Source organism: Pengzhenrongella frigida (assembly GCF_004168625.1).
GTDB classification, from domain to species: Bacteria; Actinomycetota; Actinomycetes; order Actinomycetales; family Cellulomonadaceae; genus Pengzhenrongella; species Pengzhenrongella frigida.
The window spans coordinates 1-55751 of sequence record NZ_SDWW01000022.1 but is presented as its reverse complement, the minus strand read 5'-3'; the positions used below and the strand labels follow the sequence as shown (position 1 = coordinate 55751).

The 55751-nt window shown below is 68.9% G+C and carries 64 protein-coding genes and 1 tRNA gene (1 of these 65 running past the window's edge); 55 read left to right on the top strand and 10 right to left on the bottom strand.

Annotated features, from left to right (window positions below; translation table 11 throughout):
• Positions 1-923, top strand: the 3' portion of a protein-coding gene (locus tag EUA98_RS10540; RefSeq protein ID WP_130102643.1) for an MFS transporter. It extends 343 nt beyond the left edge of the window; 923 of the gene's 1266 nt are visible here — the last part of the coding sequence; the start codon falls outside the window, past its left edge; the stop codon is at positions 921-923.
• 10 nt (positions 924-933) lie between these two features.
• Entirely contained in the window at positions 934-2127 is a 1194-nt protein-coding gene (locus EUA98_RS10535; RefSeq protein WP_130102642.1) for a UDP-N-acetylmuramate dehydrogenase, read from the top strand.
• A gap of 42 nt (positions 2128-2169) precedes the next feature.
• On the opposite strand, the gene EUA98_RS10530 is transcribed toward EUA98_RS10535, so the two are convergent.
• From EUA98_RS10530 to EUA98_RS10500, 7 genes are all read right to left on the bottom strand, one after another.
• Positions 2170-2556: a GntR family transcriptional regulator gene (locus EUA98_RS10530; RefSeq protein ID WP_130102641.1), complete on the bottom strand. Its 387-nt coding sequence runs from the start codon at positions 2554-2556 to the stop codon at positions 2170-2172.
• Positions 2553-3494: a hypothetical protein gene (locus EUA98_RS10525; RefSeq protein ID WP_130102640.1), complete on the bottom strand. Its 942-nt coding sequence runs from the start codon at positions 3492-3494 to the stop codon at positions 2553-2555. Before EUA98_RS10525 ends, EUA98_RS10530 begins: the two co-directional genes overlap by 4 nt.
• Positions 3495-3596: 102 nt before the next feature.
• Positions 3597-5246, bottom strand: coding sequence for an HNH endonuclease signature motif containing protein (locus EUA98_RS10520; RefSeq protein WP_130102639.1), 1650 nt, complete (start codon positions 5244-5246; stop codon positions 3597-3599).
• A gap of 200 nt (positions 5247-5446) precedes the next feature.
• Positions 5447-6472: an adenosine deaminase gene (locus EUA98_RS10515; RefSeq protein WP_130102638.1), complete on the bottom strand. Its 1026-nt coding sequence runs from the start codon at positions 6470-6472 to the stop codon at positions 5447-5449.
• Positions 6473-6516: 44 nt separating this feature from the next.
• A complete protein-coding gene (locus EUA98_RS10510; RefSeq protein ID WP_130102637.1) occupies positions 6517-7368 on the bottom strand; it encodes an ABC transporter permease in 852 nt (283 codons plus the stop codon).
• Positions 7365-8309 carry an ABC transporter ATP-binding protein gene (locus tag EUA98_RS10505; protein WP_130102636.1) on the bottom strand — a complete coding sequence of 315 codons (945 nt, stop codon included), beginning with the start codon at positions 8307-8309 and terminating at the stop codon, positions 7365-7367. The genes EUA98_RS10510 and EUA98_RS10505 overlap by 4 nt, the downstream gene beginning before the upstream one ends.
• Before the next feature lie 50 nt (positions 8310-8359).
• The gene (locus tag EUA98_RS10500; RefSeq protein ID WP_434063491.1) at positions 8360-9604 is read right to left on the bottom strand and encodes a pyridoxal phosphate-dependent aminotransferase; all 1245 of its coding nucleotides are present in this window, start codon (positions 9602-9604) and stop codon (positions 8360-8362) included.
• 144 nt (positions 9605-9748) lie between these two features.
• Between EUA98_RS10500 and EUA98_RS10495 the strand changes: the two genes are divergently transcribed.
• From EUA98_RS10495 to EUA98_RS10280, 44 genes are all read left to right on the top strand, one after another.
• Positions 9749-9821: transfer RNA gene (locus EUA98_RS10495), tRNA-Trp, on the top strand.
• Between the two features lie 94 nt (positions 9822-9915).
• Positions 9916-10209 (top strand): preprotein translocase subunit SecE, encoded by a 294-nt coding sequence (secE, locus tag EUA98_RS10490; RefSeq protein WP_165372789.1) that lies wholly within the window; start codon positions 9916-9918, stop codon positions 10207-10209.
• A gap of 78 nt (positions 10210-10287) precedes the next feature.
• Positions 10288-11061, top strand: a complete 774-nt coding sequence (gene nusG / locus EUA98_RS10485) for a transcription termination/antitermination protein NusG (protein WP_130102634.1) — start codon at positions 10288-10290, stop codon at positions 11059-11061.
• A 78-nt stretch (positions 11062-11139) separates the two neighbouring features.
• Positions 11140-11571 (top strand): 50S ribosomal protein L11, encoded by a 432-nt coding sequence (gene rplK, locus EUA98_RS10480; protein ID WP_130102633.1) that lies wholly within the window; start codon positions 11140-11142, stop codon positions 11569-11571.
• Between the two features lie 137 nt (positions 11572-11708).
• The gene (gene rplA / locus EUA98_RS10475; protein WP_130102632.1) at positions 11709-12431 is read left to right on the top strand and encodes a 50S ribosomal protein L1; all 723 of its coding nucleotides are present in this window, start codon (positions 11709-11711) and stop codon (positions 12429-12431) included.
• A gap of 363 nt (positions 12432-12794) precedes the next feature.
• The gene (gene rplJ, locus EUA98_RS10470) at positions 12795-13331 is read left to right on the top strand and encodes a 50S ribosomal protein L10 (RefSeq protein ID WP_130102659.1); all 537 of its coding nucleotides are present in this window, start codon (positions 12795-12797) and stop codon (positions 13329-13331) included.
• Between the two features lie 87 nt (positions 13332-13418).
• Positions 13419-13802, top strand: coding sequence for a 50S ribosomal protein L7/L12 (gene rplL / locus EUA98_RS10465; protein ID WP_130102631.1), 384 nt, complete (start codon positions 13419-13421; stop codon positions 13800-13802).
• 336 nt (positions 13803-14138) lie between these two features.
• Positions 14139-17645, top strand: coding sequence for a DNA-directed RNA polymerase subunit beta (rpoB, locus tag EUA98_RS10460; RefSeq protein WP_130102630.1), 3507 nt, complete (start codon positions 14139-14141; stop codon positions 17643-17645).
• Positions 17646-17768: 123 nt separating this feature from the next.
• The gene (locus EUA98_RS10455) at positions 17769-21644 is read left to right on the top strand and encodes a DNA-directed RNA polymerase subunit beta' (protein ID WP_130102629.1); all 3876 of its coding nucleotides are present in this window, start codon (positions 17769-17771) and stop codon (positions 21642-21644) included.
• 427 nt (positions 21645-22071) lie between these two features.
• The gene (rpsL, locus tag EUA98_RS10450) at positions 22072-22446 is read left to right on the top strand and encodes a 30S ribosomal protein S12 (RefSeq protein WP_130102628.1); all 375 of its coding nucleotides are present in this window, start codon (positions 22072-22074) and stop codon (positions 22444-22446) included.
• On the top strand, positions 22446-22916 hold the full coding sequence (rpsG, locus tag EUA98_RS10445; protein WP_130102627.1) for a 30S ribosomal protein S7: 471 nt from the start codon (positions 22446-22448) through the stop codon (positions 22914-22916). Before rpsL ends, rpsG begins: the two co-directional genes overlap by 1 nt.
• A gap of 65 nt (positions 22917-22981) precedes the next feature.
• Positions 22982-25084 carry an elongation factor G gene (fusA, locus tag EUA98_RS10440; protein ID WP_130102626.1) on the top strand — a complete coding sequence of 701 codons (2103 nt, stop codon included), beginning with the start codon at positions 22982-22984 and terminating at the stop codon, positions 25082-25084.
• Positions 25085-25210: 126 nt separating this feature from the next.
• Positions 25211-26404 (top strand): elongation factor Tu, encoded by a 1194-nt coding sequence (gene tuf, locus EUA98_RS10435; RefSeq protein ID WP_130102625.1) that lies wholly within the window; start codon positions 25211-25213, stop codon positions 26402-26404.
• A gap of 351 nt (positions 26405-26755) precedes the next feature.
• The gene (gene rpsJ / locus EUA98_RS10430; RefSeq protein ID WP_012867945.1) at positions 26756-27064 is read left to right on the top strand and encodes a 30S ribosomal protein S10; all 309 of its coding nucleotides are present in this window, start codon (positions 26756-26758) and stop codon (positions 27062-27064) included.
• 22 nt (positions 27065-27086) lie between these two features.
• Entirely contained in the window at positions 27087-27746 is a 660-nt protein-coding gene (gene rplC / locus EUA98_RS10425; RefSeq protein ID WP_130102624.1) for a 50S ribosomal protein L3, read from the top strand.
• Position 27747: 1 nt separating this feature from the next.
• Positions 27748-28455 (top strand): 50S ribosomal protein L4, encoded by a 708-nt coding sequence (gene rplD / locus EUA98_RS10420; protein WP_130102623.1) that lies wholly within the window; start codon positions 27748-27750, stop codon positions 28453-28455.
• Entirely contained in the window at positions 28452-28754 is a 303-nt protein-coding gene (rplW, locus tag EUA98_RS10415; protein WP_130102622.1) for a 50S ribosomal protein L23, read from the top strand. Before rplD ends, rplW begins: the two co-directional genes overlap by 4 nt.
• Before the next feature lie 32 nt (positions 28755-28786).
• Positions 28787-29623 carry a 50S ribosomal protein L2 gene (gene rplB, locus EUA98_RS10410; RefSeq protein WP_130102621.1) on the top strand — a complete coding sequence of 279 codons (837 nt, stop codon included), beginning with the start codon at positions 28787-28789 and terminating at the stop codon, positions 29621-29623.
• 11 nt (positions 29624-29634) lie between these two features.
• Positions 29635-29916, top strand: coding sequence for a 30S ribosomal protein S19 (rpsS, locus tag EUA98_RS10405; protein WP_130102620.1), 282 nt, complete (start codon positions 29635-29637; stop codon positions 29914-29916).
• A 71-nt stretch (positions 29917-29987) separates the two neighbouring features.
• Positions 29988-30356 carry a 50S ribosomal protein L22 gene (gene rplV, locus EUA98_RS10400; protein WP_130102619.1) on the top strand — a complete coding sequence of 123 codons (369 nt, stop codon included), beginning with the start codon at positions 29988-29990 and terminating at the stop codon, positions 30354-30356.
• Complete coding sequence (rpsC, locus tag EUA98_RS10395; protein WP_130102618.1) at positions 30356-31198, top strand: 30S ribosomal protein S3; 843 nt, start codon at positions 30356-30358, stop codon at positions 31196-31198. Before rplV ends, rpsC begins: the two co-directional genes overlap by 1 nt.
• A gap of 2 nt (positions 31199-31200) precedes the next feature.
• A complete protein-coding gene (gene rplP / locus EUA98_RS10390; protein WP_130102617.1) occupies positions 31201-31620 on the top strand; it encodes a 50S ribosomal protein L16 in 420 nt (139 codons plus the stop codon).
• Positions 31620-31859 (top strand): 50S ribosomal protein L29, encoded by a 240-nt coding sequence (gene rpmC, locus EUA98_RS10385; protein WP_130102616.1) that lies wholly within the window; start codon positions 31620-31622, stop codon positions 31857-31859. The genes rplP and rpmC overlap by 1 nt, the downstream gene beginning before the upstream one ends.
• Before the next feature lie 8 nt (positions 31860-31867).
• Positions 31868-32149, top strand: coding sequence for a 30S ribosomal protein S17 (gene rpsQ, locus EUA98_RS10380; protein WP_130102615.1), 282 nt, complete (start codon positions 31868-31870; stop codon positions 32147-32149).
• 139 nt (positions 32150-32288) lie between these two features.
• Positions 32289-32657 carry a 50S ribosomal protein L14 gene (rplN, locus tag EUA98_RS10375; protein WP_130102614.1) on the top strand — a complete coding sequence of 123 codons (369 nt, stop codon included), beginning with the start codon at positions 32289-32291 and terminating at the stop codon, positions 32655-32657.
• 2 nt (positions 32658-32659) lie between these two features.
• Positions 32660-33001 (top strand): 50S ribosomal protein L24, encoded by a 342-nt coding sequence (gene rplX / locus EUA98_RS10370; protein WP_130102613.1) that lies wholly within the window; start codon positions 32660-32662, stop codon positions 32999-33001.
• On the top strand, positions 33001-33588 hold the full coding sequence (rplE, locus tag EUA98_RS10365; RefSeq protein WP_130102612.1) for a 50S ribosomal protein L5: 588 nt from the start codon (positions 33001-33003) through the stop codon (positions 33586-33588). Before rplX ends, rplE begins: the two co-directional genes overlap by 1 nt.
• Position 33589: 1 nt before the next feature.
• Complete coding sequence (locus tag EUA98_RS10360) at positions 33590-33775, top strand: type Z 30S ribosomal protein S14 (protein ID WP_130102611.1); 186 nt, start codon at positions 33590-33592, stop codon at positions 33773-33775.
• Between the two features lie 78 nt (positions 33776-33853).
• A complete protein-coding gene (gene rpsH, locus EUA98_RS10355; protein WP_130102610.1) occupies positions 33854-34246 on the top strand; it encodes a 30S ribosomal protein S8 in 393 nt (130 codons plus the stop codon).
• A 23-nt stretch (positions 34247-34269) separates the two neighbouring features.
• Complete coding sequence (gene rplF, locus EUA98_RS10350; protein ID WP_130102609.1) at positions 34270-34809, top strand: 50S ribosomal protein L6; 540 nt, start codon at positions 34270-34272, stop codon at positions 34807-34809.
• Between the two features lie 3 nt (positions 34810-34812).
• Positions 34813-35184, top strand: coding sequence for a 50S ribosomal protein L18 (gene rplR, locus EUA98_RS10345; RefSeq protein ID WP_130102608.1), 372 nt, complete (start codon positions 34813-34815; stop codon positions 35182-35184).
• 40 nt (positions 35185-35224) lie between these two features.
• Entirely contained in the window at positions 35225-35866 is a 642-nt protein-coding gene (rpsE, locus tag EUA98_RS10340) for a 30S ribosomal protein S5 (RefSeq protein WP_130102607.1), read from the top strand.
• The gene (rpmD, locus tag EUA98_RS10335) at positions 35866-36048 is read left to right on the top strand and encodes a 50S ribosomal protein L30 (protein WP_130102606.1); all 183 of its coding nucleotides are present in this window, start codon (positions 35866-35868) and stop codon (positions 36046-36048) included. The genes rpsE and rpmD overlap by 1 nt, the downstream gene beginning before the upstream one ends.
• On the top strand, positions 36048-36629 hold the full coding sequence (rplO, locus tag EUA98_RS10330; RefSeq protein ID WP_130102605.1) for a 50S ribosomal protein L15: 582 nt from the start codon (positions 36048-36050) through the stop codon (positions 36627-36629). Before rpmD ends, rplO begins: the two co-directional genes overlap by 1 nt.
• A 166-nt stretch (positions 36630-36795) precedes the next feature.
• Entirely contained in the window at positions 36796-38094 is a 1299-nt protein-coding gene (secY, locus tag EUA98_RS10325) for a preprotein translocase subunit SecY (RefSeq protein ID WP_130102604.1), read from the top strand.
• Complete coding sequence (locus tag EUA98_RS10320; protein WP_130102603.1) at positions 38091-38669, top strand: adenylate kinase; 579 nt, start codon at positions 38091-38093, stop codon at positions 38667-38669. Before secY ends, EUA98_RS10320 begins: the two co-directional genes overlap by 4 nt.
• Before the next feature lie 25 nt (positions 38670-38694).
• Positions 38695-39540 (top strand): type I methionyl aminopeptidase, encoded by an 846-nt coding sequence (map, locus tag EUA98_RS10315; RefSeq protein ID WP_130102602.1) that lies wholly within the window; start codon positions 38695-38697, stop codon positions 39538-39540.
• A gap of 192 nt (positions 39541-39732) precedes the next feature.
• The gene (infA, locus tag EUA98_RS10310) at positions 39733-39954 is read left to right on the top strand and encodes a translation initiation factor IF-1 (protein ID WP_024286981.1); all 222 of its coding nucleotides are present in this window, start codon (positions 39733-39735) and stop codon (positions 39952-39954) included.
• 73 nt (positions 39955-40027) lie between these two features.
• On the top strand, positions 40028-40141 hold the full coding sequence (gene rpmJ, locus EUA98_RS10305) for a 50S ribosomal protein L36 (RefSeq protein WP_009740505.1): 114 nt from the start codon (positions 40028-40030) through the stop codon (positions 40139-40141).
• 196 nt (positions 40142-40337) lie between these two features.
• A complete protein-coding gene (rpsM, locus tag EUA98_RS10300; protein ID WP_130102601.1) occupies positions 40338-40718 on the top strand; it encodes a 30S ribosomal protein S13 in 381 nt (126 codons plus the stop codon).
• A gap of 88 nt (positions 40719-40806) precedes the next feature.
• Positions 40807-41208, top strand: coding sequence for a 30S ribosomal protein S11 (gene rpsK / locus EUA98_RS10295; protein ID WP_130102600.1), 402 nt, complete (start codon positions 40807-40809; stop codon positions 41206-41208).
• A 203-nt stretch (positions 41209-41411) separates the two neighbouring features.
• Positions 41412-42425 carry a DNA-directed RNA polymerase subunit alpha gene (locus EUA98_RS10290; RefSeq protein WP_130102599.1) on the top strand — a complete coding sequence of 338 codons (1014 nt, stop codon included), beginning with the start codon at positions 41412-41414 and terminating at the stop codon, positions 42423-42425.
• Between the two features lie 70 nt (positions 42426-42495).
• On the top strand, positions 42496-43020 hold the full coding sequence (rplQ, locus tag EUA98_RS10285; protein ID WP_130102598.1) for a 50S ribosomal protein L17: 525 nt from the start codon (positions 42496-42498) through the stop codon (positions 43018-43020).
• A 127-nt stretch (positions 43021-43147) separates the two neighbouring features.
• Entirely contained in the window at positions 43148-43942 is a 795-nt protein-coding gene (locus tag EUA98_RS10280) for an alpha/beta fold hydrolase (RefSeq protein ID WP_130102597.1), read from the top strand.
• A gap of 153 nt (positions 43943-44095) precedes the next feature.
• Here EUA98_RS10280 and EUA98_RS10275 read toward each other — a convergent pair whose 3' ends face one another.
• Complete coding sequence (locus EUA98_RS10275) at positions 44096-44869, bottom strand: ROK family protein (RefSeq protein ID WP_434063490.1); 774 nt, start codon at positions 44867-44869, stop codon at positions 44096-44098.
• 43 nt (positions 44870-44912) lie between these two features.
• On the opposite strand from EUA98_RS10275, the gene truA reads away from it, so the two are divergent.
• Positions 44913-45779, top strand: coding sequence for a tRNA pseudouridine(38-40) synthase TruA (gene truA / locus EUA98_RS10270; RefSeq protein ID WP_130102596.1), 867 nt, complete (start codon positions 44913-44915; stop codon positions 45777-45779).
• A gap of 18 nt (positions 45780-45797) precedes the next feature.
• Here the strand turns inward: truA and EUA98_RS10265 are convergent, their stop codons facing one another.
• A complete protein-coding gene (locus tag EUA98_RS10265) occupies positions 45798-46211 on the bottom strand; it encodes a DUF5709 domain-containing protein (RefSeq protein WP_130102595.1) in 414 nt (137 codons plus the stop codon).
• A 119-nt stretch (positions 46212-46330) separates the two neighbouring features.
• Here EUA98_RS10265 and EUA98_RS10260 point away from each other — a divergent pair, with 119 nt between their 5' ends.
• The 6 genes from EUA98_RS10260 to EUA98_RS10235 all read left to right on the top strand — a co-directional run bounded on the left by EUA98_RS10260 (position 46331) and on the right by EUA98_RS10235 (position 52241).
• Positions 46331-48013: an ABC-F family ATP-binding cassette domain-containing protein gene (locus tag EUA98_RS10260; protein ID WP_130102594.1), complete on the top strand. Its 1683-nt coding sequence runs from the start codon at positions 46331-46333 to the stop codon at positions 48011-48013.
• Between the two features lie 199 nt (positions 48014-48212).
• Positions 48213-48662 (top strand): 50S ribosomal protein L13, encoded by a 450-nt coding sequence (gene rplM, locus EUA98_RS10255; protein WP_130102593.1) that lies wholly within the window; start codon positions 48213-48215, stop codon positions 48660-48662.
• 45 nt (positions 48663-48707) lie between these two features.
• Positions 48708-49196 carry a 30S ribosomal protein S9 gene (rpsI, locus tag EUA98_RS10250; protein WP_130102592.1) on the top strand — a complete coding sequence of 163 codons (489 nt, stop codon included), beginning with the start codon at positions 48708-48710 and terminating at the stop codon, positions 49194-49196.
• Positions 49197-49317: 121 nt separating this feature from the next.
• Entirely contained in the window at positions 49318-50667 is a 1350-nt protein-coding gene (gene glmM / locus EUA98_RS10245) for a phosphoglucosamine mutase (protein ID WP_130102591.1), read from the top strand.
• A gap of 8 nt (positions 50668-50675) precedes the next feature.
• Positions 50676-51296: a peptide deformylase gene (locus tag EUA98_RS10240; protein WP_130102657.1), complete on the top strand. Its 621-nt coding sequence runs from the start codon at positions 50676-50678 to the stop codon at positions 51294-51296.
• A gap of 201 nt (positions 51297-51497) precedes the next feature.
• Positions 51498-52241 carry a DedA family protein gene (locus EUA98_RS10235; protein ID WP_130102590.1) on the top strand — a complete coding sequence of 248 codons (744 nt, stop codon included), beginning with the start codon at positions 51498-51500 and terminating at the stop codon, positions 52239-52241.
• Positions 52242-52285: 44 nt separating this feature from the next.
• Here the strand turns inward: EUA98_RS10235 and coaA are convergent, their stop codons facing one another.
• Positions 52286-53242, bottom strand: a complete 957-nt coding sequence (gene coaA / locus EUA98_RS10230) for a type I pantothenate kinase (protein WP_242511387.1) — start codon at positions 53240-53242, stop codon at positions 52286-52288.
• A gap of 73 nt (positions 53243-53315) precedes the next feature.
• Here coaA and glmS point away from each other — a divergent pair, with 73 nt between their 5' ends.
• Together glmS and EUA98_RS10220 are read left to right on the top strand one after the other, a co-directional pair.
• Positions 53316-55175: a glutamine--fructose-6-phosphate transaminase (isomerizing) gene (glmS, locus tag EUA98_RS10225; RefSeq protein WP_130102588.1), complete on the top strand. Its 1860-nt coding sequence runs from the start codon at positions 53316-53318 to the stop codon at positions 55173-55175.
• Between the two features lie 47 nt (positions 55176-55222).
• Positions 55223-55579: a holo-ACP synthase gene (locus EUA98_RS10220; protein ID WP_130102587.1), complete on the top strand. Its 357-nt coding sequence runs from the start codon at positions 55223-55225 to the stop codon at positions 55577-55579.
• The last annotated feature ends 172 nt before the right edge of the window (positions 55580-55751 follow it).

The window sequence follows — 55751 nt, the reverse complement described above, 5'->3', positions numbered from 1 at the left end:
TCCTGTTCGGCGTCGGCACCGGGGTGTGGGACGCGGCGATGAACATCGAGGGCGCGGCCGTCGAGCAGCGGCTCGGCAAGGCGATCATGCCGCGCTTCCACGCGGGCTTCTCGTTCGGCACGATGGCCGGGGCGGCCGTCGGTGCGCTCGCGGCCTACCTCCACGCCCCCGTGCTCGGCCACCTCGCGGTCGCGCTGGGCGTGAGCTTCCTGGGTGTCCTGTGGGCGGTCCGCTCGTTCCTGCCGGCGAGCGCCGAGGCCGACGTGACCCCCGGCGCCCCGCTGTCACCCGCCGATGCCCTGCCCGACGTCGCGCGCGCCCGGCACGCGTTCGGCGCCTGGCTCGAGCCCCGCACGCTCCTCATCGGCCTGGTCGTGCTCGCCGCGGCCCTCACCGAGGGGTCGGCCAACGACTGGGTCGGCCTTGCCGTCGTCGATGGCTTCGACCAGACCCACGCAGCCGGCGCCCTGACCTTCGGCCTGTTCGTCACCGCGATGACGGCCATGCGGCTGCTCGGCACCGGGCTGCTCGACCGCTACGGACGCGTGCCGGTGCTGCGGCTGTGCGCGGTGCTCTCGATCGTCGGCCTGCTGATCTTCGGCCTGGTCCCCAGCCTGCCGTTCGCGCTTGTCGGGGTCGTGCTGTGGGGGGCGGGGGCCGCGCTCGGCTTCCCGGTCGGCATGAGCGCCGCGAGCGACGACCCGGTCCGGGCCGCTGCGCGGGTGAGTGTCGTGTCGACGATCGGCTACACCGCCTTCCTCGCCGGTCCGCCGCTGCTCGGCCTGCTCGCGGCGCACGTCGGGTACCGGCACGCCCTGCTCGCGATTGCCGTGCCGGTGGTCATCGGGCTGTTCGTGCTCCCGGCCGCGGCACCCCTGCCGACGGCGGCCGGCGGTCAGGGCAACCCCGGGCGCCCCGCGTAGCCTGGGCGCCATGAGTCTCCCCGCCCTCCCCGACGCCGCTTCTGCCGATGCTGATGCTGCTGCCGATCCGGCTGTCGCTGGGTCCGGCGGCCGGCACCTGGCCGAGCTCACGACCCTGCGCCTCGGGGGGCCGGTCGGGCGGTTCGTCGAGACGTCGACCGAGGCCGATCTGATCGAGACCGTGCGCAGCGCCGACGCTGCGGGGGAGCCGCTGCTCGTCATCGGTGGCGGCTCGAACCTCGTGGTGGCCGACGGCGGCTTCCCCGGCGTCGTTGTGCGCGATGCGCGCCGGGGGCTCGAGATCGAGGCTGCGGACACCTGCGGCGGGGCGAGCATCACGGTCCCGGCCGGCGCGGTCTGGGACGACGTCGTCGCGCGGGCGGTCGCCGAGGGCTGGATCGGGGTCGAGGCGCTCGCCGGGATCCCCGGGTCCGCCGGTGCGGCGCCGGTGCAGAACATCGGCGCGTACGGCCAGGAGCTCGCCGGGGTGGTGGCGTCCGTGCGGGTCTGGGACCGCGAGCAGTCGCGCGTGCGCACGCTCCCGCTGGTCGACCTGGCGTTCGGGTACCGCACCTCGGTGCTCAAGCGCTCGCTGACCGCGCCCGGCACCCCGTGGGGCCCGACCCCGCGATTCGTCGTGCTCGACCTGAGCCTGCAGATGTACCTCGGCGACCTGTCCGCGCCCATCGGCTACCCCGAGCTTGCGCGGCGGCTCGACGTCGCCGTGGGCGAGCGCGCCCGGACGCCCGACGTGCGCGCGGCCGTGCTCGAGCTGCGCCGCGGCAAGGGCATGGTGCTCGACGCCGACGACCCCGACACGTGGAGCGCCGGCTCGTTCTTCACGAACCCGATCCTCGACGTCGACCAGGCCGCCGCTCTGCCCGCCACCGCGCCGCGGTACCCGGTCCAGTCCGGTCGTCCCGCGCGGTCGTCCGGACCGCACGCCCAGGAGGTCGAGGCAGGGCTGACCAAGACCAGTGCCGCGTGGCTGATCGAGCACGCCGGGTTCGGCCGCAGCTTCGGGCTGCCGGGGACGGTCGGCCTGTCGACCAAGCACGTCCTGGCCCTGACGAACCGAGGCGACGGCACCACCGCCGAGCTGCTCGCGCTCGCCCGGGTGGTGCGCGACGGCGTGCAGTCGGCGTTCGGGGTCGTCCTCGAGCCCGAACCGGTTCTGGTCGGCTGCTCGCTGGACGAGTCGTAACCCTCGCGAGGGGGGCTGGTCCGGTCCACCTGGACCGCCGGCCTACCCGGACCGCCCGTCGCCCAGCGGCGTCAGCAAGGTGCCACGCACGAGATCGACGACGGCTTCGTCCGTGAGGCCCCGGGCCCGCGCGGCAGCGACAAACTCTGCCGCAGCCCGGCCGAGCCCGACGTCGGTCGCGGGCGCCCCGTCCGCCACGACAGTTCCGGTCCGCCGACGCGTCACCACGACCCCGCTCGTCTCCAGCTCGCGGTAGGCCCGCGCGACCGTCCCGGCGGCCACCCCGAGGTCGACCGCGAGCGCGCGAATGGTCGGCAGCCGATCCCCGGCGCGCAGCCGTCCGGCCGACGCGTGGGCGACCACCTGTGACCTGATCTGCTCGTAGGGCGGCACGCCCGACGCCAGGTCGATCTCGATCTGCATGCTCATGCGAGCAGGCCGTGCGGGCTCAGCGCGGCCGCGCCGTCGGCCACGACGGGTCGGGCGGGCAGGAACACCGCCGCGGTGCTCCCGAGCCACGCGACGACGCCCAGCACCATCGACGCGATCCCGACCGCGGCATAGCCCGCGGCTCCCGTCGCGATCCCGTTCGCCGAACCGCCGACGCCGACGGAGTGCACAGCCGCGCCGGCGATGAACAGCACTCCGGCCGCCGTCCAACCGAGCACGAGCTGGACGCCGCGGAGCAGCCGACGGGACGACGTCCGGCGCAGCCCGAGATCCCACTCGGGTGCCGCGTCCATCACCGCGGGCCGCCTGGCGACCAGGCCCAGCACGGTCTCGCTCGCGAGCAGGACAGCGGTCGTTGCCAGGAGCAGCGGGACGCCGTAGAACCAGCCGGGGAAGGGGCCTGCCCCCGCGCTGCCGTCGGTGAACGTGCGCGTGATCCCGCGCCCGTCATCGGACGCCGCACCGCACGCGACGAGCGTGACGGCGGTGAGGGCCGACCAGCACCAGGTGGCACGTCGCAGCCGGCCTGGTGCGACATCGGACGTTGTCCGGCGCGTCAGGGGTGCCCGTCGGATCGTCCCGCTGGGTCGGGGCCAGGTGAGCTCGCCGAGGCCCTGCACGGCCGCGAACGCGAGCCCGGCAGCGGCGGGGACCAGACCGAGGTAGATGCCCTGTCGGCCGTCGGCGGACGATCCGGTCAGGACACCGAGCCCGACGGCCATGCTGGCGAACAGGCAGATCAGCGCCAGCACGTTGACTGCGCCAGCATGCCGGCGAGCGGCCGCCGCAGCATCGGAGGGGGCAGGGTCGGGTCGCCGCGCGAGGACCGCGATCAGGGTCGCGCCGATCACGAGGGGAAGGCTGACGACCGCCAGGACGACGACGAGGTGCATCGGGGGACCTCCGGGTCCGCTCACGAGTGGCAAGGATTAATGTACTGGTTCATTGATACAATGATCCAGACGGCGACGCCTGTCAACAGGACGCCGAGAGCCCGCCGCATCACACCGATCGAACGGTCAGGCGACGAGGAAGTCCAGGAGATCGGGATCTCGACCCGGATCTTGACCCGGATCCCGCCGGGGAACTCGGTCTCTGGTCGTCCAGACGGGTCGGCCCGCTCGGTCGTGGAATTCGTAGCGCACGCGCGCGATGGTGTCGCCGGGCCCGGGCCCGGGCCCGGTCCCGCGCGCGAGGGTGTGGCGGGTGAGGGTGAGGTCGAGCCGGTGCACCTCGTGGTGATGGAAGTTGCACAGCAGGACGCCGTTTTCCACGGAGGTCACTCCGCCGTCGCGGGTCCACCACGCGAGGTGGTGGATGTTGCACCAGCGGGCGTGGGCAGTGCAGCCGGGCACGGCGCACTCGCGGTCTCGGGCGATGACGGCCTTGCGTTGGGGGCCGGTGAACAGCCGTTCGGTCCGGCCGAGGTCGAGCGGGACGCCGTCGGCGTTGACCACGATCCGGGTCAGCTCGCAGTCGCACATCAGCTGGCTGAGCTCGCTGGCCGCCACGGGTGTGCCGTCCTCGAGGGTCGCGGGTGCGTAGCTCGCGGGTTCCCCGTTCGCGCGCTGACCGTCGGCGGCTTCCCCGGCTTCCCCGGCGGCCTCCCCGGGCTCCCCGGGCTCCGCGGGCACTCCGCTGGCGGGGGTGCTCGGCGTCCGGTGGTCGCCGCCGTCGCGCCCCGGTTCCGAGGAGCGGGTGTCGTCACCGTCGAGCCCGGGCTCGACGGTGCCGAGGAACCCGAAGGTCGTCAGCGAGGCGCGGCGCCGTTCGCGGTCGGCCTGGGCGGCGATCCAGGTGGCCTCCGTCAGGATCAGCGAGATCTGCGGCGGGACGTGGGCGCCGGGTTTCGTGGTGGGGTCGCCGAGGGCGGCGAGCGCGAGGGAGGTCAGCGCGTCGGCGTTGCGCTGGCCGAAGTCACGGTCGTCGTTGATGCCGGGGCGCCCGGCGACGGCTTCCAGTGCGAGGGTGAGCTTCTGCCCGGTGATCGCGTCGAGGAGCCCTTTGAGGTGGGAGCCGTTCGGGCCGGTGGACACCTGGAAGTAGCGCGCGCGGTACTGGGCCTGGTGGTCACGCTCGAGGCCCTCGGGGTCGAGCGTGGCGGCCCACCGGTCGGCGGTCTTGCCGAACGTGCCGGCGTCCTGGGTCTCGGCGAGCTCGACGAGGGCTTCCTGGCCGGAGGTCGAGGTGGCGGCATCGCGCTGGGCGGGGGTGCCGGCGGAGGCGATCTTGGCGATGATCGTGGCGTGCTCGAGCGGGATCCGGCCCTCGGTGACCGCGACCACGACGTCCGGGACGGTGTCGAGCTCGGTCGCCTGGCGCACCTGGGCGGTGCCGCCGTGTTTGCCGAGGCGCGAGACGCGGCCTGCCCAGCCGCTCAGGTCGGGGTCGCCGTGGCCGCGCCAGGTGTCGGCGTCGCGTTCGGCGATCAGGACGGCGGCGCGGGTGGCGGTGAGCGCGTCGATGGTGCGGGTGAGGTCGGCGAACACCGCATGGCGGTCCGGGCCCGACCACTCGGTGGCGCCGGAGCTGTCAGCGGCCAGCAGTGCGGCAGCGGCCTGGAGGTCGGCCATGTGCCGACGGGCCACGCATGGACCGGCCGCACCGACGTGCCCGGCTGGCCCGACCAGTCCGCCCGTCGCGACGTCGTCGGCCGCAGTCGCGTCCACAGCTGCCCCCTGTCGCCGTCGAGTCGCATCCCCAACAACTGCGTAGGTGCTCGTCCTCGAACGCCTGTGCTAATGCTACCCGAACCAGGACTAAACCGTCAAGGGGTTCGGCAGAACTGATCACCACCAGTCTCGACGCAGGTCATCCCGACGATCCGCGGACCCCTGCGACCGCCCCCACCATCACCCGAGCCACCCACTCACCCCGGGTCGCGGGCGAGCCACGCGTCGACCCCGGCGAGCAGCCGCGCCGTCGTGCCGGCCGACGCCCGCGACGCCCGGATGGAGCCCCGGGCCAGCTCGGCGAGCTCGGGGTCGGAGAACCCCAGCTCGTCCCGGGCGACCTGGTACTGGGCCACCAGCCTCGAGCCGAACAGCAGCGGGTCGTCGGCACCCAGGGCGATCGTCGCGCCGGCGTCGACGAGCACCCGCAGCGGCACCTGCGCGGTCTCGGCATAGACCCCGAGCGAGACGTTCGACGCCGGGCAGATCTCGAGCGCGACGCCGTCGGCCACGATGCGGTCCAGCACACGCGGGTCCTCGGCTGACCGCACGCCGTGGCCCAGCCGGTCGGGCCGCAGGTGATCGAGGACGTCCTCGACGTGCGCCGGACCGAGCAGCTCCCCGCCGTGGGGCACCGACGCGAGGCCCGCGCGCCGGGCGATCCGAAACGCCGCGGCGAAGTCGGCGGTCTCGCCCCGACGCTCGTCGTTGCTCAACCCGAAACCCACCACCTCACCGGGGCCGTCGCCCGCGTACCGCGCCGCGAGCCGCGCCAGCGTGCGCGCCTCGAGCGGGTGCCGCATCCGGGAGGACGCGACGACGACGGCGACCTCGACCCCTGTGGTGGCGCTCGCCTCGCGCGCGGCGTCCAGCACGATCTCGAGCGCCGGGGTGATCCCACCGACGAACGGCGCGTACGAGGTCGGGTCGACCTGGATCTCCAGGCGGCCGGACCCCTCGGCGGCGTCGTCGGCCGCTGCCTCCGCCACGACCCGGCGCATCACGGACTCCGAGCGCACGAGGGTCCTCGCGGCGTCGTACAGGCGCTGGAACCGGAACCAGCCGCGCTCGTCGAACGCCAGCCGGACGGGGTCGCCGTCGAGCAGCGCGGCCGGCAGCCGGACCCTGGCGTCCTGGGCGAGGTCGGCGAGCGTCGCGACCCGCATGGACCCGGTGAAGTGCAGGTGGAGGTGCGCCTTCGGGAGCAGTGTCAGGTCGCGCACGCCCGTGAGTCTGCCAGGCATGGCGCCGCCGGTCGGGCGGCGGATCAGCTGTCGTCGCGCCGTTGCCACCGGAACTTGCGCACGCCGACCACCAGCCCGACCACGAGCCACACGATCAGGACGGCTGCGGTGGCGGGGTGCTGCCACGAGCCGCCGACCTCACCCGCCTCGGCGCTCGCGGGGAAGAAGGCCGAGCGCATGCCCTGCGCGATCCATTTGAGGGGGAAGACCGCCGCGAGGTTCTGCATCCAGGTAGGGAGCGAGTCGTACTGGAAGAACACCCCGGAGATGAACTGCAGGATCAGGACGACCGGGACCACCACCGCGCTCGCGGACTTTCCCGACCGGGGGACCGACGAGAACCCGATGCCGCACACGCAACCGGTCGCGGTGCCGAGCAGGAAGACCCACGCGAACGTGGCCCAGGCCGAGGCGGTCGTCGGCATCGGCACGTCGAAGAGCGTCGCTGCGACGACGAGCAGCAGCGCCGTCTGCACGAGCGAGGTCACCAAGACCTGCCCGATCTTCCCCAGGAAGTACGACGTGGCCGGCATCGGGGTGCCACGCAGACGTTTGAGGGCGCCGTCATCCCGTTCGACAGCGATCGAGGTCGCGAGGTTCTGGAAGCTCGAGAGCATCACGCCGGTGGCGATCATGCCGGGCAGGAAGTACTGCGCGAACGGGATGCCGGGCGGTGGGCCCACCGTGCCGCCGTCCTGCCCGAAGACTGTCGCGAAGATCCCGAGCATGATCACGGGGTACGCGAAGATGAACACGACCGCGTCCCGCTCGCGGAAGAACTGCCGCATCTCGAGGCCCACCCGGGCGAGCCCCAGCGCGAGCGTGCTCGGCAGGGTGGTCGATCCGGGACCGACCCGGTCGGTCGAGGTGGTCATCGGACGTCCTCCATCTGGTCGTCCTTGTCGGCGGTCCTCGGCCGGCCGTCCGGTGGCGGTTCGACGGCGGGAACCTCCCCGATCATCCCGAGATAGACGTCCTCAAGGCTCGGACGCACCACCTGCAGCCCCGGCACCTCGCCGTCGACGGCAGCCCGGGTCGCGAGGTCGCGCACGAACGCCGTCGGGGTGTCGGTGCGCTGCTCGCGGTGATGCACGGGCCCGCCGCCGGCCGACTGCTCGGTCCAGCGCACGATCGCGCGGCGGGCGTTGCGCCCACCGAGGTTCGCGGGGGTGTCGAGCGCGATCACCTGTCCGTCGCGCACGACGGCGACCCGGTCGGCCAGGTGCTCGGCCTCGTCGAGGTAGTGGGTCGTGAGCAGCACGGTGGTACCGGTGTCGCGCAGGCCGTCCAGGAGGTCCCAGAACGAGTGGCGGGCCTCCGGGTCGAACCCCGTCGTCGGCTCGTCGAGGAAGAGCAGCTCCGGGTTCCCGACGATTCCTAGTGCGACGTCGAGCCGGCGGCGCTGGCCCCCGGAGAGCTGCCGTGTTCGGGTCCCCGCCTTCTCCGACAGCCCGACGGACTCGATCACCTCGTCCGGGTCACGCGGATGGGGGTAGTAGCGGGCGAAGTGGTGCACCAGCTCGTGGACGGTGAGCTCCGCCTGGTCGTTCGCCGTCTGGAGCACGATCCCGATCCGCGACCGCCAGGCGCGATCCGCGGTCGCGGGGTCGGCGCCGAGCACGCTCACCGACCCGCCGTCCCGGTTCCGGAACCCCTCGAGGATCTCGACGGTCGTCGTCTTGCCGGCCCCGTTCGGGCCGAGCACGGCGAAGATCTCGCCCCGGTGGACGGACAGGTCGAGGCCGTCGACGGCCTGCTTGTCGCCGTAGCGTTTGCGCAGGTCGTGTACCTCGACGGCAAAGTCGGGATCAGTCATGGCACCACCTTGGCAGTTGGACCCCGCCGATGCAGTGACTTCTCGCGCAGCTACCCCTCGCGCAGCAGCGCCTGGATGCGCGAGACGCCCTCGATCAGGTCGTCGTCGCCGAGCGCGTAGGACAGCCGCAGGAAGCCGCTCGGCCCGAACGCCTCGCCCGGGACGACCGCGACCTCGACGGTCTCGAGGATCAGGGTCGCCAGCTCGGCCGACGTCGTCGGGGTCACCCCGCGGATCGTGCGACCGAGGACGCCCTCGACGCTCGGGTAGGCGTAGAACGCGCCCTGCGGCATCGGGCACACGACACCGTCGATCGCCGAGAGCATCTCGACCATCGTGCGCCGACGGCGGTCGAACGCCGTCCGCATCGCCGCGACGGCGGACAGGTCCCCGGTGAGCGCGGCGATCGCCGCGTGCTGAGAGACGTTGGAGACGTTGGACGTCAGGTGCGACTGCAGGTTGGTCGCGGCCTTGATGACGTCGGTCGGCGCGATCATCCAGCCCACCCGCCAGCCGGTCATCGCGTAGGTCTTGGCGACCCCGTTGAGCACGATCGTGGTGTCGGCGAGCGCGGGCACCGCGCGCACGATAGGGGTGAAGACCGCGTCGTCGTAGGTGAGGTGCTCGTAGATCTCGTCGGTGATGACCCAGATCCCGTGCTCGAGCGCCCACTGCCCGATGGCGGCCGTCTGCGCGGGGGAGTAGACCGCGCCGGTCGGGTTGGACGGCGAGCAGAACAGCAGCGCCTTGGTCGCCGGCGTGCGGGCGGCCTCGAGCTGCTCGACGGTGACCAGGTAGCCCTGGTCGACCCCGGCGAAGACCTCGACGGGAACCCCGCCCGCGAGCCGGATCGCCTCCGGGTAGGTCGTCCAGTACGGCGCGGGGAGGAGGACCTCGTCGCCCGGGTCGACGATCGCGGCGAACGCCTGGTACACCGCCTGCTTGCCACCGTTGGTGACGAGCACGGACGCCGGCGACACCTCGTAGCCGGAGTCACGCAGCGTCTTGGCGGCGATCGCCTGCTTCAGGGCGGGCAGGCCCGCGGCCGGCGTGTAGTGGTGGTTGGCCGGCACCCGGCACGCGGCCGCGGCGGCGTCGACGATGTACTCGGGCGTGGGGAAGTCCGGCTCGCCCGCGCCGAACCCGATCACGGGCCTCCCGGCGGCCTTCAACGCCTTGGCCTTGGCGTCGACCGCGAGCGTCGCGGACTCGGCGATCGCCGCAAGACGTGCGGAGACGCGCGGTTTGGCGGACATCGGGGCACCGGGCTGGTTCGTTTCGCTCACGGGTTCCATCTTGGCATGGCTGGTTCGACCGCTGCCGGGTCCTCGCGTACAGTGATCCACCGGTGGTTGACGTCCGCCATGATCAGTGGTGCCCGCGAGCAGGTTCGTCGCTCGAATCGGATGCCAAGGGGTCATGACGGATCGGGCCACCGAAGGGCAGTGGCGCAATTGGTAGCGCACCGGTCTCCAAAACCGGCGGTTGCGAGTTCGAGTCTCGCCTGCCCTGCGAACGAGGTGACGCCAGGCCAACCGATCACTCGATCGGTCGGTCTGGCCTTGCACCGATGAAGACCACGAAACACGAGACCGAGGGACCCACTGTGAGCGATTCCGCACCCGCTGCGGCGTCTGGCGCCGATGGCGCGGCCGCTGAGCGTCATGCGCCTGCCCGCAGTGGTTCATCGAAGGACGCCCCCAAGGCGAGCCTGTTCGCCCGGATCGCGTTGTTCCTCCGCCAGGTCGTCGCGGAGCTCAAGAAGGTCGTCCGCCCGACTCGCTCGGAGCTCGTGACCTACACCACGGTCGTCCTCGTCTTCGTGCTCGTCGTGATGGCTTTCGTGACGGGGATCGACCTGATCATCGGGCGGATCACGCTGTGGGTGTTCGGCGGCTGAGCGGTCGGTCCGCTCGCGCCAGGTCGGTTCGTCAGTCGTGTTCATGAATGAAGTTCTTTGAAGAAAGCAGGTCCGGACGTGTCGCAGGAGTCGCAGGAGTCGCCCGCCGTGGAGGCGAACCTCGAGGACAGCCTCGCGTCGGTCGAGGCGGTTGAGACGGCCGTCGAGGCCGACGTCGACGAGGTCGTCGCCGAGGACGTCGAGGCCGCGCAGGACGAGGAGTCCGCGCCCGCCGAGGACGAGGTCGAGGTCGAGCTCGACCCGATCGAGGAGTTCAAGTCCGAGCTGCGGCGCCTCCCCGGCGACTGGTTCGTCGTGCACTCCTACGCCGGGTACGAGAACCGCGTGAAGGCCAACCTGGAGAACCGCACCCAGAGCCTGAACATGGAGGACTACATCCACCAGGTGGAGGTCCCCATGGAGGAGGTCACGGAGATCAAGAACGCGCAGCGCAAGATCGTGCGCCGCGTCCGGATCCCCGGGTACGTCCTGGTCCGCATGGACCTCACCGACGAGTCGTGGGGCGCCGTGCGCCACACGCCCGGGGTCACCGGCTTCGTGGGCCACACCCACCAGCCGGTCCCGCTCACGCTGGACGAGGTCTTCTCGATGCTCGCCCCGACTCTCGCGCCCAAGACGCAGGCAGCTGCTGCTGCCGCCAAGGCCGCGAGCGAGATCAAGGTCGACTTCACGGTGGGCGAGTCCGTCACCGTGACCGACGGGCCGTTCGACACGCTGCCCGCCTCGATCTCCGAGATCAACGCCGAGAGCCAGAAGCTCAAGGTGCTCGTTTCGATCTTCGGCCGGGAGACCCCGGTCGAGCTGTCGTTCAGCCAGGTCGCCAAGATCTGACCTGACCGACCAGGCCCGACGCCGTCGCGCGACGTCGTCGGCAGTGCACGTCACCGTTCACCGAAGCAAGGACCCGAAATGCCCCCGAAGAAGAAGGTCTCCGGCCTGATCAAGCTCCAGATCAAGGCTGGGGCCGCCACGCCGGCACCGCCCATCGGCCCCGCCCTGGGCCAGCACGGCGTCAACATCATGGAATTCTGCAAGGCGTACAACGCCGCGACCGAGTCGCAGCGCGGGAACGTCATCCCCGTAGAGATCACTGTCTACGAGGACCGCTCCTTCACCTTCATCACCAAGACCCCGCCGGCCGCGGAGCTCATCAAGAAGGCCGCCGGAGTCGCCAAGGGCTCGCCGACGCCGCACACCGTCAAGGTTGCGACGCTGACGGCCGAGCAGGTGCGTGAGATCGCGACGACCAAGCTCGAGGACCTCAACGCCAACGACATCGCCGCCGCCGAGAAGATCATCGCCGGCACCGCCCGCTCCATGGGCATCACGGTCGCAGGCTGACCCACGCAGCATGATCGGACCGCTCGGGCGAAGAGTCCCGGGCGACGCATGAACGAGCACGACCGGTGCTGGACGTCAGCACCGGGTGTGGCAGGGCCGCGCTGGCCCGCAGACCACAACTGCAACAAGGAGCAGCGATGAGCAAGCGCAGCAAGGCCTACCAGGCCGCCGCCGAGAAGATCGAGAAGGACTACGCGTACACGCCCCTCGCGGCCGTGCGCCTGGCCCAGGCGACGTCCGTCGCGAAGTTCGACGCGACCGTCGAGGTCGCGTTCCGCCTCGGGATCGACCCCCGCAAGGCCGACCAGATGGTCCGCGGCACCGTCAACCTTCCGCACGGCACCGGCAAGACCGCTCGGGTCCTGGTCTTCGCCACGGGTGAGCGTGCCGAGCAGGCGCGTGCGGCCGGCGCGGACATCGTCGGTGGTGACGAGCTCATCGAGCGCGTCGCGGCCGGTTTCACGGACTTCGACTCCGCCGTCGCGACCCCGGACCTCATGGGCAAGGTCGGGCGTCTCGGGAAGGTCCTGGGTCCGCGCGGACTCATGCCGAACCCGAAGACCGGCACGGTGACGATGGACGTCGCGAAGGCCGTCAACGAGATCAAGGGCGGAAAGATCGAGTTCCGCGTGGACAAGCACTCCAACCTGCACTTCATCATCGGCAAGGTCTCCTTCACCGATGTGCAGCTCGTGGAGAACTACAGCGCGGCGCTCGAAGAGGTCCTGCGGCTCAAGCCGTCGGCCTCCAAGGGTCGCTACATCTCGAAGGCGACGATGGCGACCACGAACGGCCCCGGCATCTTGGTCGACCAGAACAAGACGCGGAACCTCACCGAGGAGGAGGCCGAGGTCGCCTGACCTCGTCCCCACCTGAGTGACACGCAGGGCCCGGCGACCTCGGTCGCCGGGCCCTGCTGCGTCCCCCTGCGGCATCTCCGCACCCGGGACACCGCCCGGGGACGACGAGGGCGTGCGCTGCGGTCGGGCGGATTTGGCCTCACCCGCGCGGTGCCGTACTCTCATACCTGCCCAAGACCGCCGGTCGTCGGCCATGACTCGAAATTGAGTGGTGGCTCACCGAAGTCCCGCATCAGCGGGGTCCAGCGTAGGTGAGAGTTCGCGTCGCATCAGTGCGGCACCGAGCCCCGCGCCTGCGCGGGGCTCTTCGTTGTTTTCGGGGTGGACGCGACGCCCGGTGGCAAAACCACCGGAAGGATTGCCATGGCGAGGCCGGACAAGGCAGCCGCAGTCGCAGAGCTCACGGATCAGTTCCGCAGCTCGAACGCGGCCGTGCTGACCGAGTACCGCGGGCTCACCGTCGCCCAGCTCAAGCAGCTGCGGCGCGCGCTCAGCGGTAACGCAACCTATGCCGTGGTGAAGAACACGCTGACCGCAATCGCGGCCAAGCAGGCCGGCGTCGTCGGACTTGACGACAAGCTGGCCGGCCCCTCGGCCATTGCCTTCGTGACCGGTGACCCGGTTCAGGCTGCCAAGGGACTGCGTGACTTTGCCAAGGCGAACCCCGCACTGATCATCAAGGGTGGTGTCCTCGACGGACGCGCCCTGACCGCTGCGGAGATCACCAAGCTCGCGGACCTCGAGTCCCGCGAGGTTCTGCTGGCCAAGCTGGCCGGCGCTTTCAAGGCGTCGCTCTACCAGGCGGCTTACCTCTTCACGGCGCCCGCGACTCAGGCCGTGCGCACCATCGACGCCCTGCGCGAGAAGCAGGCTGCGGCATCGACAGAAGACGCTGCCTGAGCCGTTCTGGCCCAGACGCACCCATCACCCCGCCCGTCGGCAGGCTTCACGCCCGCTGACGGGAGACAACCCGGAAGGAACGCCACCATGGCGAAGCTCAGCACCGTCGAGCTCATCGACGCATTCAAGGAGCTCACGCTCATCGAGCTCTCCGACTTCGTGAAGGCCTTCGAGGAGACCTTCGACGTCGTCGCCGCTGCCCCCGTCGCGGTTGCCGCTGCCGGTGGCGCCGCTGCCGAGGCCGAAGAGGCCGAGGAGCAGACCGAGTTCGACGTTCTCCTCGAGGCCATCGGCGAGAAGAAGATCCAGGTCATCAAGGAGGTCCGCGTGCTCACGAGCCTCGGTCTCAAGGAGGCCAAGGACCTCGTCGACGCAGCCCCCAAGGTTGTGCTCGAGGGCGTTGCGAAGGACGTCGCCGAGAAGGCCAAGGCTGCCCTCGAGGCCGCTGGCGCCACCGTCTCGGTCAAGTGATCTCTCGCCCCTAGGGCGATAGCACGGACAGCGTGAACCGGTCCCCGCAGCTGGGGACCGATGGCGACGAGGCCCGTACCTGGCACCCAGGTGCGGGCCTCGTTCGTCGCACTTCCACCTGACTCCACTTGACAGATTCACCCGAACCGTCGGAGTGGACACTCTTGGTGGAACCGGCTAGGCTAGCGCTTTGCGTTGGCCTGTGCCCGCGTCCCCGAATAACCCGAGACCTGAATTGACGTCGTCGTGCGCGATGTTAGACGGACTCGAGGCCGGGGGGTCGCGCCCCGCCGGGCCCTGCGCAGCTTGCACTCGATCCGCAGGGAAGGACCCCTCTTGGCTGCCTCGCGCATCCCTTCTGCTCCGTCCGTCGACGCTATCGCGAACCGCACCGCGTCCCGTCGCATCTCGTTCGCCAAGATCCGTGAGCCGCTCGAGGTTCCGGACTTGCTCGGACTTCAGACGGAAAACTTCGACTGGTTGCTCGGCAACGACAAGTGGCAGGCGCGCGTCGTCTCCGCTGTCGAGACCGGGCGTCAGGACGTCCCCGAGACCGCTGGTCTCGAAGAGATCTTCGAGGAGATCTCCCCGATCGAGGACTTCGGCGGCTCCATGTCGCTGTCGTTCCGCGAGCACCGCTTCGAGCCGTCGAAGTACACGGCCGAGGAGTGCAAGGAGAAGGACTTCACCTACGCCGCGCCGCTGTTCGTCACGGCCGAGTTCGTGAACTACACCACTGGTGAGATCAAGAGCCAGACGGTCTTCATGGGCGACTTCCCGCTCATGACCGAGCGTGGCACGTTCATCATCAACGGCACGGAGCGCGTCGTCGTCTCCCAGCTGGTGCGTTCGCCGGGCGTGTACTTCGAGCGCACGGCCGACAAGACGTCCGACAAGGACATCTTCACCGCCAAGATCATCCCGAGCCGCGGTGCCTGGCTCGAGTTCGAGATCGACAAGCGCGACGCCGTCGGCGTGCGCGTGGACCGCAAGCGCAAGCAGTCGGTCACCGTGCTGCTCAAGGCGCTCGGCCTGAGCGAGTCGCAGATCCGCGAGGAGTTCGCGCAGTTCCCGGCGGTCATCGACACCCTCGAGAAGGACCACGTCTCGACCGAGGACGAGGCCCTGCTCGACCTGTACCGGAAGATCCGCCCGGGCGAGCCGCCGACGATCGAGGCCGGCCGCGCGCTGCTGGAGAACTTCTACTTCAACCCCAAGCGCTACGACATGGCCAAGGTCGGGCGCTACAAGGTCAACAAGAAGCTCGGCGTCGACGCCCCCCTGAGCGAGTCGGTCCTGGCCGTCTCGGACATCGTGGCGACCATCAAGTACCTCGCGGCCCTGCACGCCGACGTCGCGACCCTGCCGGGCACGCGTGCCGGCGAGGCCGTCGAGATCCGCGTCGAGACCGACGACATCGACCACTTCGGCAACCGTCGCATCCGCGCGGTCGGCGAGCTGATCCAGAACCAGGTCCGCACCGGCCTGTCCCGCATGGAGCGCGTCGTCCGCGAGCGCATGACCACGCAGGACGTCGAGGCGATCACGCCGCAGACCCTGATCAACATCCGCCCCGTGGTGGCCTCGATCAAGGAGTTCTTCGGGACCTCGCAGCTGTCGCAGTTCATGGACCAGAACAACCCGCTCGCGGGGCTGACGCACAAGCGTCGTCTCTCCGCGCTCGGCCCGGGTGGTCTGTCCCGCGACCGCGCCGGCATGGAGGTCCGTGACGTTCACCCCTCGCACTACGGCCGCATGTGCCCGATCGAGACCCCGGAAGGCCCGAACATCGGCCTGATCGGTTCGCTCGCGACGTACGGACGGATCAACCCGTTCGGCTTCATCGAGACCCCGTACCGCAAGGTCATCAAGGGCAAGGTCACGGACGACGTCCACTACCTCACCGCCGACGACGAGGACCGCTACGTCATCGCGCAGGCGAACGCCCCGCTGAAGCCGACCGGCGCGTTCGCCGAGGCCACCGTCCTGGTTCGCACCAAGGGCGGCGAGGTCGAGGTCGTCCCCGGCGAGGACGTCGACTACATGGACGTCTCGCCGCGCCAGATGGTGTCGGTCGCGACCGCCCTGATCCCGTTCCTCGAGCACGACGACGCCAACCGTGCCCTCATGGGCGCGAACATGCAGCGTCAGGCCGTGCCGCTGGTGCGGTCCGAGGCCCCCGTGGTCGGTACCGGCATGGAGCGCCGTGCGGCGATCGACGCCGGTGACGTGATCGTGGCGTCCAAGCCGGGCGTCGTCACCGAGGTCTCTGCCGACCTCATCGTCATCTCCAACGACGACGGCACGACGTCGAGCCACCGGGTCGCCAAGTTCCGCCGCTCCAACCAGGGCACGTCCTACAACCAGCGGGTGCTGGTCGACGACGGCGCCCGGGTCGAGAAGGGTTCCGTCCTCGCCGACGGTCCCGCGACGGACGAGGGCGAGCTCGCGCTCGGCCGCAACCTGCTCGTGGCCTTCATGTCCTGGGAAGGCCACAACTACGAGGACGCGATCATCCTCAGCGAGCGCCTCGTGCAGGACGACGTCCTGTCCTCGATCCACATCGAGGAGCACGAGGTCGACGCCCGCGACACGAAGCTCGGGCCGGAGGAGATCACGCGGGACATCCCGAACGTCTCCGAAGAGGTCCTTGCCGACCTCGACGAGCGCGGGATCATCCGCATCGGTGCCGAGGTCGGCGCCGGTGACATCCTCGTCGGCAAGGTCACGCCCAAGGGCGAGACCGAGCTCACCCCGGAGGAGCGCCTCCTGCGGGCGATCTTCGGTGAGAAGGCCCGCGAGGTCCGCGACACGTCGCTCAAGGTTCCCCACGGCGAGTCCGGCACGGTCATCGAGGTCCGCACGTTCAACCGTGAGGACGGCGACGAGCTGCCCGCCGGCGTCAACGAGCTGGTCCGGGTCTACATCGCCCAGCGACGCAAGATCACCGTCGGTGACAAGCTCGCCGGTCGACACGGCAACAAGGGCGTCATCTCCAAGATCCTTCCGGTCGAGGACATGCCGTTCCTGCCCGACGGCACCGCCGTCGACATCGTGCTCAACCCGCTCGGTGTCCCGGGGCGTATGAACGTCGGCCAGGTCCTGGAGACCCACCTCGGGTGGGTCGCCAAGCAGGGCTGGGACATCACGCTCGCCGAGGGCGAGCCGACCTGGAAGAAGAACGTGCCGGCGATCGCCGCGAAGTCGCTCCCGGGTGTCCCGGTCGCGACGCCGGTGTTCGACGGCGTCCAGGAGGATGCCCTCACGGGTCTGCTCTCGGTCACCCTCCCGAACCGTGACGGGGACCGCATGGTCGACGGCACGGGCAAGGCGCGGCTCTTCGACGGTCGCTCCGGCGAGCCGTTCCCGGAGCCGGTCGCGGTCGGCTACATGTACATCCTGAAGCTGCACCACCTTGTCGACGACAAGATCCACGCACGTTCCACGGGCCCGTACTCGATGATCACGCAGCAGCCGCTGGGTGGTAAGGCGCAGTTCGGTGGTCAGCGGTTCGGCGAGATGGAGGTCTGGGCACTCGAGGCGTACGGCGCCGCGTACACGCTCCAGGAGCTCCTGACGATCAAGTCGGACGACGTCCCCGGTCGCGTCAAGGTGTACGAGGCGATCGTCAAGGGGGAGAACATCCCCGACTCGGGCATCCCCGAGTCGTTCAAGGTGCTCCTCAAGGAGATGCAGTCGCTCTGCCTGAATGTGGAGGTGCTGTCCTCGGACGGTGTCTCGATCGACATGAAGGAGAACGACGACGAGGTCTACCGCGCCGCGGAAGAGCTCGGCATCGACCTGTCGCGCCGGCCGAACGCCTCCAGCGTCGAAGAGATCTGACCTCGGCCCCGGCGCCGTCACCCTTGAAAAGGGGAGCGGCGCCGGGGACCTACACCCGTAGAAACTCCATCACCGCTGGGCCGCCGAATGCGGACACCCGGCAAGCGAAGGAAGTAGGACGCATTGCTCGACGTCAACGTCTTCGATGAGTTGCGTATCGGTCTGGCCACGGCCGAAGACATCCGCGCCTGGTCTCATGGCGAGGTCAAGAAGCCCGAAACCATCAACTACCGCACCCTGAAGCCGGAAAAGGACGGGCTCTTCTGCGAGAAGATCTTCGGCCCCACCCGGGACTGGGAGTGCTACTGCGGCAAGTACAAGCGCGTGCGCTTCAAGGGCATCATCTGCGAGCGCTGCGGTGTCGAGGTCACGCGGTCCAAGGTGCGCCGTGAGCGCATGGGCCACGTGGAGCTCGCCGCCCCGGTGACCCACATCTGGTTCTTCAAGGGTGTGCCGTCCCGTCTCGGCTACCTGCTCGACCTCGCGCCGAAGGACCTCGAGAAGGTCATCTACTTCGCCGCGTACATGATCACGAGCGTCGACGAGGCCGGCCGGCACGAAGACCTCCCCAACCTCCAGAACGAGATCGACCTGGAGAAGAAGGAGATCACCGACCGCCGCGACAACGACATCGAGGCTCGCGCCAAGAAGCTCGAGGCCGACCTGGCCGAGCTCGAGGCCGAGGGTGCCCGCGCCGACGCGCGCCGCAAGGTGCGCGACTCCGCCGAGCGCGAGATGACCCAGCTGCGCAAGCGCTCGGACCTCGAGCTCGAGCGTCTCGACACGGTCTGGGACCGGTTCAAGAACCTCAAGGTCGCTGACCTCGAGGGCGACGAGCTGCTCTACCGCCAGCTGTCGGACCGCTACGGCAACTACTTCGAGGGTTCGATGGGTGCCGCCGCGATCCAGAAGCGGCTGCAGGCCTTCGACCTCGAGGCCGAGGCCGAGTCGCTGCGCGACACGATCAAGAACGGCAAGGGCCAGCGCAAGACGCGCGCGCTCAAGCGGCTCAAGGTCGTCAACGCGTTCCTCACCACGAGCAACACGCCCGAGGGCATGGTCCTCGACGCCGTTCCGGTCATCCCCCCGGACCTGCGCCCGATGGTCCAGCTGGACGGTGGCCGCTTCGCGACCTCCGACCTCAACGACCTCTACCGCCGCGTGATCAACCGGAACAACCGCCTCAAGCGGCTGCTCGACCTCGGCGCGCCCGAGATCATCGTCAACAACGAGAAGCGGATGCTCCAGGAGGCCGTCGACGCGCTGTTCGACAACGGCCGTCGCGGACGCCCGGTGACCGGTCCGGGCAACCGCCCGCTCAAGTCCATCTCGGACATGCTCAAGGGCAAGCAGGGGCGGTTCCGTCAGAACCTCCTCGGCAAGCGCGTCGACTACTCCGGCCGTTCGGTCATCGTCGTCGGCCCGCAGCTCAAGCTGCACCAGTGCGGTCTGCCCAAGCAGATGGCGCTCGAGCTCTTCAAGCCCTTCGTCATGAAGCGGCTCGTCGACCTCAACCACGCGCAGAACATCAAGAGCGCCAAGCGCATGGTCGAGCGGGCCCGCCCGGTGGTCTGGGACGTCCTCGAAGAGGTCATCACCGAGCACCCCGTCATGCTCAACCGTGCACCGACGCTCCACCGTCTCGGCATCCAGGCCTTCGAGCCTCAGCTGGTCGAGGGCAAGGCGATCCACCTGCACCCGCTCGTCTGCGGCGCGTTCAACGCCGACTTCGACGGTGACCAGATGGCCGTGCACCTGCCCCTGAGCGCGGAGGCCCAGGCCGAGGCCCGGATCCTCATGCTCTCGAGCAACAACATCCTCAAGCCGTCCGACGGACGTCCCGTGACCATGCCCTCCCAGGACATGATCATCGGGCTGTACCACCTGACGTCTGACAAGGCCGACGCGCTGGGCGCAGGCCGGGCGTTCAGCTCGGTCTCCGAGGCGATCATGGCGTTCGACGGTCACACCATCGACCTGAACGCCGAGATCTCCATCCGGCTCGAGGACTTCATCCCGCCCGTCGACGGCTTCACGGCCCCCGAGGGCTGGACCGGGGCCGAGCCGATCATCTTCGGCACGACCCTCGGCCGGGCGCTGTTCAACGAGCTGCTGCCCGTGGACTACCCGTACGAGAACGGCGTCGTCGACAAGAAGCGCCTCTCCACGATCGTCAACGACCTCGCCGAGCGGTACCCGAAGGTGGAGGTCGCGGCGAGCCTGGACGCGCTGAAGGAGGCCGGCTTCCGCTGGGCCACCCGATCCGGCGTCACCATCTCGATCTCCGACGTGATCACCCCGGTCGAGAAGGCCGCGATCCTCGAGGAGCACGAGGCGCGGGCCGCCAAGGTGCAGACCCAGTACGAGAAGGGTCTGATCACCGACGACGAGCGCCGTCAGGAGCTCATCGAGATCTGGACCCAGGCGACCGACAAGGTGGCCGAGGCGATGCGGACGAACTTCCCGCCGAGCTCGACCATCTTCCGGATGGTCGGTTCGGGTGCCCGTGGTAACTGGATGCAGGTCCGTCAGATCGCCGGTATGCGCGGCCTCGTGGCGAACCCGAAGGGCGAGATCATCCCGCGCCCGATCAAGTCCAACTACCGCGAGGGCCTGTCCGTCCTCGAGTACTTCATCGCCACGCACGGCGCCCGCAAGGGGCTGGCGGACACCGCACTGCGGACCGCCGACTCCGGGTACCTCACGCGTCGGCTCGTGGACGTCTCCCAGGACGTCATCGTCCGCGAGGACGACTGCGGGACCGAGCGCGGCCTGACCATGACGATCGGCGTCCCGGCCGGTGACGGCACGCTGCGCCGCCACGACAAGGTCGAGACGAGCGTCTACACCCGGACGCTCGCCACGACCGTCGAGGTCGACGGCAAGGTCCTCGGACACTCTGGCGACGACGTCGGCGACGTGCTCCTCGATGCGCTGCTCGCCGCGGGGGTGACCGAGCTCAAGATCCGCTCGGTCCTCACGTGCGAGTCTCGGGTCGGTACCTGCGCCAAGTGCTACGGCCGGTCGCTCGCGACCGGCAAGCTCGTCGACATCGGCGAGGCCGTCGGCATCATCGCGGCCCAGTCGATCGGTGAGCCCGGCACGCAGCTGACCATGCGTACCTTCCACACCGGTGGTGTGGCGTCGGCCGACGACATCACGCAGGGTCTGCCCCGCGTGCAGGAGCTCTTCGAGGCCCGTACCCCCAAGGGTGAGGGCCCCATCGCAGAGTTCTCCGGCCAGGTCACGATCGACGAGTCCGACCGGACCCGCCGCATCGTGCTCACGCCGGACGACGGCTCCGAGGAGCTCGCCTACCCGATCACCAAGCGGTCCCGCCTGCTGGTGGCCGACGGCGATCACGTCGAGGTCGGTACGCAGCTCGTCCAGGGCGCCGTCGACCCGAAGAAGGTGCTGCGCATCCTCGGCCCGCGGGCCACGCAGAAGCACCTTGTCGACGAGGTCCAGGAGGTCTACCGCTCGCAGGGCGTGGACATCCACGACAAGCACATCGAGGTCATCGTGCGACAGATGCTGCGGCGCGTGACGGTCCTCGACTCCGGTGACTCGGACCTGCTGCCCGGCGAGCTCGCCGAGCGTGGCCGGTTCGAGGACGCCAACCGCCGTGCGGTCGCGGAGGGTGGCCAGCCGGCCTCGGGTCGTCCCGAGCTCATGGGCATCACCAAGGCCTCGCTCGCGACCGACTCGTGGCTCTCGGCGGCCTCCTTCCAGGAGACCACCCGCGTGCTGACCGAGGCGTCCATGAGCGGCCGCAGCGACCCGCTGCTGGGCCTCAAGGAGAACGTCATCATCGGCAAGCTCATCCCGGCGGGTACCGGTCTTCCCCGGTACGGCAACGTGTCGGTCGAGCCCACCGAAGAGGCGAAGGCCGAGCTGTACCCGAGCTTCGGGTACGACGAGATCGACTTCCCGGCGCTGGGGCTCGGCTCCGGCGAGGCGATCCCGCTCGAGGACCTCGACTTCGGCGACTTCCGCTGATCTCGACCGTCTGACAGCAGCACCCCGACGGGGGCCCACCGCGCTGCGGTGGGCCCCCGTTCGTGCTGGACCGGCGCGTGCGCCGGGCCCGGCGGGCGGCCTCACGAGGGGTGCTTTGACTGAGCCCGGCCGTGCCGGTAATGTTGCCGTCCGTGCCCGCGCCGTCGGGCCCTCGTGCATGCACCGTGATTCCGTGACCGCCTCGGTGGTCAGTGATGGGTGCCGGGTTGATCTCCATCCCACTCGCGCGGACAACGTCGGACGTTCTCTTCCGACGGTGCCCGCTTGATGAAGATGGGGCGACACGCCCGGATGCGGGGGTCGGATCGGGACTCAAGACCTCCGGGTCGGCCCTGATGGGTCGATCCGACCAGACCGGACAAGGTTTCGGTTGACCAGAGACACATCGAACAGACACGGAGACGTAGTGCCTACGATCCAGCAGCTGGTCCGTAAGGGCCGGCAGCCCAAGTCCACAAAGTCGAAGACCCCGGCGCTCAAGGGCAGCCCGCAGCGACGCGGCGTGTGCACCCGCGTGTACACGACCACCCCGAAGAAGCCGAACTCGGCCCTTCGCAAGGTTGCGCGCGTGAAGCTGTCCAGCCAGATCGAGGTCACGGCATACATCCCCGGTGAGGGGCACAACCTCCAGGAGCACTCGATCGTGCTCGTGCGTGGCGGTCGGGTCAAGGACCTTCCCGGTGTCCGTTACAAGATCGTCCGCGGCGCGCTCGACACGCAGGGCGTGAAGAACCGCAAGCAGGCCCGCAGCCGCTACGGCGCCAAGAAGGGGAGCAAGTAATGCCTCGCAAGGGTCCGGCCCCCAAGAGGCCGCTCGTCATCGACCCGGTCTACGGATCGCCGGTCGTCACGCAGCTCATCAACAAGGTCCTCCGCGACGGCAAGAAGTCCGTCGCTGAGGCCATCGTCTACGGCGCCCTCGAGGGCGTCGAGGCCAAGGTCAGCGGCGACCCCGTCGTCGTCCTCAAGCGTGCGCTCGAGAACGTGCGTCCCGCGCTCGAGGTCAAGTCCCGGCGCGTCGGCGGTGCGACCTACCAGGTCCCCGTCGAGGTTCGTCCGGTTCGCTCCACGACGCTCGCGCTGCGCTGGCTCACCGACTACTCCCGTGCACGTCGCGAGAAGTCGATGACCGAGCGCCTCATGAACGAGATTCTCGACGCGAGCAACGGCCTGGGTGCCGCGGTCAAGCGTCGCGAGGACATGCACAAGATGGCCGAGTCCAACAAGGCCTTCGCGCACTACCGCTGGTGACCCCAGCGGCGCCGCCTGCCGATTAGTCCAGCGGCGCCAACCGACTGCTTCAGAAGGGCGACACAGTGGCACTCGACGTGCTGACGGACCTGAAAAAGGTCCGGAACATCGGCATCATGGCGCACATCGATGCCGGCAAGACGACCGTCACCGAGCGGATCCTGTTCTACACCGGGGTCAACTACAAGATCGGTGAGACGCACGATGGTGCGTCGACGATGGACTGGATGGAGCAGGAGCAGGAGCGCGGCATCACGATCACGTCCGCCGCGACGACCTGCTACTGGAAAGAAAACCAGGTCAACATCATCGACACCCCGGGACACGTGGACTTCACGGTCGAGGTCGAGCGCTCGCTGCGCGTCCTCGACGGTGCGGTTGCGGTCTTCGACGGCAAGGAAGGTGTCGAGCCCCAGTCTGAGACGGTGTGGCGGCAGGCGGACAAGTACGACGTCCCCCGCATCTGCTTCGTGAACAAGATGGACAAGCTCGGCGCGGACTTCTACTACACGGTTCAGACGATCGTCGACCGTCTCAAGGCGAAGCCGCTTCCGATCCAGCTGCCGATCGGTGCCGAGAACGACTTCATCGGCGTCATCGACCTGATCGAGCAGAAGGCGCTCGTGTGGCGCGGCGAGACCGCGCTGGGCGAGGTCTACTCGACCGAGGAGATCCCGGCCGACATGGTCGAGAAGGCCGTCGAGTACCGGGCTGCGATCATCGAGGCCGTTGCCGACACGAGCGAAGAGATGCTCGAGAAGTACCTCGCGGGCGAAGAGTTCACCATCGCCGAGATCAAGGCCGGCATCCGCCAGCTCGTGATCACCGGTGAGGCGTACCCGATCCTGTGCGGGTCAGCGGTCAAGAACAAGGGCGTCCAGCCCATGCTCGACGCCGTCATCGACTACCTCCCCTCGCCGCTCGACGTGCCTCCGATGGAGGGCCACGCGCCGGGCAACGAGGAGAAGATCCTCACGCGTGCACCGCAGTCGACGGAGCCGTTCTCGGCTCTGGCGTTCAAGGTCGCCACGCACCCGTTCTTCGGCAAGCTCACGTACGTCCGCGTGTACTCCGGTCACGTGGCGTCCGGTGCCCAGGTCTACAACTCGACCAAGGGCAAGAAGGAGCGCATCGGGAAGCTCTTCCAGATGCACGCCAACAAGGAGAACCCGGTCGAGGACGCGACGGCTGGTCACATCTACGCGTTCATCGGGCTCAAGGACGTCACCACCGGTGACACGCTCTGCGACCCGCAGAACCAGATCGTGCTCGAGTCGATGACCTTCCCCGAGCCCGTCATCTCGGTTGCTATCGAGCCGAAGACGAAGGGCGACCAGGAGAAGCTGTCGCTCGCGATCCAGAAGCTTGCCGAGGAGGACCCGACGTTCCGGGTCAACCTCGACATCGACACCGGTCAGACGATCATCGCCGGCATGGGCGAGCTCCACCTGGACATCCTGGTGGACCGCATGCGCCGCGAGTTCAAGGTCGAGGCCAACGTCGGCAAGCCGCAGGTTGCCTACCGCGAGACGATCCGTCGCAGCGTGGTCAAGCTCGACTACACCCACAAGAAGCAGACGGGTGGTTCGGGTCAGTACGCCAAGATCCAGATGACGTTCGAACCGCTCAACGCCTCTGAGGGTGAGCTGTACGAGTTCGACAACAAGGTCACCGGTGGTCGCATCCCGCGGGAGTACATCCCGTCGGTCGACGCCGGTATCCAGAGCGCGATGCTGCTCGGTGTGCTGGCGGGCTACCCGCTCGTCGGCATCAAGGCGATCCTGCTCGACGGTGCGTCTCACGACGTCGACTCCTCGGAGATGGCGTTCAAGATCGCGGGTTCCATGATTCTCAAGGAAGCCGTCCGTCAGGCTGACCCGGTTCTGCTCGAGCCGAAGTTCGAGGTCGAGGTGCGCACGCCCGAGGAGTACATGGGCGACGTCATCGGTGACCTGAACTCGCGCCGCGGCATGATCCAGTCCATGGAGGACGCTAAGGGCGTCAAGGTTATTCGCGCCCTGGTTCCTCTGTCAGAGATGTTCGGGTATGTCGGTGACCTGCGGTCGAAGACCCAGGGTCGCGCGGTGTACTCGATGCAGTTCGACAGCTACTCCGAGGTTCCTCGGAACGTTGCCGAGGAGATCATCAAGAAGACCCGGGGCGAGTAAGTCCCACTGGTCGAAACCAGCAGTTCCGCACTATCAACCGACCGGTAGGACCGAACGCCCGGCAGGTGTCAGCATGACTCCTGCATCGTTTCGTCACATCACTACCTTGAGTCCGAGGAGGACACAGTGGGCAAGGCCAAGTTCGAGCGGACTAAGCCGCACGTCAACATCGGGACCATCGGTCACGTCGACCATGGCAAGACGACGCTGACTGCAGCGATCTCGAAGATGCTGCACGACAAGTTCCCCGAGCTGAATCCCTTCACGCCGTTCGACGAGATCGACAAGGCGCCCGAAGAGAAGCAGCGCGGAATCACCATCAACATCGCGCACGTCGAGTACCAGACCGAGAAGCGCCACTACGCGCACATCGATGCGCCTGGGCACGCGGACTACATCAAGAACATGATCACGGGTGCGGCGCAGATGGACGGCGCCATCCTCGTGGTCGCGGCGACCGACGGCCCCATGGCCCAGACGCGTGAGCACGTTCTGCTCGCCCGCCAGGTCGGCGTGCCGTACCTCCTCGTCGCGCTGAACAAGGCCGACCTGGTCGACGACGAAGAGATCCTCGAGCTCGTCGAGGTCGAGGTCCGCGAGCTGCTCACGGCTCAGGGCTTCGACGGCGACAACGTCCCGGTCATCCAGGTCTCGGCGCTCAAGGCGCTCGAGGGTGACCCGAAGTGGGTCAAGTCGGTCTCCGACCTCATGGACGCCGTCGACGAGTCCGTCCCGGACCCGATCCGCGACATCGACAAGCCGTTCCTCATGCCGATCGAGGACGTCTTCACGATCACCGGTCGTGGCACGGTCGTCACCGGCCGCGTCGAGCGTGGCAAGCTCAAGGTGAACGAGGAGGTCGAGGTCGTCGGTATCAAGGAGAAGGCGATCAAGACCACGGTCACCGGCGTCGAGATGTTCCGCAAGCTCCTCGACTACGCGGAGGCGGGCGAGAACGTCGGCCTGCTCCTTCGTGGCACCAAGCGCGAGGACGTCGAGCGCGGCCAGGTCGTCGTCAAGCCGGGTTCGATCACCCCCCACAAGGACTTCGAGGCGCAGGTCTACATCCTCGCCAAGGATGAGGGTGGGCGTCACAACCCGTTCTACGCGAACTACCGCCCGCAGTTCTACTTCCGCACCACCGACGTCACCGGCGTCATCACGCTGCCCGAGGGCACCGAGATGGTCATGCCCGGCGACAACACCGAGATGACGGTCGCGCTGATCCAGCCGATCGCCATGGAGATCGGCCTCGGCTTCGCCATCCGCGAGGGTGGCCGGACGGTCGGTTCAGGCAAGGTCACCAAGATCATCAAGTGATCTTGAGGGTGGGGCCCGGGCACGTCGCCCGGGCCCTGCCCGCACCCCGCCGTGAGGCGGGGAACTAGCCGGCGTCGGCCATCCACGCGATTGGTCTTCACGGCGTTCCTCTGGCACACTAGCCAGGTTGCCCGGTGGGAGCTTCGAGCGCGTGCAGTTGCGCGCGGGCTCGCGTAGGCAAGAAAACGTTGAGGGTTCTACTGGCCCCGGGGACAACCCGGTGGCAGAGCCCAGACAGCATCCAACGACCTCGTACCTTTCACGAGTGTGCAGCGCAAAAGTGTGTCCGCAATGCGCGACACGCCCGAGTGCGGGGGTCGGAAGAGCCGTTCTAGAGAGAGAGTCAGACGAATGGCGGGACAGAAGATCCGCATCCGGCTCAAGTCGTACGACCACGAGGTCATCGACAGCTCGGCGCGCAAGATCGTCGACACGGTGACCCGAGCTGGAGCGACGGTCGTAGGACCGGTGCCGCTGCCGACGGAGAAGAACGTTTTCTGCGTCATCCGGTCGCCTCACAAGTACAAGGACAGCCGCGAGCACTTCGAGATGCGCACGCACAAGCGGCTCATCGACATCATCGATCCCACGCCGAAGGCGGTCGACTCGCTCATGCGCCTCGACCTGCCGGCAGACGTGAATATCGAGATCAAGCTCTGAAGCTGGGAAGGAACTGATCACCATGACCACCCAGCAGAACGCGCGCCCGATCACGGCCGTGCTCGGTACCAAGCTCGGCATGACGCAGGTGTGGGACGCCAACGGCCTCCTCATCCCCGTCACTGTCGTTCTGGTCGGCACGAACGTCGTCACCCAGGTGCGCACCGCTGAGACAGACGGCTACGCCGCGGTCCAGCTGGCCTACGGCCAGATTGATCCCCGCAAGGTGAGCCAGCCCCTCAAGGGCCACTTCGAGAAGGCCGGGGTCACCCCCCGCCGGCATGTGGCCGAAGTTCGTACTCCGGATGCCGGCGACTACTCGCTCGGCCAGGAGATCACCGCCGTGGCGTTCGAAGCGGGTTCCCGCGTCGACGTCTCCGGTACCACCAAGGGCAAGGGCACCGCGGGTGTCATCAAGCGTCACGGCTTCCACGGCGTCGGCGCCTCGCACGGTGCCCACCGCAACCACCGCAAGCCCGGCTCGATCGGTGGGGCCTCCACCCCGTCGCGCGTGTTCAAGGGCATGAAGATGGCCGGCCGGATGGGCTTCGACAAGATGACCACCCAGAACCTCACCGTGCACGCTGTCGACGCCGAGAAGGGTCTGCTGCTCGTCAAGGGCGCCGTCCCCGGACCCCGGAACGGCATCGTGCTCGTGCGGACCGCCGCGAAGGGAGCATGACGTGGCTGAGACACTGACCGTCGACGTACTCGACTCCTCAGGCAAGAAGGCCGGCTCCGCCGACCTGCCCGCCGAGGTGTTCGACGTCCAGACGAACATCCCCCTGATCCACCAGGTCGTCGTCGCGCAGCTTGCGGCGGCTCGCCAGGGAACTCACTCCACGAAGAATCGTGGCGAGGTGAGTGGTGGTGGCCGTAAGCCGCACAAGCAGAAGGGCACCGGCCGCGCCCGTCAGGGCTCGACCCGCGCTCCTCAGTTCACCGGTGGTGGGGTCGTTCACGGCCCGACGCCGCGCGACTACAGCCAGCGGACCCCGAAGAAGATGAAGACCGCGGCGCTCCGCGGTGCTCTTTCGGACCGCGCCCGCGCCGGTCGCGTGCACGTCGTCTCCGGGTTCGCCCCGGGCGCCGCGCCGTCGACCAAGGTGGCTCTCGAGGTTCTGGCCCGCCTGTCGGGTCGCAAGCACGTGCTGGTCGTCGTGGAGCGTCAGGATGAGATCACCTGGAAGTCGCTTCGCAACGTCGAGCAGGTGCACCTCCTGGTCGCTGACCAGCTGAACACCTACGACGTGCTCGTCTCCGACGACGTCATCTTCACGCAGGGCGCGCTCGACGCGTTCCTGGCGGGGCCGGCTACCGGCCGCTCGGTGAAGGCTGTCGGAACGTCCAGCGAGGCGTCGCAGGCCAAGATCGAGGAGGACACCAAGTGACCACCGTGACGAAAGACCCCCGCGACATCTTGATCGCGCCGGTCGTCTCGGAGAAGAGCTACGGGCTGCTCGACGAGGGCAAGTACACCTTCGTCGTGGACCCGCGCGCGAACAAGACGGAGATCAAGGTCGCGATCGAGCAGATCTTCTCCGTCAAGGTCGCTTCGGTGAACACCATCAACCGCAAGGGCAAGACGCGGCGGACCAAGTTCGGCCTTGGCAAGCGCAAGGACACCAAGCGTGCGATCGTCACTCTCCGCGAGGGCACGATCGACATCTTCGGCGGACCGGTCGGCTGAGCCGACCGAGAGCAGATTGAGGACAGATCCCCATGGGAATCCGTAAGTACAAGCCGACTACGCCGGGCCGTCGCGGCTCGTCCGTCGCCGACTTCGTCGAGATCACGCGCTCCACGCCGGAGAAGTCGTTGGTCCGTCCGCTGCACAAGACTGGTGGCCGCAACTCCACCGGTCGGGTGACCACCCGTCATCAGGGTGGTGGCCACAAGCGGGCCTACCGCGTCATCGACTTCCGTCGGCATGACAAGGACGGCGTGCCGGCGAAGGTCGCTCACATCGAGTACGACCCCAACCGCACCGCGCGCATCGCGCTGCTCCACTACGTGGACGGTGAGAAGCGCTACATCATCGCGCCGAACAAGCTCAAGCAGGGCGACTTCGTCGAGAACGGTGCTGGTGCCGACATCAAGCCCGGCAACAACCTGCCGCTTCGCAACATCCCGACCGGTACGGTCCTGCACGCCATCGAGCTCAAGCCCGGTGGTGGCGCCAAGATCGCCCGTTCGGCTGGTGTGTCGGTGCAGCTCGTTGCCAAGGACGGCATCTATGCGCAGCTGCGCATGCCGTCCGGCGAGATCCGCAACGTCGACCTGCGCTGCCGCGCCACCATCGGTGAGGTCGGCAACGCCGAGCAGTCGAACATCAACTGGGGCAAGGCCGGCCGGATGCGGTGGAAGGGCAAGCGCCCCTCCGTCCGTGGTGTCGCCATGAACCCGGTCGACCACCCGCACGGTGGTGGCGAGGGCAAGACCTCAGGTGGACGACACCCGGTCAGCCCGTGGGGTCAGCCTGAGGGCCGAACCCGTCGTCCCAACAAGCCGAGCGACAAGCTCATCGTGCGCCGTCGGCGCCTCAACAAGAAGCGCTGAAGGAGCTCGAGATGCCACGCAGCCTGAAGAAGGGCCCGTTCGTCGACGGTCACCTGCAGAAAAAGGTCGACGTCCAGAACGAGAAGGGGACCAAGAACGTCATCAAGACGTGGTCCCGTCGTTCGCTCATCACCCCGGACTTCCTGGGTCACACGTTTGCGGTGCACGACGGCCGCAAGCACACACCCGTCTTCGTCACCGAGGCGATGGTCGGACACAAGCTGGGCGAGTTCGCCCCTACGCGGACCTTCCGCGGCCACGAGAAGGACGACCGCAAGGCGCGTCGCCGCTGACCTTCACCGGTCGGTAGTGGCAGTTCCTTACACCGTTCTTTGAGCTAGACGAGACAGAAGGCAGGACAGCAATGGAAGCCAAGGCGCAGGCGCGGTTCGTCCGCGTCACGCCCCAGAAGGCCCGGCGCGTCGTGGACCTCATCCGTGGCAAGCAGGCCGACGTGGCCGTGGCGACGCTGAAGTTCGCGCCGCAGGCTGCTGGGGAGACCGTCCGCAAGGTGGTCGAAAGTGCGATCGCCAACGCGAGGGTCAAGGCCGATCGTGCGAGCGAAGCGTTCGACGAGCACGCGCTCGTCATCACTGAGGCGTACGTCGACGAGGGTCCGACCCTCAAGCGGTTCCGACCGCGGGCACAGGGCAGGGCAAGCCAGATCCTCAAGCGGACCAGCCACATCACCGTGGTCGTGGCCCCCGTCGAGAAGAAGGAGAGGGCCCGATAGTGGGACAGAAGGTCAACCCGCACGGGTACCGCCTAGGCATCACCACCGACCACCGGTCGCGTTGGTTTGCTGACAGCACCAAGCCGGGACAGCGTTACCGCGACTACGTCCGTGAGGACGTAGCCATCCGCAAGCTGATGGCGACCGGGCTCGAGCGAGCCGGGATCTCCAAGGTCGAGATCGAGCGGACCCGTGACCGGGTTCGCGTCGACATCCACACCGCACGTCCCGGGATCGTCATCGGGCGTCGTGGCGCGGAGGCCGACCGCATCCGCGGCGAGCTCGAGAAGCTCAGCGGCAAGCAGGTGCAGCTCAACATCCTCGAGGTGAAGAACGCTGAGATGGATTCTCAGCTCGTCGCCCAGGGGATCGCGGAGCAGCTTGCGAGCCGCGTCTCGTTCCGCCGCGCCATGCGCAAGGGCATGCAGTCCGCCCAGCGCGCTGGTGCCAAGGGCATCCGGGTGCAGTGCTCGGGTCGCCTCGGTGGCGCCGAGATGAGCCGCAGCGAGTTCTACCGCGAGGGACGCGTGCCGTTGCACACCCTCCGCGCGAACATCGACTACGGCTTCTATGAGGCCCGGACCACTTTCGGCCGTATCGGCGTGAAGGTCTGGATCTACAAGGGCGACATGACCGAGAAGGAGTATGCGCAGCAGCAGGCCACTCAGGCCCCGCGTGCACCGCGTGGACCCCGGACCGATCGCCCCGACCGCCCCGCTCGCGGTGGCGCCGGTGCAGCTCGTCGTCCCGAGGCAGCGTCGGCCCCGGCCGCCGCTCCCGCTGAGGCTGCCGCTCCGGCAGCGGCCCCGGCGACCGCCCCCGAGTCCGGTTCGGAGGCCTGAGCATGCTTATCCCGCGCAGGCTGAAGCACCGCAAGCAGCACCACCCGGGGCGCTCCGGCGCCGCGACCGGTGGTACGGCGATCTCGTTCGGTGAGTTCGGTATCCAGGCTCTCGAGCCCGCGTACCTGACGAACCGTCAGATCGAGGCCGCTCGTATCGCCATGACCCGCCACATCAAGCGTGGGGGGAAGGTCTGGATCAACGTGTACCCGGACCGTCCGCTCACGAAGAAGCCGGCTGAGACCCGCATGGGTTCCGGTAAGGGTTCGCCCGAGTGGTGGATCGCCAATGTCAAGCCGGGTCGGGTTCTCTTCGAGCTCGCCGGTGTTCCGGAGGAGCTTGCGCGCGAGGCCATGCGTCGCGCGCAGCACAAGCTCCCGATGAAGACCCGTTTTGTGGTCCGCGAGGGTGGTGGCGTCTGATGGCTATCGGAACGAAGGATCTGGCCGTCACCGAGCTGGACGGGTTCGACGACGAGCGTTTGGTCGCCGAGCTCAAGAAGGCCAAGGAAGAGCTGTTCAACCTGCGCTTCCAGTCGGCTACCGGTCAGCTCGAGAGCCACGGGCGTCTCAAGGCCGTGCGTCGTGACATCTCGCGGATCTACACGATCCTGCGCGAGCGCGAGCTCGGCATCCGTACTGCCCCGAGCGCGAGCGAGTGAGGTCGACCATGAGCGCAACGAAGAACGAAGCTGCGGCTGACCGCGCCGACCGCAAGTCGCGGCGCGGGTACGTCATCAGCGACAAGATGGACAAGACCGTCGTGGTGGAGGTCGAAGACCGGGTCAAGCACCCGCTCTACGGCAAGGTCATCCGACGCACGAGCAAGGTCAAGGCGCACGACGAGGCCAATGCGGCCGGCATCGGCGACTTGGTCGTCATCATGGAAACTCGCCCGCTCTCCGCGACCAAGCGGTGGCGCGTGGTGGAGATCCTCGAGAAGGCGAAGTAGGCCTTCCCTGCAGTAACTCAGTTGCCCCCGTGGCAGGGGGTGCCGGCTCCGGCCGGCACCCCACCACGGGTGCGAGACGGCAGCTATCCGTTCGCCAGGCTCGCATCTGCGAGAACCAGCAGACGTCAGGAGTTCATCAATGATCCAGCAGGAGTCGCGACTCAAGGTCGCCGACAACACTGGTGCGAAGGAAATCCTTTGCATCCGCGTTCTCGGTGGCTCAGGACGTCGCTACGCCGGAATTGGCGACACCATTGTCGCCACCGTCAAGGACGCGATCCCGGGCGGCAACGTCAAGAAGGGCGATGTCGTCAAGGCGGTCATCGTGCGCACCAAGAAGGAGCGCCGTCGTCCCGACGGTTCGTACATCAAGTTCGATGAGAACGCGGCCGTGATCCTCAAGAGCGACGGCGAACCCCGTGGCACGCGCATCTTCGGCCCGGTGGGCCGCGAGCTGCGCGACAAGAAGTTCATGAAGATCATCTCGCTCGCTCCGGAGGTGCTCTAACCATGGCGAAGATCAAGAAGGGCGACCTCGTCGTCGTCATTTCTGGCCGCGACCGCGGCAAGCAGGGTCGAGTTCTGGAGGTCCTCACGGAGACGCAGCGCGTCGTCGTCGAGGGCGTCCAGCGCGTCACGAAGCACGTCAAGGTCGGGCAGTCGCAGCGCGGCACCCGTACCGGTGGCATCGAGACCATCGAGGCCCCGATCCACATCAGCAACGTGATGGTTGTCGACGCGGAGACCAAGAAGGGCACCCGCGTCGGGTACCGGATCGAAGAGATCGAGCGCGACGGCCGTAAGAAGACGGTGCGAATCCGTGTGGCCAAGCGCTCCGGTAAGGACATCTGATGAGCGTTGACAGCACTGCGACGACCCCCGAGGTCGCGCCCGTCATGCCGCGCCTGAAGACGCGCTACGCGGACGAGATCGTTGCCGGGCTCCGTGAGGAGTTCGCCCACGAGAACGTCAACCAGGTCGCACGACTGACCAAGGTTGTCGTGAACATGGGTGTCGGTGACGCCGCCAAGGACTCCAAGCTGATGGACGGCGCGATCAAGGATCTTTCCGCGATCACCGGCCAGAAGCCCCAGGTCACGAAGGCCCGCAAGTCGATCGCCCAGTTCAAGCTGCGTGAGGGCATGCCGATCGGCGCGCACGTCACGCTGCGCGGCGACCGCATGTGGGAGTTCCTGGACCGGTTGCTCTCGACCGCTCTGCCGCGTATCCGCGACTTCCGCGGCCTCTCGCCGAAGCAGTTCGACGGCAACGGCAACTACACCTTCGGTCTCACGGAGCAGGTCATGTTCCACGAGATCGACCAGGACAAAGTCGACCGCGTGCGGGGCATGGACATCACCATCGTCACGACCGCAGTCACCGACGCTGAGGGCCGCTCGTTGCTGAAGCGTCTCGGCTTCCCCTTCAAGGAGATCTGACATGGCGAAGACCGCCCTCGTCCAGAAGGCCGCCGGGACCCCGAAGTTCAAGGTGCGCGGCTACACCCGGTGCAACAAGTGCGGACGTCCGCACTCCGTCTACCGCAAGTTCGGGCTCTGCCGCATCTGCGTGCGCGAGATGGCGCATGCAGGCGAGCTTCCCGGCGTCACCAAGAGCAGCTGGTAACTACTACGCCGCTGGTCCTCACATCACAGGTTCACTCCTGGTGGGGATACCCCGGCGAGGAAGGGCGGAAGCCCAATGATGACTGACCCGATCGCAGACATGCTCACGCGTCTGCGGAACGCGAACTCGGCTTACCACGACACGGTGCAGATGCCGTTTTCGAAGCTGAAGTCGCACGTTGCAGAAATCCTCGAGGCCGAGGGATACATCGCCGGCTGGAAGGTTGAGGACGCGCCTGTCGGCAAGTACCTCACGATCGAACTGAAGTTCGGCCCGAACCGCGAGCGTTCGCTCGCGGGAGTGCGCCGCGTGTCCAAGCCGGGCCTGCGCGTGTACGCCAAGTCGACAAATCTGCCCAAGGTGCTCGGCGGCCTGGGCGTGGCGATCCTGTCCACGTCCTCCGGTCTCCTCACTGGCCAGCAGGCCGCCAAGAAGGGCGTGGGTGGGGAAGTCCTCGCCTACGTCTGGTAAGTCCGAGACGAAAGGAGCTAGCCATGTCTCGAATCGGCAGAGTCCCCGTCCCGGTACCCACCGGCGTGGACGTCACCATTGTTGGACCGACAGTGACGGTCAAGGGCCCCAAGGGTTCCCTGACGCACACGGTCCCGAACCCCATCGCGGTCGCCCGCGATGACAACGGATCCCTCGTGGTCACCCGGCCGAACGACGAGCGCGCATCGCGTTCGTTGCACGGTCTGACCCGCACGCTGTTGGCGAACCTCGTCACCGGTGTGACCGAGGGCTACGTGAAGAAGCTTGAGATCGTCGGTACCGGTTACCGCGTGGTCGCCAAGGGGGAGACGCTCGAGTTCGCACTCGGTTTCAGCCACCCGGTGAACATCGTTCCGCCCGCCGGCATCTCGTTCACGGTGGAGAGCCCGACCAAGCTCTCGGTCAGCGGCATCGACAAGCAGCAGGTCGGTGAGGTTGCGGCCAACATTCGCAAGATCCGCAAGCCCGAGCCCTACAAGGGCAAGGGCGTGCGGTACGCCGGCGAAATTGTCCGCCGCAAGGTCGGAAAGGCTGGTAAGTAAGCCATGGCTCTCAAGATCAAGGGCAAGGGCAGGATCGTCGCGCGTGCGCGCCGTCACCTGCGTCTTCGCAAGAAGGTCTCCGGCACTGCGGTTCGTCCGCGTCTCGTGGTCACCCGGTCCGCCCGGCACATGACCGTGCAGGTCGTCGACGACACCGTCGGTCGCACCGTCGTCTCGGCGTCGACGCTCGAGGCGGACCTTCGGGCCCTCTCGGCAGACAAGACGGCCAAGGCGCGCAAGGTCGGCGAGCTCGTCGCTGCGCGTGCTAAGGCGGCCGGAATCGACGCGGTGGTCTTCGACCGCGGCGGCAACAAGTACCACGGCCGGGTGGCAGCAGTCGCCGACGGGGCACGCGAAGGCGGTCTGACCCTGTGACGACTGAACGCACCTCCGTACGGAAGCAGAGGATCATCTGATGGCTGCACCTCAGCGCAGCAACACCGGCGCGGGCGCCGGCACCGGCGCCCCAGCGGGCGGCGGCGGCGGCGGTCGTGACGGCGGTCGCCGTGACGGCGGCGGTCGGCGCGACTCGGCCGAGAAGAGCCAGTTCGTCGAGCGCGTCGTCAAGATCAACCGCGTCTCCAAGGTCGTCAAGGGCGGTCGTCGCTTCAGCTTCACCGCGCTCGTCGTCGTCGGCGACGGCGACGGCACGGTCGGCGTCGGCTACGGCAAGGCCAAGGAGGTCCCCGCGGCAATCGCCAAGGGGGTCGAGGAAGCCAAGAAGAACTTCTTCAAGGTTCCTCGCATCCAGGGCACCATTCCGCACCCGATCCAGGGTGAGGCCGCGGCTGGCGTCGTGTTCCTCCGTCCGGCGTCCCCGGGTACCGGCGTCATCGCCGGTGGTCCGGTGCGCGCGGTCCTGGAGTGCGCGGGCATCCACGACGTGCTGAGCAAGTCGCTCGGTTCGACCAACTCCCTCAACGTCGTGCACGCGACGGTGGCGGCGTTGCGCGGGCTCGAGCAGCCGGAGTCGGTGGCTGCACGCCGCGGTCTCCCGCTCGAGCACGTCGCGCCGGCTTCTCTTCTGCGCGCTCGCGCAGCGGGGGTGCATGCGTGATGGGCCGGATCAAGGTGACTCAGACGAAGTCCGCCATCGGCGGCAAGCGAAACCAGCGCGAGACGCTGCGCACTCTCGGCTTGAAGCGAATTGGCGACACTGTCGTCAAGGAGGACCGTCCGGAGATTCGCGGCATGGTCTCGACCGTGACGCACCTCGTCAAGTTCGAGGAGGTCGACTGATGGCTGACGACAAGACGCAGGCCGATGCCGTAGAGGCGAAGGCTCCTGCGAAGAAGGCTGCGGCCAAGAAGGCTCCGGCCAAGACCGCCGTCAAGAAGGCTCCGGCAGTGAAGGCTGCTGAGCCGGAGCTGGGCGCGGGTGGCATCGTCAAGGTGCACCACCTTCGTCCCGCCCCGGGCGCCAAGACCGCCAAGACCCGCGTGGGTCGTGGCGAGGCGTCCAAGGGTAAGACGGCCGGTCGAGGCACCAAGGGCCAGAAGGCCAAGCGCACGATCCCCGAGCGGTTCGAGGGTGGACAGATGCCGCTGCACATGCGGCTTCCGAAGCTCCGCGGGTTCAAGAACCCGTTCCGCACCGAGTACCAGGTCGTGAACCTGGACAAGCTGTCCGAGCTGTACCCGTCGGGCGGTTCGGTGACGGTCGACGACCTCGTTGCCAAGGGCGCGGTCCGCAAGGGCCAGCTCGTCAAGGTGCTCGGCACCGGCGAGCTCACCGTCAAGGTCTCGATCGCGGTGGACGCCTACTCGGCGTCGGCCAAGGAAAAGATCGCGGCTGCCGGCGGTACCGTCGTACAGGACTGATCGGACGAACGGGGCCGGTAGGACAACCGTCCTATCGGCCCCGTTCTTCGTTTCCGCACGTCAATCGGCTAAGGTTTCGCGGGGTGCGCCCCCGCAGGGCGCTTCGCTTGATGGCCGGGATCGCCCGGCGTCACCACACACCGCCCTTGGCGGAGCAGGAGGATAGGTGCTCAGCGCATTCGTCCGGGCGTTCAGGACGCCCGACTTGCGGCGCAAGCTGCTCTTCACCATCGCGATCATGTCGATCTTCCGCGTCGGGTCGTTCCTGCCCACGCCCGGGGTCTCCTACCCCAACGTCCAGATCTGCATCGACGAGACGGCCGGGAACAACGACCTCCTCGGACTCGTGAACCTCTTCAGTGGTGGGGCCCTGCTCCAGCTGAGCGTGTTCGCGCTGGGGATCATGCCGTACATCACGGCCAGCATCATCGTCCAGCTGCTGCGCGTGGTCATTCCGCGCTTCGAGGCCCTGCACAAGGAGGGTCAGTCCGGCACCGCGAAGCTCACGCAGTACACGCGGTACCTGACGATCGCGCTGGCGATCCTGCAGTCGACGACCGTCATCACGATCGCTCGCACGGGGCAGCTCTTCTCGGGCTGCTCGGTCGACGTCATCCCGAACGACAACGTCCAGACGATCCTGCTGATGGTGCTCACCATGACGGCGGGCACCGGCCTGATCATGTGGCTGGGCGAGCTCATCTCCGAGCGCGGTGTCGGCAACGGCATGTCGCTGCTCATCTTCACGTCGATCGCCGCCAGCTTCCCGACGGCGCTGTGGTCCATCGCCGGCGGCGACAACGGCCCGACGAAGTTCACCGTCGTGCTCGTGATCGTCGTGCTCGTCATCGGCCTGGTCGTCTTCGTCGAGCAGTCCCAGCGCCGGATCCCGGTGCAGTACGCCAAGCGCATGGTCGGTCGCAAGATGTACGGGGGCTCGAGCACCTACATCCCGATCAAGATCAACATGGCCGGCGTCATCCCGATCATCTTCGCGTCGTCGCTGCTCTCGGTCCCTCAGCTGCTCGCGCAGTTCGGCGACCAGACCTCCGACTGGGTCATCTGGCTGCAGGTCAACCTCGTGGACCCGTCGGCGCCGCTGCACCTGGTGCTGTACGTCGTGCTGATCATCTTCTTCTGCTACTTCTACACGGCGATCACGTTCAACCCGGACGAGGTCGCGGACAACATGAAGAAGTACGGCGGGTTCATCCCGGGCATCCGGGCCGGACGACCGACCGCCGAGTACCTCTCCTTCGTGATCTCGCGGATCACCGCGCCCGGCTCCGTGTACCTCGCGCTGGTCGCTCTCATCCCGACGATCGCGTTCATCCTGCTCGACATCAGCCAGAACATCCCGTTCGGTGGGGCCTCGATCCTCATCGTCGTCGGCGTCGGCCTCGAGACCGTCAAGCAGATCGAGTCCCAGCTCCAGCAGCGCCACTACGAGGGGTTCCTGCGATGACCGCGCGGCTCATCATCATGGGGCCGCAGGGCTCCGGCAAGGGCACGCAGGCGGCTCGGCTCGCGGTGCGCCTGGGGGTGCCCACGATCTCCACGGGCGACATCTTCCGGGCCAACATCAAGGGCGGTACCGAGCTCGGGGTGCGGGCGAAGGTGTTCACCGACGCGGGCAACCTCGTCCCCGACGAGATCACCAACGCGATGGTCGCGGACCGGCTCGCCGAACCCGACGCGGCTGCCGGGTTCATCCTCGACGGCTACCCGCGGACCGCGGACCAGGCGGACGTGCTCGACGGCGTGCTGGCCGGCGCCGGGTCGGCGCTGGACGCGGTCCTCGAGCTCGACGCGCCCCGCGAGGAGCTCCTCCAGCGGCTGCACAAGCGCGCCGAGATCGAGAACCGGGCGGACGACACCGAGGACGCCATCCGTCGTCGGCTCGAGATCTACGCGGAGCAGACCGCTCCGCTCACCACCCGATACGCCGAGCGCGGCCTGCTGGTCGTCGCCGATGCGATCGGTGAGGTCGACGAGGTCACCGAGCGCCTGCTCGCGGCCCTCGCGGCCCACGTGGGCTGACCACTCGACAGGAGCACCACCCGGTATGTTCGGCCGCGAGAAGATCGAGTTCAAGACCCACGAGCAGGTGCTGCTCATGCGGCGTGCGGGCATCGTGGTCGCGGACGCGCTGGCGGCGGTCCGGGCCGAGGCCCGACCGGGGCTGACGACGGCGGACCTGGATGCCGTGGCGGCGGACGTCATCCGCGGCGCCGGCGCCACGCCGTCGTTCCTCGGCTACGACGGCTTCCCTGCGACCATCTGCGTGTCGGTGAACGACGAGATCGTGCACGGCATCCCCGGCGCGCGCACCCTCGAGCCCGGCGACGTCGTCTCCATCGACTGCGGGGCGATCGTCGAGGGCTGGCACGGCGACTCGGCGCTGACCCTGGTGCTCGCGGATGCCGATCAGCTCGATCTCGAGCTCATGGCGACCACCGAAGACGCCATGTGGGCGGGGATCGCGGCGCTCGCGACCGGGAACCGGCTCGGCGGGGTGGGGGAGGCCGTGGAGGACGTCGTCGACGCCGCCCAGGCCGGCGGAGCCAACGGCTCGGTGCGCTACGGCGTGATCGAGGAGTTCGTCGGTCACGGGATCGGCAGCGCGATGCACCAGCCGCCCGACGTGCTCAACTACCGCACCCGCGACCGCGGTCCCCGGCTCCGGCCGGGCATGTGCCTGGCGGTCGAGCCGATGCTGGTGCGCGGTTCGCGGATGACCGAGACCCTCGAGGACGACTGGACCGTGGTGTCGGGCGACGGCTCGCGGGCCGCGCACTGGGAGCACTCGGTCGCGCTGCTCGAGGACGGGATCTGGGTCCTGACCGCGCGCGACGGCGGCGCTGAACGCCTCGCCGCGCTGGGCGTGCGCGTCGCGCCCCTCGGGGACTAGCGATCCCGGCCCAGATCTCCCACCGGCGCAGGGCGTAGCGGTTTCCGCTCTCCCGTCCGATGCCGTAGGGTAGCCCGTTGGGTGCGTGCACCGTGTCGGCGCCCCACCAATCCGCACCACACCTCTCGTGATCGAACGTGACCACGGGCGGGGGCGGCGGATAGATATTGCAACCGAGAGTTAGCGGAGGATATGGCAAAGAAGGACGGTGTCATCGAGATTGAGGGCAGCGTTGTCGAGGCCCTGCCGAACGCGATGTTTCGCGTGGAGCTGGCCAACGGCCACCGAGTGCTCGCCCACATCTCGGGCAAGATGCGTCAGCACTACATCCGGATCCTCCCTGAGGACCGCGTGGTCGTTGAGCTGAGCCCGTACGACCTGTCCCGCGGCCGGATCGTCTACCGCTACAAGTAACCATCACTCGATCACGCCGTCGCGCTCGTACCTCACGGTACGGTCGCGAACCGCGGCGGCGGAGGAACAACGCATGAAGGTCAAGCCCAGCGTCAAGAAGATCTGCGACAAGTGCAAGGTGATTCGCCGGCACGGTCGCGTCATGGTGATCTGCGAGAACCTGCGTCACAAGCAGCGCCAGGGCTGATGCCCTGACGCTCGGGGACGCACCCGAGCAGATCGTCCGGCACCACGCCATCCGGCGAGGTACCACCAGCGCACCACCACTCCTCCTCGGCCCCACGGGCCCGGGCGGCGAACCCTCGGTCGGAGGCCGAGGCCCGCGGAACACGCGGGAGGGTGATGCGGACGGCCTCCGACGCAGTACAGGAGTCACCAGTCACATGGCACGTCTTGTCGGAGTCGACCTCCCCCGCGATAAGCGGCTCGAGATCGCGCTCACCTACATCTACGGCGTCGGCCGTACCCGCTCCCAGCAGACGCTGGCCGCCACGGGCATCAGCCCGGACATCCGCGTGAAGGACCTGGGCGACACCGAGCTGGTCGCGCTGCGCGACTACCTCGAAGCCTCCTTCAAGCTCGAGGGTGACCTTCGGCGCGAGGTCGCTGCCGACATCCGCCGCAAGGTGGAGATCGGTTGCTACGAGGGTCTGCGGCACCGCCGTGGCCTCCCGGTGCGCGGTCAGCGCACCAAGACCAACGCGCGCACCCGCAAGGGCCCGAAGCGCACCGTCGCCGGCAAGAAGAAGGCCGGTCGCAAGTAGCAGCGGTAGCCCGCCCGGTCGTCGCCCCTAGGCACCGACCGCGAGCGGCACTGCAGCCAGCCGACCCAGACCAGGAGAAAACAAGCACATGCCTCCCAAGACTCGTACCGCCGTGCGCAAGCCGCGCCGCAAGGAGAAGAAGAACGTCTCCCACGGCCAGGCGCACATCAAGAGCACCTTCAACAACACCATCGTCACGATCACGGACCCCTCGGGTGCCGTCATCGCCTGGGCCTCGTCCGGCCAGGTCGGATTCAAGGGTTCGCGCAAGTCGACCCCGTTCGCAGCCCAGCTCGCGGCCGAGGCCGCTGCTCGCCGCGCGCAGGAGCACGGCATGAAGAAGGTTGACGTCTTCGTCAAGGGCCCGGGTTCGGGCCGCGAGACCGCGATCCGTTCGCTCCAGGCGACCGGCCTCGAGGTCGGCTCGATCCAGGACGTCACCCCCCAGGCGCACAACGGCTGCCGTCCTTCCAAGCGCCGCCGCGTCTGACCCGTTCGAGCGCGCGGTCCGCGAAGTGACTTCGGTTCACCGCGCGGCTCGCCCGGTCGGACGGCTTTCTCCACCAGTTGCCCGGTCATCCGCACGGCCGGGCGGCAACAGCGCAGATTGCCTGCCTCGGTAGACCGAGACCCGGCAGGCTCGCACCACCGCAGAGCGTCATATGGCGGACGCTCACTGAGAGGAACCCAGAAGTGCTCATAGCACAGCGCCCCACCCTGACCGAAGAGGTCATCTCGGAGTACCGGTCGCGGTTCTCCATCGAGCCCCTCGAGCCTGGCTTCGGCTACACGCTCGGGAACTCCCTTCGTCGCACCCTGCTGTCGTCCATCCCGGGTGCTGCTGTGACGTCCATCCGGATCGACGGCGTGCTGCACGAGTTCACCACCGTGCCGGGCGTCAAGGAAGACATCACGGAGATCATCCTCAACATCAAGAACCTCGTCGTCTCCTCGGAGAACGACGAGCCCGTCGTGATGTACCTGCGCAAGCAGGGTGCCGGGGCCGTCACGGCCTCGGTCATCGTCCCGCCGGCTGGTGTCGAGGTCCACAACCCGGACCTGCACATCGCGACGTTGAACGACAAGGGCAAGCTCGAGATCGAGCTCACGGTCGAGCGTGGCCGTGGATACGTCTCGGCCTCGCAGAACAAGTCGTACGACGCCGAGATCGGCCGCGTCCCGGTCGACTCGATCTACTCGCCGGTCCTCAAGGTGACCTACAAGGTCGAGGCCACGCGTGTCGAGCAGCGCACCGACTTCGACAAGCTGATCGTCGACGTCGAGACGAAGAACTCGATCTCGCCCCGCGACGCACTGGCCTCGGCCGGTAAGACGCTCGTCGAGCTGTTCGGGCTCGCCCGCGAGCTCAACGTCGAGGCCGAGGGCATCGAGATCGGGCCGTCCCCGACGGATGCCGCTCTCGCCGCCGACCTCGCGCTGCCGATCGAGGACCTGCAGCTGACGATCCGGTCGTACAACTGCCTCAAGCGCGAGGGCATCCACACCGTGGGTGAGCTCGTGGCTCGGAGCGAGGCCGACCTGCTCGACATCCGGAACTTCGGTGCGAAGTCGATCACCGAGGTCAAGGAAAAGCTTGCTGAGCTCTCCCTGTCCCTCAAGGACAGCCCGCTCGACTTCGATCCGACCAAGGCCGCCGGGTACTACGACGGCGAAGAGGGCGAGTTCACCGAGGACGAGCAGTACTGACGCTGCGTCGGGCGGGGGGCACACACGTGCCCGCCTCGCTCGTTCATCACTGGAACTGAGGAGTTAGACCATGCCTACGCCCACTAAGGGTCCCCGGCTCGGTGGCGGCCCGGCGCACGAGCGGCTGATCCTGGCCAACCTGGCCACGAGCCTGTTCGAGCACAAGCGGATCACGACGACCGAGGCCAAGGCCAAGCGTCTTCGCCCGCTCGCCGAGCGACTGATCACGTTCGCGAAGCGCGGTGACCTGCCGGCCCGTCGCCGCGTGCTCACCGTCGTCAAGAGCAAGGACGTCGTGCACGTCCTGTTCACCGAGATCGCGCCGGCTGTCGCCGAGCGTCAGGGTGGCTACACCCGGATCACGAAGATTGGTCCCCGCAAGGGCGACAACGCGCCGATGGCCGTGATCGAGCTCGTGCTCGAGCCGCTGAGCCCGAAGCAGGCGACCGTTCGGGAGGCCGAGAAGGCCACCAAGAAGGCCGCTCCGAAGAAGGCTGCCAAGAAGGCCGACGAGGCTGTTGTCGAGACGCCCGCCGACGAGGCCCCCGTGGCCGACGAGGTTGTCGCCGACGCTGTCGAGGCCGACAAGGCCTGACGACCGCACGCCTGAACAGGGCCCGGTTCGCGAGACTCACTCTCGCGAACCGGGCCCTGTCGTGCGTCCGCCGGCCTTCCGTCCAGTGGGGCGTGCGGAGGGTCGGGGGGCTGCGTAGGGTCGGATCATGGGGCTGCCGGTGGTGCTGGCGCACGGGATGCGTACCTCGCGCACCATGTGGCGCGCCCAGGTCGATGCACTCACGGCTGCGGGGCGCCGGGTCGAGGCGATCGACCTGCCCGGTCACGGTCGGCGGGCGGGGGAGCGGTTCACGCTCGACGGCGCGGTCGAGGCCCTCTCGGACGCGGTGGACGGGCTCGGTGGACGCGCGCTGGTGGTCGGCCTGTCCTTGGGGGGCTACGTCGCGATCACCCACGCGGCCCGGTATCCCGCCCAGGTCGCCGGCCTCGTCGCCGCCGCGTGCTCGACCCCGCCGGCCCGGCCGATCGTGGACGGGTGGGTGCTCGCCGCGCGCGGGATCGCCCGGCTGCCCGACGCCGGCGCGGGCCTCAACCAGGTGCTCGTCGACCACACTCTCAACCCCGCGGCGGCGGTCGATGTCGCCGCTGGCGGCTTCGCGTTCGACGTCGTCGTCGACTCGCTCCGGGCGGTGCGCGGGCTGGACCCGGTGGCGGACCTGGCGTGCATCCAGGTGCCGGTCTGGCTCGTCAACGGCCGGTACGACCACTTCCGCGGGCAGGAGCGGCGCTACCTCGCCGCGTGCCAGGACGGCCACCTCGTCGTCGTGCCCGGCGCCAAGCACCTCGTCAGCCTCGACGCCCCGGTCGCGTTCAACCGGATCCTCTTCGAAGCCCTCGACCGAGCCGAACAGGACGAGCCCCCACCGCCGGCCAGCCCCGACCCCAGGCCGCGAGCTGCGAGCCTCGAGTGCGGGGAAGCTGCTCCTTCGCAGATGGTCTGAGCAACCGAACGCCCGCACTCGGCGGATTGGCCCGGGATGGGGAGTGGTCGGGTTCGGGGTCTGGTGGGGTTCGGGAGTGGTGGGGATTCGGGGAGTGGTGGGGATTCGGGTGTGGTCGGGGTTCGGGGGGTGGTCGGGTCTGCGGGACGGGGATCAGCGGCCGCGGAGGCTCCAGGCACGGACGCCGCCGACGATGCCTGCGGAGTTCGGCACGACGACGACGTCGTCCCCGAGCCGGGCGAGGACCTGGGGCGTGATCTGGCGCGAGTTGCCGCCGCCGAGGTACAGGCGGTCCCACACGAAGACCGGCCGTAGTCCGTCGACCACGCGGCGGACGCGGCGCGACCACCGGCCGTCCCCGAGCCGGGCCCGCTCGATCTGGCCGACGTAGTCGTCGTAGCTCGTTCCCCAGCGGACCGGCGCGTGCGACCACTCGAGGTGCGGTGCCAGCACGCCGCCGTCGAACAGGGCGGATCCCAGACCGGTGCCGAGGGTGAGGACCAGCTCCAGACCGCTGCCGGCCACCACCCCGGCCCCGTGCACCTCGGCGTCGTTGAGGACGAGTGCGGGGAGCCCGAACGCGGCCCCGACGGCCGCCTCCATGTCGAAGTCCGCCCATGCGTCGACGAGCTCGGGCAGCACCCGGCTGTGCGGGCCGGACCGCGTGACGTAGTGCGGGGTCGCGACCACGACGCCGTGCCGGATCATGCCGGGCATCCCGACGGTGACGCGGTGCGCGAGCGGCAGCGAGGCCGCGATCTCCACGAGCGTCTCCACGAGGCGCTCGGGAGGAAGGGGGTACGGGGTCGGCACGCGCACCGCGGGAGCGCGGAGGGTCCCTGCGGCGTCGAGGACGGAGGCCTTGATGCCGCCGCCGCCGCAGTCGACCGCGAGGGTGTGCAGCTGGCTGCTCGGGATCTCGTTCACGCGGCCAACGCTACCCACCGGCCGGTCCGGCTAGGTTGGGCCGGTGCTCCGGATCCGCCTCGACCTCGCTTACGACGGCACGGCCTTCGCCGGATGGGCGATCCAACCCGGCCTGCGAACGGTGCAGGGCCTGCTCGAGGGGGCGCTCGGCGTCGTGCTCCGCGCCCCGGTGCGCGTGACCGTCGCGGGCCGGACCGACTCGGGGGTGCACGCCCAGGGGCAGGTGGCCCACGTGGACGTCGAGGAGGGCGCCTGGGCGGCTCTGGCGGGCCGATCGTCCCGGACCTCCGGGGACACGCTGGTCGCCCGGCTGGGCGGTCTCTTGCCGCACGACATCGTGGTGCGCCGGGCGGCGCCTGCCGCACCGGGGTTCGACGCTCGGTTCTCGGCGCTCCGCCGCCGGTACGCCTACCGGATCGCCGACGACCCGGCCCGGCGGGACCCGATGCGCCGCGCCGAGGTGCTCTGGCACCCGCGCGCGCTGGATGTCGACGCGATGCACGTCGCCGCCCGCCCCCTGGTCGGGCTGCAGGACTTCGCCGCCTTCAGCAAGCCCCGCCCGGGCGCGACGACGATCCGCACGCTCGAGATCTTCGACTGGACCCGGCCCACCGAGGGGGCCGACGCCGGCCTGGTGGTCGCCGTCGTGCAGGCCGATGCGTTCTGCCACCACATGGTGCGGGCGCTGGTGGGTGCCTCGCTCGCGGTCGGCGAGCACCGCCGGCCGACCGACTTCCCCGCCGTCCTGCTCGCCGCCGGGGTGCGGGATCCCGGTGCCGGGGTGGCGCACGCGTGCGGGCTCACGCTCGAGGAGGTCTCCTACCCGGACGACGCCGAGCTCGCGCTGCGCGCAGGCCAGACCCGGAACCGTCGCGGCCGCGGCTGGTCCGGGGTCGAGCTGACCGGCTGACGGATCGGGCGCGCGAGCTCAGCGACGGCGGTCCCTGATGATGTGCATCGCGGCCTCCTCGGCGCTCGCCGCGCCGCCGGCCACGCCGACGTCGTGCGCGAACGAGTCGTTCACGCGGTGCCCGTCGAGCGCGTCGTCGTCCTCGACGAGACGACCGGCCCGGTCGGGCTGCCGGGCGCCCCGCTCGGGGGCCACCCAGATCTCCGGCTCCTCCTCGTTCAGCCGTTGGTCGAGGGTCTCGCCGTGCGCCTCCTCCCAGGCCGTCTCGCCGAAGCGGTTGGTCCGCGGGCGCTCCGGCGGGGAGTAGCCCTCGTCCAGGAGGTCGTCCACGCCACGGTCGATCAGGGTGTCCTCGAGCGGCAGCTGATCGGTGTCGCCCTCGGCCCCGGTCTCCGGGTCCGCGCTGGTGGCTGACGTGTCTTTTTCGCTCATGCTCCACCGTGTCACCGCGACGCCGGGTGCGCCAGGGGGTGGGCCAACTTTCGGTGCCGGCGGGGGTGCCGACGGGAATCAGTTCGTCCCGCGGGGCCACGACGGGCAAGAATGAGCCCGTGGGACACCTCGACATCAGCGCCGTCAGCTACTTCCTTCCCGACGGGCGGCCCCTGCTCGACGAGGTCGACCTGCGCGTGGGCGACGGTGCCAAGGTGGCGCTGGTCGGTCCCAACGGGGCGGGCAAGACGACGCTCCTGCGGATCGTGGCCGGCGACCTCGCGCCGCACTCCGGGGCCGTCTCGCGCAGCGGTGGCCTCGCGGTGATGCGCCAGTTCGTGGGACGGATCTCCGACGAGCGCTCGATCCGCGAGCTGTTGTCCTCGCTCGCGCCGGCCGCCGTGCGCGACGCCGCCGTCGAGCTCGCGGCCGCCGAGCTGGGGATCATGACGGTCGATGACGAGCCGGCCCAGATGCGGTACGCGAGCGCGCTGGTCGACTGGGCCGACGTCGGCGGCTACGAGGCCGAGACCGGCTGGGACAAGGTGACCGACGCGGTGCTGTCGATGCCGTTCGACACCGCGCAGTGGCGTGAGGTCCGGACGCTGTCCGGGGGAGAGCAGAAACGGCTCGTGCTCGAGGCCCTGCTGCGTGGGCCCGAGGAGGTGCTGCTGCTCGACGAGCCGGACAACTACCTCGACGTGCCGACCAAGCGCTGGCTCGAGGCGCAGCTCGCGGCGTCGCCCAAGACGGTGCTCTACGTGAGTCACGACCGCGAGCTGCTCGCCCGGACCGCGACCCAGGTCGCGAGCGTCGAACCGACGCCGGCCGGCTCGACGATCTGGGTGCACGGGGGTGGCTTCGCGACGTACGCGGCGGCGCGCGAGGACCGGCGCTCGCGGCTCGACGAGCTGCTGCGGCGCTGGGACGAGGAGCACGCGAAGCTCAAGCTGCTGGTCTTCACGCTCAAGAACAAGGCAGCGTTCAACGACGGCCTGGCGTCGCGGTACTCGGCCGCCCAGACGCGGCTGCGCAAGTTCGAGGAGGCGGGCCCGCCGCAGGTGATGGCCCGCGACCAGAACGTCAAGGTCCGGCTCGTGGGCGGGCGGACCGCCAAGCGCGCCGTCGTGGCGACGGGGCTGGAGCTGTCGGGCCTGATGAAGCCGTTCGATCTGGAGGTCTGGTTCGGCGAGCGGGTTGCGGTGCTCGGCTCGAACGGCTCCGGCAAGTCCCACTTCCTGCGGCTGCTGGCCGCGGGCGGGTCGGACCCCGATCTCGAGCACGCACCGGTCGACGACGCCGAGATCATCCCAGTCAAGCATGCGGGCCGGGCGATGCTCGGCTCGCGCGTGCGTCCCGGCTGGTTCGCGCAGAACCACGCGCACCCCGAGCTCGTCGGTCGGACCCTGCTCGAGATCCTGCACCGGGGGGACGCGCACCGGTCGGGGATGGGCCGCGAGCCGGCGAGCAAGGCCCTGGACCGCTACGAGCTCGTCGCTGCCGCCGAGCAGGTCTACGAGACGCTCTCGGGCGGCCAGCAGGCGCGGTTCCAGATCTTGCTCCTCGAGCTGTCCGGAGCGACCCTGCTGCTGCTCGACGAGCCGACCGACAACCTCGACCTGCACTCGGCCGAGGCGCTCGAGGTGGGTCTGGCGGCCTTCGAGGGGACGGTCGTCGCGGTCACGCACGACCGCTGGTTCGCGCGCAGCTTCGACCGGTTCCTCGTGTTCGGGGCCGACGGCGAGGTGGTCGAGACCCCCGAAGCGGTGTGGGACTCAGGCCGGGTGCAGCGGGCCCGCTGAGAGCGCATTCGGGCCACGTTTTGACCGCTCCGAAGGCTACGGCTACTCTGATGTGTCGTTGTGCGTCCCCAGCGGTCCGGTGATCCCACTCTCCGGTCTCGTGGAGGGTGATGCGCGGGCGAGCATTCCTCGACCAGTCGCTGCAAGCGGGTGCGTCGGGAGTGAACACATTCAGCTACTCGAAACGAAGGCTACGACCGTGCGCACGTACACCCCGAAGCCCGGCGACGTCGAGCGGACCTGGTACGTCATCGATGCGACCGATGTCGTCCTGGGCCGTCTGGCCACACACGTGGCCACGCTGCTGCGCGGCAAGCACAAGGCGACATTCGCGCCCCACATCGATAACGGTGACTTCGTCATCGTCATCAACTCCGACAAGGTTGCCCTGACCGGCAACAAGCGTGAGACCAAGATCGCGTACCGCCACTCCGGTTACCCGGGCGGGCTCACCGCGACCTCGTACGGCGACCTGCTGGCGACGAAGTCCGACCGGGCGGTGGAGAAGGCCGTTCGCGGCATGCTCCCCAAGAACTCGATCGCTCGCGCGCAGATCACCAAGCTCAAGGTCTACACGGGCTCTGCGCACCCTCACACGGCGCAGCAGCCGACGCCGTACACGATCACCCAGGTTTCGCAGCAGGCCTGACGCCTGCCGCGAGTAGTCACAACACAGGACGCGAGGACACCACCAGTGGCCGAGACCACCGTCGATATCGACGTCGCGGGCGACGACACGCCCAGCAGCTACACCTCTGAGACGACGGCCCCTGCGGGCCGCGGCCAGAGCCTGACCGCCCCCGGCGCGGCCCTCGGCCGTCGCAAGGAAGCGATCGCTCGCGTCCGCCTGGTGCCCGGCACCGGCACGTGGAAGGTCAACGGTCGCACCCTCGAGGACTACTTCCCCAACAAGGTGCACCAGCAGCTCGTCAACTCGCCGCTGAAGCTGGTCGATGTCGAGGGCCGTTTCGACATGGTCGCGAAGATCACCGGTGGCGGCGTCTCGGGTCAGGCCGGCGCACTGCGCCTCGCCATCTCCCGGGCGCTCAACCTGATCGACGAGGAGCACAACCGGGCCGCGCTGAAGAAGGCCGGCTTCCTCTCGCGTGACTCTCGCGTCGTCGAGCGCAAGAAGGCCGGGCTCAAGAAGGCCCGCAAGGCCCCGCAGTACTCCAAGCGCTGATCAATCTCGCGCTGGCCGATGGCCCCGATGGAACTTCCATCGGGGCCATCGGCATGCAGTGAGCACGTCGCACCCAGGCGTGCGTGGCAGAGTCGTGGCACGACGATGAAGGAGACATCTGATGGGACGCCTGTTCGGTACCGACGGGGTGCGAGGCCTGGCCAACCGGGACCTCACCGCAGAACTTGCTCTCGACCTCGCGGTCGCCGCGGCCCACGTGCTCGGCTCCACCGGCGCGTTCGGTGACCACCGGCCGCGCGCCGTGATCGGTCGGGACCCGCGCGCGTCGGGCGAGTTCCTCTCCGCGGCCACCGCGGCAGGCCTGGCCAGCGCCGGGGTCGATGTCGTCAACGTCGGCGTGCTGCCCACCCCGGCCGTCGCGTTCCTCACCGGCGAGCTCGGCGCCGACCTCGGCGTGGTCCTGTCGGCGTCGCACAACCCGATGCCCGACAACGGCATCAAGTTCTTCACCCGTGGTGGGCTCAAGCTCGACGACGTCGTCGAGGATGCGATCGAGGCGCGCCTGCGCGAGCCGTGGGACCGGCCGACCGGAGCCGCCGTCGGGCGCATCACGATGGACTCGGGGCACGCCGGCGAGGAGTACGTCGAGCACCTCGTGAGCACCATCTCCACGCGGCTCGACGGTCTGCGCATCGCCGTCGACTGCGCGAACGGTGCCGCCAGCGAGGTGGGCCCGGCTGCGCTGCGGGCCGCGGGGGCCGACGTCGTCGTCATCAACGCGTCGCCGGACGGCCGGAACATCAACAACCTGTGCGGCTCCACCCACCCCGAGCAGCTGCAGGCCGCGGTCGTGGCCTCCGGCGCCGACCTGGGGGTCGCGTTCGACGGGGACGCGGACCGTTGCCTCGCGGTCGACCACACCGGCGTGCTCGTGGACGGCGACCAGATCATGGGGATCCTCGCGGTCTCGATGCGCGACGCCGGCGAGCTCGCCCAGGACACGCTGGTCGCGACGGTGATGAGCAACCTCGGGCTGCGGCTGGCCATGAACGCCGCCGGTATCACCATGATCGAGACCGGCGTCGGCGACCGGTACGTGCTCGAGGAGATGCGCCTGGGCGGGTACTCGCTCGGCGGCGAGCAGTCGGGCCACGTCATCATGGGCGCGCACTCCACGACCGGTGACGGCACGCTCACCGCGCTGCACCTGGCATCGCGCGTCGCGGCGACCGGGCAGAAGCTGTCCGAGCTCGCCAGCATCGTGCACCGGCTGCCGCAGGTGCTCATCAACGTGCGCGGGGTGGACCGGACGCGGTCCGCGTCGGACGAGGGCCTGCTCGCGGCGGTCGCGGCCGCCACGACGGCGCTCGGGGAGACGGGTCGGGTGCTGCTGCGCTCGTCCGGCACCGAGCCGCTCGTGCGGGTGATGGTCGAGGCCGCGAGCGTCGAGCACGCCGAGCGCATCGCGGGGGAGCTGGCGGACGTGGTGCGCGTACGCCTCGCGTTGTGACGCTGAGCATGCAGGAGCGGGTCCAGCTCTTGCTCGATGGGCCGGATCCGGCGTTCATCGTGCAGGCCGGTCACCCGGTGCTCCGGGCGCGCGCCGAGGAGTACAACGGCCAGCTCTCGGACGGTACGTTTCGGGACCTGATCGAGCTGATGCGTCGAACCATGTATGCGGCACCCGGAGTCGGGCTGGCGGCACCGCAGATCGGGCTCCCGCTCGCACTGGCGGTGATCGAGGACCCGGGGGCGCACGACGTGGACGTCGTCGACGTGCGGGAGCGTTCGGAGCTGCCGTTCCGGGTGCTGGTCAACCCCAGCTACGAGCCGGTAGGCACGGAGCGGGTGTCGTTCTACGAGGGCTGCCTGAGCATCTCCGGCTGGCAGGCCGTCGTCGCGCGACACCGCAGCGTGCGTCTGACCGGCGCAGACGAGACCGGACAGGCGCTCGACGAGATCGTGACCGGCTGGCCGGCCCGGATCGTGCAGCACGAGACCGATCACCTGCGCGGGATGCTCTACATCGATCGCGCGGAGCTGCGGTCCCTCATCGCAGACGAGGGCATCGGCGCGATCCTGGGCTCGGAGCCGTCGCCGACGACGGCGGCCCGCGTGCTCGGCTTCGACCTCGCCTAGCCCCCCGGGGCCACGTCGCCCGGTGGCGGATCAGCCCACAGGCGGACGACGACGTCGTGCTCTGACGGCACGATGGTGCGTGGCGGGGAAACACCGGGAGCTCCCCGATGTCGCTTCCGACCCAGGGTGCCTAGGGTGGTGTCAGCCGGGTCTTCGGCGGGCCCCGCAATCCCGCGCCATCGACTCAGGAGCTGATGACACGTGCAGGACTGGATCCTCGCACTGGCGGCGTCGCCACTCGTGTACCTCGGCCTGTACCTGTTCGCCACGATCGACGGCTTCTTCCCGCCGATCCCGAGCGAGTCGGTCGTCATCGCGCTCGCCGCACTGTCCTCCTCGAGCGGGAAGCCGAACATCGCGCTGATCATCCTGGTCGCTGCGGCCGGGGCTTTCACCGGGGACCAGATCGCCTACGGGATCGGTACCCGGATCAACGTGCGCCGGGTCCGGTTCCTGCGGGGGGTGCGCGGGCAGAAGACTCTCGACTGGGCCGAACGTGCCCTTGCCCGGCGCGGCCCGTCGTTCATCCTCGCCGCGAGGTACATCCCCGTCGGCCGGGTAGCGGTGAACATGACCGCCGGGGCGGTGGGCTACCCGCACCGTCGGTTCGTCGGGCTCACCGCGCTCGCCGCGATCACCTGGGCGATCTACTCCTCGGCTATCGGGCTGGGTGCGGGGGCGTGGTTCAAGGGGCACCCGCTCGTCGCCATCGCCGTCGGCGTGGTCGGCGGGCTGCTCATCGGGCTGGTTCTCGACTGGGTGCTCGGCCGCCTGCAGAACCGCAAAGAACGCCGATTGAGCCGGGCGGAGGCCGTCGCCGAAAGTGCGACGGCAGCCGAGCCGCTGGCCGCTGACGGCGGGCCCCAGCGGGCACCCGACCCGCGGCCCCACGCCCATGTCCAGCCGCGCGCGGCGACCGGGGCACGGCGCGAGCGCAGCACGTAGCGCGCAGGGCGTAACTCGCAGCACCTGGCGAGCGCAGCACCTGGTCAGAGCTTGCGCAGGCGCATCCGCTGGATCGAGTGGTCTGCGCCCTTGGTGAGCACGAGGGTCGCGCGGCTACGGGTGGGCAGGATGTTCTGCACGAGGTTCGGTGCGTTGATCGAGTCCCAGATGGCCGCGGACCGGGCTGTTGCCTCGGCGTCGGACAGCGGCGCGAACTTGTGGAAGTACGACTCCGGCCGGGTGAAGGCGGTCGCGCGCAGCGACAAGAAGCGGTCGATGTACCACTGCCGGACGACCGACGAGCGTGCGTCGACGTAGATCGAGAAGTCGAAGAAGTCGCTCACCGCGAGGTCAGAGGTCCCGACCGGGGTCGGATGAGCGGGCTGGAGGACGTTGAGCCCCTCGACGATCAGCACGTCAGGTCGGCGCACCACGATCTCGGCATCGGGGACGATGTCGTAGGTGACGTGGTCGTACACCGGGACGCGGACCTCGTCCTGGCCCGCCTTGACCTTGGACAGGAACCGGATCAGGGCGCGGCGGTCGTAGGACTCGGGAAACCCCTTGCGCTCCATGAGGCCGCGCCGGGCCAGCTCGGCGTTGGGGAGCAGGAAGCCGTCCGTGGTCACCAGCTCGACGTGGGGGGTCTCCGGCCAGCGGGCAAGCAGCTCGCGCAGCAGGCGGGCGGTCGTCGACTTGCCGACTGCGACAGACCCGGCGATGCCGATGACGAACGGGGTGCCGCCCGAGTCCTCGCCGAGGAAGGTCGTCGAGGCCTTGTGCAGGTTCTTCGACGCCTCGACGTAGAGGTTGAGCAGGCGCGACAGCGGCCGGTACACCGCATCGACCTCGGCGAGATCGATCGGGTCGCCCAGCCCCCGGAGTCGCTCGACGTCGGCGTCGGTCAGCGGGAGGGGCGTGGTGCCCGAAAGCCGGGTCCACACCTGGCGGTCCAGTTCCACGTACGGAGTGGACGGCGTGATCTCAACGGTTGGTGCCACGTGGCGATTGTGCCCGATCCCGGCACCCGAACGCACAAGAGCACGGTGCCGTGTCTCGGTAGACTCCCGGCTCATGTGCGGAATCGTGGGTTACGTCGGTCCCCGTCAGACCAGCAATCGTCCCCTCGAGGTCGTGATGGAGGGACTCCGCCGGCTCGAGTACCGGGGGTACGACTCCGCCGGCGTCGCGCTGGTGACCGGTGAGGGTGGCGGGCTGGTGACCGCCAAGAAGGCGGGAAAGCTCGTGAACCTCATCGAGGAGCTCGAGGCGCACCCGCTCCCGGCCGCGACGGTCGCCATCGGGCACACGCGGTGGGCGACCCACGGCGCTCCGAACGACGTCAACGCGCACCCGCACGTCGCGGGTCCGATCGCACTGATCCACAACGGGATTGTCGAGAACTTCGCTTCGCTCAAGGCCGAGCTGGTCGCCGCCGGAGTGGAGTTCGTCTCGGAGACCGACACCGAGGTGGCGGCACACCTGCTCGCGCGGGCCTATGTCGAGCACGGCAACCTCGCCGTCGCGATGTGCGCCGTCGCGCGCCGGCTCAAGGGCACGTTCACCCTGCTCGCCGTGCATGCGGACGCACCGCACGTCGTCGTCGGCGCCCGGCACGACTCTCCGCTGGTCGTCGGCATCGGCGAGGGCGAGAACTTCCTGGGCAGCGACGTCGCGGCCTTCATCGCGCACACGCGTGAGGCGCTCGAGCTCGGTCAGGACCAGGTCGTCACGATCACCCCCGAGGCCGTCACGGTCACGGACTTCGACGGGGTCCCCGCCGAGGCCCGCCGGTTCACTGTCGACTGGGACGCCGCCGCCGCCGAGAAGGGCGGCTTCGCGTCCTTCATGGACAAGGAGATCCACGACCAGCCGCAGGCCGTCGCGGACACGTTGCTGGGTCGCACGGACATCGCGGGCCGCCTCGTGCTCGACGACCTGCGCATCGACGAGTCCGTGCTGCGCTCGATCGACAAGATCGTGGTCATCGCCTGTGGCACCGCGGCGTACGCGGGGCATGTCGCCAAGTACGCGATCGAGCACTGGTGCCGCATCCCGGTCGAGGTCGAGCTCGCGCACGAGTTCCGGTACCGCGACCCGGTCGTCAACTCGCGCACGCTCGTCGTCGCGATCTCCCAGTCGGGCGAGACGATGGACACCCTGATGGCGGTCCGGCACGCGCGTGAGCAGGGCTCGAAGGTGCTCGCGATCTGCAACACGCACGGCTCGACCATCCCGCGCGAGTCCGACGCCGTGCTCTACACGCACGCCGGGCCCGAGATCGCGGTGGCCTCGACGAAGGCGTTCCTCTCCCAGATCACGGCCGCCTACCTGCTCGGCCTGTACCTCGCGCAGCTGCGCGGCAACAAGTTCGCCGACGAGATCGCCGAGATCCTCGGCCAGCTGCGCGCGATGCCGGACAAGATCCAGCAGGTCCTCGACCGCGCCGAGTCCATCCGGCAGACCGCGCGGGAGATGGTCGACACCAGCTCGGTCCTCTTCCTCGGACGGCACGTCGGGTTCCCCGTCGCGCTGGAGGGTGCGCTCAAGCTCAAGGAGCTCGCGTACATCCATGCGGAGGGTTTCGCCGCCGGTGAGCTCAAGCACGGTCCCATCGCGCTGATCGAAGAGGGCCAGGCGGTCTTCGTGATCGTGCCGTCCCCGCGTGGGCGCGACTCGCTGCACTCGAAGGTCATCTCCAACATCCAGGAGATCCGGGCCCGTGGCGCGCGGACCCTGGTGATCGCCGAGGACGGCGACACCGACGTGCTCCCGTACGCGGACGTCGTCTTCTACGTGCCGCAGTGCCCGACGCTGCTCTCGCCGCTGCTCGCGACCGTGCCGCTGCAGATCTTCGCGTGCGAGCTCGCCACGTCGCGCGGGCTCGACGTCGATCAGCCGCGCAACCTGGCGAAGTCCGTCACGGTCGAGTGAGCGACACGCCCTCGTGATCGACACCGCCTCGTGACCGAGACCACCTCGTGATCGTCGGGATCGGGATCGATGTCGTCGACATCGCGCGGTTCCTCGCGACCCTCGAGCGCGTCCCGGCGCTTCGTGACCGGCTCTTCACCCCCGACGAGCGGCACCTGCCGCCCGCCTCGCTCGCCGCCCGGTTCGCGGCGAAGGAGGCGATCGCCAAATCGCTCGGCGCGCCCGCGGGGATGAGCTGGCAGGACGCGACGATCCGACGAACCGCTGGTGCGCAACCCGTCGTCGAGGTGATCGGCTCTGTTGCCGCGAAGGCGGCCGAGCTCGGCGTGACCGGCTTTCACCTGTCGATCTCGCACGACGCCGGCATAGCGTCCGCCATGGTCATTGCCGAACGTGGCGCGTGACCTCGGGTATGCGCGCTGATTGAGCTTCGCGATTGCGACGCAATTGCAGCATGACTCGCCGCACAGAACTGCGCATTCATTCTGGTCGGAGTGGTTGGCCGTTTTGGTCGGTGAATTGCCAGCCGTGGCCGGGTTCCCAGTGGATCTCGATGTGGTTGTCGTGGACGACGGT

Coding starts and splice junctions, on each gene's coding strand:
- EUA98_RS10535 (WP_130102642.1), top strand. CDS start 934: ATGAGTCTCCCCGCCCTCCCCGACGCCGCTTCTGCCGATGCTGATGCT.
- EUA98_RS10530 (WP_130102641.1), bottom strand. CDS start 2,556: ATGAGCATGCAGATCGAGATCGACCTGGCGTCGGGCGTGCCGCCCTAC.
- EUA98_RS10510 (WP_130102637.1), bottom strand. CDS start 7,368: ATGACCACCTCGACCGACCGGGTCGGTCCCGGATCGACCACCCTGCCG.
- EUA98_RS10505 (WP_130102636.1), bottom strand. CDS start 8,309: ATGACTGATCCCGACTTTGCCGTCGAGGTACACGACCTGCGCAAACGC.
- EUA98_RS10500 (WP_434063491.1), bottom strand. CDS start 9,604: ATGGAACCCGTGAGCGAAACGAACCAGCCCGGTGCCCCGATGTCCGCC.
- rplK (WP_130102633.1), top strand. CDS start 11,140: ATGCCCCCGAAGAAGAAGGTCTCCGGCCTGATCAAGCTCCAGATCAAG.
- rplA (WP_130102632.1), top strand. CDS start 11,709: ATGAGCAAGCGCAGCAAGGCCTACCAGGCCGCCGCCGAGAAGATCGAG.
- rplJ (WP_130102659.1), top strand. CDS start 12,795: ATGGCGAGGCCGGACAAGGCAGCCGCAGTCGCAGAGCTCACGGATCAG.
- rplL (WP_130102631.1), top strand. CDS start 13,419: ATGGCGAAGCTCAGCACCGTCGAGCTCATCGACGCATTCAAGGAGCTC.
- rpsG (WP_130102627.1), top strand. CDS start 22,446: ATGCCTCGCAAGGGTCCGGCCCCCAAGAGGCCGCTCGTCATCGACCCG.
- rpsJ (WP_012867945.1), top strand. CDS start 26,756: ATGGCGGGACAGAAGATCCGCATCCGGCTCAAGTCGTACGACCACGAG.
- rplC (WP_130102624.1), top strand. CDS start 27,087: ATGACCACCCAGCAGAACGCGCGCCCGATCACGGCCGTGCTCGGTACC.
- rplB (WP_130102621.1), top strand. CDS start 28,787: ATGGGAATCCGTAAGTACAAGCCGACTACGCCGGGCCGTCGCGGCTCG.
- rpsS (WP_130102620.1), top strand. CDS start 29,635: ATGCCACGCAGCCTGAAGAAGGGCCCGTTCGTCGACGGTCACCTGCAG.
- rplV (WP_130102619.1), top strand. CDS start 29,988: ATGGAAGCCAAGGCGCAGGCGCGGTTCGTCCGCGTCACGCCCCAGAAG.
- rplP (WP_130102617.1), top strand. CDS start 31,201: ATGCTTATCCCGCGCAGGCTGAAGCACCGCAAGCAGCACCACCCGGGG.
- rpmC (WP_130102616.1), top strand. CDS start 31,620: ATGGCTATCGGAACGAAGGATCTGGCCGTCACCGAGCTGGACGGGTTC.
- rpsQ (WP_130102615.1), top strand. CDS start 31,868: ATGAGCGCAACGAAGAACGAAGCTGCGGCTGACCGCGCCGACCGCAAG.
- rplN (WP_130102614.1), top strand. CDS start 32,289: ATGATCCAGCAGGAGTCGCGACTCAAGGTCGCCGACAACACTGGTGCG.
- rplX (WP_130102613.1), top strand. CDS start 32,660: ATGGCGAAGATCAAGAAGGGCGACCTCGTCGTCGTCATTTCTGGCCGC.
- rplE (WP_130102612.1), top strand. CDS start 33,001: ATGAGCGTTGACAGCACTGCGACGACCCCCGAGGTCGCGCCCGTCATG.
- EUA98_RS10360 (WP_130102611.1), top strand. CDS start 33,590: ATGGCGAAGACCGCCCTCGTCCAGAAGGCCGCCGGGACCCCGAAGTTC.
- rpsH (WP_130102610.1), top strand. CDS start 33,854: ATGACTGACCCGATCGCAGACATGCTCACGCGTCTGCGGAACGCGAAC.
- rplF (WP_130102609.1), top strand. CDS start 34,270: ATGTCTCGAATCGGCAGAGTCCCCGTCCCGGTACCCACCGGCGTGGAC.
- rplR (WP_130102608.1), top strand. CDS start 34,813: ATGGCTCTCAAGATCAAGGGCAAGGGCAGGATCGTCGCGCGTGCGCGC.
- rpsE (WP_130102607.1), top strand. CDS start 35,225: ATGGCTGCACCTCAGCGCAGCAACACCGGCGCGGGCGCCGGCACCGGC.
- rpmD (WP_130102606.1), top strand. CDS start 35,866: ATGGGCCGGATCAAGGTGACTCAGACGAAGTCCGCCATCGGCGGCAAG.
- rplO (WP_130102605.1), top strand. CDS start 36,048: ATGGCTGACGACAAGACGCAGGCCGATGCCGTAGAGGCGAAGGCTCCT.
- EUA98_RS10320 (WP_130102603.1), top strand. CDS start 38,091: ATGACCGCGCGGCTCATCATCATGGGGCCGCAGGGCTCCGGCAAGGGC.
- map (WP_130102602.1), top strand. CDS start 38,695: ATGTTCGGCCGCGAGAAGATCGAGTTCAAGACCCACGAGCAGGTGCTG.
- infA (WP_024286981.1), top strand. CDS start 39,733: ATGGCAAAGAAGGACGGTGTCATCGAGATTGAGGGCAGCGTTGTCGAG.
- rpmJ (WP_009740505.1), top strand. CDS start 40,028: ATGAAGGTCAAGCCCAGCGTCAAGAAGATCTGCGACAAGTGCAAGGTG.
- rpsM (WP_130102601.1), top strand. CDS start 40,338: ATGGCACGTCTTGTCGGAGTCGACCTCCCCCGCGATAAGCGGCTCGAG.
- rpsK (WP_130102600.1), top strand. CDS start 40,807: ATGCCTCCCAAGACTCGTACCGCCGTGCGCAAGCCGCGCCGCAAGGAG.
- rplQ (WP_130102598.1), top strand. CDS start 42,496: ATGCCTACGCCCACTAAGGGTCCCCGGCTCGGTGGCGGCCCGGCGCAC.
- EUA98_RS10280 (WP_130102597.1), top strand. CDS start 43,148: ATGGGGCTGCCGGTGGTGCTGGCGCACGGGATGCGTACCTCGCGCACC.
- EUA98_RS10265 (WP_130102595.1), bottom strand. CDS start 46,211: ATGAGCGAAAAAGACACGTCAGCCACCAGCGCGGACCCGGAGACCGGG.
- glmM (WP_130102591.1), top strand. CDS start 49,318: ATGGGACGCCTGTTCGGTACCGACGGGGTGCGAGGCCTGGCCAACCGG.
- EUA98_RS10240 (WP_130102657.1), top strand. CDS start 50,676: ATGCAGGAGCGGGTCCAGCTCTTGCTCGATGGGCCGGATCCGGCGTTC.
- glmS (WP_130102588.1), top strand. CDS start 53,316: ATGTGCGGAATCGTGGGTTACGTCGGTCCCCGTCAGACCAGCAATCGT.